Source organism: Nonomuraea fuscirosea, from assembly GCF_035917475.1.
In the GTDB taxonomy this organism is placed as follows: domain Bacteria; phylum Actinomycetota; class Actinomycetes; order Streptosporangiales; family Streptosporangiaceae; genus Nonomuraea; species Nonomuraea fuscirosea.
In genome coordinates this window covers 10,240,990-10,296,905 of sequence record NZ_CP109074.1, presented here as the reverse complement: position 1 = coordinate 10,296,905, position 55,916 = coordinate 10,240,990, and the positions used below count along the sequence as shown (strand labels likewise).

General features: G+C 69.6%; 51 protein-coding genes, 1 tRNA gene and 1 other RNA gene (2 of these 53 only partly in view). 27 read left to right on the top strand and 26 right to left on the bottom strand.

All coding sequences use genetic code 11. The annotated features are described in order from the left end of the window. Positions 1–407, top strand: partial view of an AfsR/SARP family transcriptional regulator gene (locus tag OIE67_RS47270; protein WP_326632921.1) — the 3' end only. The gene continues 2,398 nt to the left of window position 1, outside the view; only the last 407 of its 2,805 coding nucleotides appear in the window; its start codon lies off the left edge, out of view; it ends in the stop codon at positions 405–407. Positions 408–529: 122 nt separating this feature from the next. On the opposite strand, the gene OIE67_RS47265 is transcribed toward OIE67_RS47270, so the two are convergent. Beyond that, positions 530–973, bottom strand: a complete 444-nt coding sequence (locus OIE67_RS47265; protein WP_106242945.1) for an HIT family protein — start codon at positions 971–973, stop codon at positions 530–532. 87 nt (positions 974–1,060) lie between these two features. Continuing rightward, complete coding sequence (locus tag OIE67_RS47260) at positions 1,061–1,468, bottom strand: pyrophosphohydrolase domain-containing protein (RefSeq protein ID WP_326632918.1); 408 nt, start codon at positions 1,466–1,468, stop codon at positions 1,061–1,063. Between the two features lie 51 nt (positions 1,469–1,519). Between OIE67_RS47260 and OIE67_RS47255 the strand changes: the two genes are divergently transcribed. After that, on the top strand, positions 1,520–1,786 hold the full coding sequence (locus tag OIE67_RS47255) for a hypothetical protein (RefSeq protein WP_326632916.1): 267 nt from the start codon (positions 1,520–1,522) through the stop codon (positions 1,784–1,786). A gap of 13 nt (positions 1,787–1,799) precedes the next feature. Here the strand turns inward: OIE67_RS47255 and OIE67_RS47250 are convergent, their stop codons facing one another. From OIE67_RS47250 to OIE67_RS47235, 4 genes are all read right to left on the bottom strand, one after another. Then, positions 1,800–2,474: a DUF6461 domain-containing protein gene (locus OIE67_RS47250; RefSeq protein ID WP_326632914.1), complete on the bottom strand. Its 675-nt coding sequence runs from the start codon at positions 2,472–2,474 to the stop codon at positions 1,800–1,802. 105 nt (positions 2,475–2,579) lie between these two features. Then, the gene (locus OIE67_RS47245; protein WP_326632912.1) at positions 2,580–2,726 is read right to left on the bottom strand and encodes a hypothetical protein; all 147 of its coding nucleotides are present in this window, start codon (positions 2,724–2,726) and stop codon (positions 2,580–2,582) included. 38 nt (positions 2,727–2,764) lie between these two features. Then, complete coding sequence (locus tag OIE67_RS47240; protein WP_326632910.1) at positions 2,765–3,583, bottom strand: transglutaminase-like domain-containing protein; 819 nt, start codon at positions 3,581–3,583, stop codon at positions 2,765–2,767. A gap of 253 nt (positions 3,584–3,836) precedes the next feature. After that, positions 3,837–5,048: an MFS transporter gene (locus tag OIE67_RS47235; protein WP_326632908.1), complete on the bottom strand. Its 1,212-nt coding sequence runs from the start codon at positions 5,046–5,048 to the stop codon at positions 3,837–3,839. Positions 5,049–5,224: 176 nt separating this feature from the next. On the opposite strand from OIE67_RS47235, the gene OIE67_RS47230 reads away from it, so the two are divergent. Further along, on the top strand, positions 5,225–6,409 hold the full coding sequence (locus OIE67_RS47230) for an RNA-guided endonuclease InsQ/TnpB family protein (RefSeq protein ID WP_326632906.1): 1,185 nt from the start codon (positions 5,225–5,227) through the stop codon (positions 6,407–6,409). 277 nt (positions 6,410–6,686) lie between these two features. On the opposite strand, the gene OIE67_RS47225 is transcribed toward OIE67_RS47230, so the two are convergent. Beyond that, a tRNA-Ser gene (locus OIE67_RS47225) sits at positions 6,687–6,774 on the bottom strand. 98 nt (positions 6,775–6,872) lie between these two features. On the opposite strand from OIE67_RS47225, the gene ffs reads away from it, so the two are divergent. Together ffs and OIE67_RS47215 are read left to right on the top strand one after the other, a co-directional pair. Further along, positions 6,873–6,968, top strand: an RNA gene (ffs, locus tag OIE67_RS47220) — signal recognition particle sRNA small type. A 31-nt stretch (positions 6,969–6,999) separates the two neighbouring features. After that, a complete protein-coding gene (locus OIE67_RS47215; protein ID WP_326632904.1) occupies positions 7,000–9,399 on the top strand; it encodes a DNA polymerase III subunit gamma and tau in 2,400 nt (799 codons plus the stop codon). 97 nt (positions 9,400–9,496) lie between these two features. On the opposite strand, the gene OIE67_RS47210 is transcribed toward OIE67_RS47215, so the two are convergent. Next, complete coding sequence (locus OIE67_RS47210) at positions 9,497–10,936, bottom strand: helix-turn-helix domain-containing protein (protein WP_326632902.1); 1,440 nt, start codon at positions 10,934–10,936, stop codon at positions 9,497–9,499. Between the two features lie 449 nt (positions 10,937–11,385). On the opposite strand from OIE67_RS47210, the gene OIE67_RS47205 reads away from it, so the two are divergent. The 5 genes from OIE67_RS47205 to OIE67_RS47185 all read left to right on the top strand — a co-directional run bounded on the left by OIE67_RS47205 (position 11,386) and on the right by OIE67_RS47185 (position 15,276). Next, positions 11,386–11,736 (top strand): YbaB/EbfC family nucleoid-associated protein, encoded by a 351-nt coding sequence (locus OIE67_RS47205; RefSeq protein WP_181307688.1) that lies wholly within the window; start codon positions 11,386–11,388, stop codon positions 11,734–11,736. Between the two features lie 2 nt (positions 11,737–11,738). Continuing rightward, positions 11,739–12,338, top strand: a complete 600-nt coding sequence (recR, locus tag OIE67_RS47200; protein ID WP_148440713.1) for a recombination mediator RecR — start codon at positions 11,739–11,741, stop codon at positions 12,336–12,338. Beyond that, positions 12,331–12,861, top strand: coding sequence for a DUF5063 domain-containing protein (locus OIE67_RS47195; RefSeq protein ID WP_106242963.1), 531 nt, complete (start codon positions 12,331–12,333; stop codon positions 12,859–12,861). Before recR ends, OIE67_RS47195 begins: the two co-directional genes overlap by 8 nt. 82 nt (positions 12,862–12,943) lie before the next feature. Beyond that, positions 12,944–14,218, top strand: coding sequence for an aspartate kinase (locus OIE67_RS47190; RefSeq protein ID WP_106242966.1), 1,275 nt, complete (start codon positions 12,944–12,946; stop codon positions 14,216–14,218). Continuing rightward, a complete protein-coding gene (locus OIE67_RS47185) occupies positions 14,215–15,276 on the top strand; it encodes an aspartate-semialdehyde dehydrogenase (protein WP_326632893.1) in 1,062 nt (353 codons plus the stop codon). Before OIE67_RS47190 ends, OIE67_RS47185 begins: the two co-directional genes overlap by 4 nt. A gap of 184 nt (positions 15,277–15,460) precedes the next feature. On the opposite strand, the gene OIE67_RS47180 is transcribed toward OIE67_RS47185, so the two are convergent. Further along, a complete protein-coding gene (locus OIE67_RS47180; protein WP_326632890.1) occupies positions 15,461–16,459 on the bottom strand; it encodes a hypothetical protein in 999 nt (332 codons plus the stop codon). Between the two features lie 354 nt (positions 16,460–16,813). Between OIE67_RS47180 and OIE67_RS47175 the strand changes: the two genes are divergently transcribed. The 4 genes from OIE67_RS47175 (at position 16,814) to OIE67_RS47160 (ending at position 20,393) form a co-directional block, all read left to right on the top strand. Continuing rightward, entirely contained in the window at positions 16,814–17,482 is a 669-nt protein-coding gene (locus OIE67_RS47175) for a TetR/AcrR family transcriptional regulator (protein ID WP_181307690.1), read from the top strand. An 88-nt stretch (positions 17,483–17,570) separates the two neighbouring features. Further along, positions 17,571–18,530, top strand: coding sequence for an LLM class F420-dependent oxidoreductase (locus tag OIE67_RS47170; protein WP_326632886.1), 960 nt, complete (start codon positions 17,571–17,573; stop codon positions 18,528–18,530). A 17-nt stretch (positions 18,531–18,547) separates the two neighbouring features. Further along, positions 18,548–19,966 carry an amidase gene (locus OIE67_RS47165; RefSeq protein WP_326632885.1) on the top strand — a complete coding sequence of 473 codons (1,419 nt, stop codon included), beginning with the start codon at positions 18,548–18,550 and terminating at the stop codon, positions 19,964–19,966. A gap of 67 nt (positions 19,967–20,033) precedes the next feature. Continuing rightward, positions 20,034–20,393: a YkvA family protein gene (locus OIE67_RS47160; protein ID WP_326632883.1), complete on the top strand. Its 360-nt coding sequence runs from the start codon at positions 20,034–20,036 to the stop codon at positions 20,391–20,393. Here OIE67_RS47160 and OIE67_RS47155 read toward each other — a convergent pair. The 4 genes from OIE67_RS47155 to OIE67_RS47140 form a co-directional block, all read right to left on the bottom strand. Next, positions 20,390–21,586: an amidohydrolase family protein gene (locus OIE67_RS47155; protein ID WP_326632881.1), complete on the bottom strand. Its 1,197-nt coding sequence runs from the start codon at positions 21,584–21,586 to the stop codon at positions 20,390–20,392. The genes OIE67_RS47160 and OIE67_RS47155 overlap by 4 nt on opposite strands. Before the next feature lie 153 nt (positions 21,587–21,739). Beyond that, positions 21,740–22,483 carry a tyrosine-protein phosphatase gene (locus OIE67_RS47150; RefSeq protein WP_106243544.1) on the bottom strand — a complete coding sequence of 248 codons (744 nt, stop codon included), beginning with the start codon at positions 22,481–22,483 and terminating at the stop codon, positions 21,740–21,742. Positions 22,484–22,493: 10 nt separating this feature from the next. Next, complete coding sequence (locus OIE67_RS47145; protein WP_326632878.1) at positions 22,494–23,294, bottom strand: SURF1 family cytochrome oxidase biogenesis protein; 801 nt, start codon at positions 23,292–23,294, stop codon at positions 22,494–22,496. 47 nt (positions 23,295–23,341) lie between these two features. Then, positions 23,342–23,764, bottom strand: a complete 423-nt coding sequence (locus OIE67_RS47140; protein WP_326632876.1) for a winged helix-turn-helix transcriptional regulator — start codon at positions 23,762–23,764, stop codon at positions 23,342–23,344. A 115-nt stretch (positions 23,765–23,879) separates the two neighbouring features. Between OIE67_RS47140 and OIE67_RS47135 the strand changes: the two genes are divergently transcribed. From OIE67_RS47135 to OIE67_RS47125, 3 genes are read left to right on the top strand one after another with little or no spacing between them, the layout of a single operon-like run. Next, positions 23,880–24,395 carry a GNAT family N-acetyltransferase gene (locus OIE67_RS47135; protein ID WP_106242990.1) on the top strand — a complete coding sequence of 172 codons (516 nt, stop codon included), beginning with the start codon at positions 23,880–23,882 and terminating at the stop codon, positions 24,393–24,395. Beyond that, positions 24,392–24,991: a TetR/AcrR family transcriptional regulator gene (locus tag OIE67_RS47130; RefSeq protein ID WP_106242993.1), complete on the top strand. Its 600-nt coding sequence runs from the start codon at positions 24,392–24,394 to the stop codon at positions 24,989–24,991. Before OIE67_RS47135 ends, OIE67_RS47130 begins: the two co-directional genes overlap by 4 nt. A 33-nt stretch (positions 24,992–25,024) precedes the next feature. After that, positions 25,025–25,984, top strand: a complete 960-nt coding sequence (locus tag OIE67_RS47125) for an NAD(P)-dependent oxidoreductase (protein ID WP_326632873.1) — start codon at positions 25,025–25,027, stop codon at positions 25,982–25,984. 44 nt (positions 25,985–26,028) lie between these two features. Here OIE67_RS47125 and OIE67_RS47120 read toward each other — a convergent pair whose 3' ends face one another. Then, a complete protein-coding gene (locus tag OIE67_RS47120) occupies positions 26,029–26,331 on the bottom strand; it encodes a hypothetical protein (protein WP_326632871.1) in 303 nt (100 codons plus the stop codon). Between the two features lie 151 nt (positions 26,332–26,482). On the opposite strand from OIE67_RS47120, the gene OIE67_RS47115 reads away from it, so the two are divergent. Next, on the top strand, positions 26,483–27,886 hold the full coding sequence (locus OIE67_RS47115) for a class I SAM-dependent methyltransferase (RefSeq protein ID WP_326632869.1): 1,404 nt from the start codon (positions 26,483–26,485) through the stop codon (positions 27,884–27,886). A gap of 373 nt (positions 27,887–28,259) precedes the next feature. Here OIE67_RS47115 and OIE67_RS47110 read toward each other — a convergent pair whose 3' ends face one another. From OIE67_RS47110 to OIE67_RS47100, 3 genes are all read right to left on the bottom strand, one after another. Then, positions 28,260–31,268 carry an AfsR/SARP family transcriptional regulator gene (locus OIE67_RS47110; protein ID WP_326632867.1) on the bottom strand — a complete coding sequence of 1,003 codons (3,009 nt, stop codon included), beginning with the start codon at positions 31,266–31,268 and terminating at the stop codon, positions 28,260–28,262. A 251-nt stretch (positions 31,269–31,519) separates the two neighbouring features. After that, on the bottom strand, positions 31,520–32,164 hold the full coding sequence (locus OIE67_RS47105; RefSeq protein ID WP_326632865.1) for a GNAT family N-acetyltransferase: 645 nt from the start codon (positions 32,162–32,164) through the stop codon (positions 31,520–31,522). Positions 32,165–32,305: 141 nt separating this feature from the next. After that, positions 32,306–33,592 (bottom strand): pyridoxal phosphate-dependent aminotransferase, encoded by a 1,287-nt coding sequence (locus OIE67_RS47100; protein ID WP_326632863.1) that lies wholly within the window; start codon positions 33,590–33,592, stop codon positions 32,306–32,308. 79 nt (positions 33,593–33,671) lie between these two features. Between OIE67_RS47100 and OIE67_RS47095 the strand changes: the two genes are divergently transcribed. The 3 genes from OIE67_RS47095 (at position 33,672) to OIE67_RS47085 (ending at position 36,475) form a co-directional block, all read left to right on the top strand. Further along, positions 33,672–34,703, top strand: a complete 1,032-nt coding sequence (locus OIE67_RS47095; RefSeq protein WP_326632860.1) for a LysR family transcriptional regulator — start codon at positions 33,672–33,674, stop codon at positions 34,701–34,703. Positions 34,704–34,780: 77 nt separating this feature from the next. Then, complete coding sequence (locus OIE67_RS47090; RefSeq protein ID WP_326632858.1) at positions 34,781–35,452, top strand: ribonuclease HII; 672 nt, start codon at positions 34,781–34,783, stop codon at positions 35,450–35,452. 27 nt (positions 35,453–35,479) lie between these two features. Further along, a complete protein-coding gene (locus tag OIE67_RS47085; protein ID WP_326632856.1) occupies positions 35,480–36,475 on the top strand; it encodes an LLM class flavin-dependent oxidoreductase in 996 nt (331 codons plus the stop codon). A gap of 125 nt (positions 36,476–36,600) precedes the next feature. Here OIE67_RS47085 and OIE67_RS47080 read toward each other — a convergent pair whose 3' ends face one another. The 3 genes from OIE67_RS47080 to OIE67_RS47070 all read right to left on the bottom strand — a co-directional run bounded on the left by OIE67_RS47080 (position 36,601) and on the right by OIE67_RS47070 (position 39,610). Then, a complete protein-coding gene (locus OIE67_RS47080; protein WP_326632854.1) occupies positions 36,601–36,987 on the bottom strand; it encodes an SCO5389 family protein in 387 nt (128 codons plus the stop codon). A gap of 131 nt (positions 36,988–37,118) precedes the next feature. Beyond that, the gene (locus tag OIE67_RS47075) at positions 37,119–38,048 is read right to left on the bottom strand and encodes an ATP-binding protein (protein ID WP_326632852.1); all 930 of its coding nucleotides are present in this window, start codon (positions 38,046–38,048) and stop codon (positions 37,119–37,121) included. Between the two features lie 182 nt (positions 38,049–38,230). After that, entirely contained in the window at positions 38,231–39,610 is a 1,380-nt protein-coding gene (locus tag OIE67_RS47070; protein WP_326632850.1) for an LCP family glycopolymer transferase, read from the bottom strand. Positions 39,611–39,737: 127 nt separating this feature from the next. Between OIE67_RS47070 and OIE67_RS47065 the strand changes: the two genes are divergently transcribed. Next, entirely contained in the window at positions 39,738–40,466 is a 729-nt protein-coding gene (locus tag OIE67_RS47065) for a class I SAM-dependent methyltransferase (protein WP_326632848.1), read from the top strand. Positions 40,467–40,508: 42 nt separating this feature from the next. Continuing rightward, positions 40,509–41,951, top strand: a complete 1,443-nt coding sequence (locus OIE67_RS47060) for an MFS transporter (protein WP_326632846.1) — start codon at positions 40,509–40,511, stop codon at positions 41,949–41,951. A gap of 47 nt (positions 41,952–41,998) precedes the next feature. On the opposite strand, the gene OIE67_RS47055 is transcribed toward OIE67_RS47060, so the two are convergent. Further along, positions 41,999–42,994 carry a polyprenyl synthetase family protein gene (locus tag OIE67_RS47055; protein ID WP_326632845.1) on the bottom strand — a complete coding sequence of 332 codons (996 nt, stop codon included), beginning with the start codon at positions 42,992–42,994 and terminating at the stop codon, positions 41,999–42,001. 127 nt (positions 42,995–43,121) lie between these two features. Between OIE67_RS47055 and OIE67_RS47050 the strand changes: the two genes are divergently transcribed. Further along, on the top strand, positions 43,122–43,667 hold the full coding sequence (locus tag OIE67_RS47050; protein WP_326632843.1) for a flavoprotein: 546 nt from the start codon (positions 43,122–43,124) through the stop codon (positions 43,665–43,667). Between the two features lie 327 nt (positions 43,668–43,994). Continuing rightward, positions 43,995–44,894, top strand: coding sequence for an alpha/beta fold hydrolase (locus OIE67_RS47045; RefSeq protein WP_326632841.1), 900 nt, complete (start codon positions 43,995–43,997; stop codon positions 44,892–44,894). A 7-nt stretch (positions 44,895–44,901) separates the two neighbouring features. On the opposite strand, the gene fxsT is transcribed toward OIE67_RS47045, so the two are convergent. From fxsT to OIE67_RS47025, 4 genes are read right to left on the bottom strand one after another with little or no spacing between them, the layout of a single operon-like run. Then, the gene (gene fxsT / locus OIE67_RS47040; RefSeq protein ID WP_326632839.1) at positions 44,902–48,792 is read right to left on the bottom strand and encodes an FxSxx-COOH system tetratricopeptide repeat protein; all 3,891 of its coding nucleotides are present in this window, start codon (positions 48,790–48,792) and stop codon (positions 44,902–44,904) included. Between the two features lie 43 nt (positions 48,793–48,835). Then, the gene (locus OIE67_RS47035; RefSeq protein ID WP_326632837.1) at positions 48,836–50,008 is read right to left on the bottom strand and encodes a TIR-like protein FxsC; all 1,173 of its coding nucleotides are present in this window, start codon (positions 50,006–50,008) and stop codon (positions 48,836–48,838) included. Then, positions 50,005–50,643, bottom strand: coding sequence for a TIR-like protein FxsC (locus OIE67_RS47030; protein WP_326632836.1), 639 nt, complete (start codon positions 50,641–50,643; stop codon positions 50,005–50,007). The genes OIE67_RS47035 and OIE67_RS47030 overlap by 4 nt, the downstream gene beginning before the upstream one ends. Before the next feature lie 21 nt (positions 50,644–50,664). Then, positions 50,665–52,728: an FxsB family cyclophane-forming radical SAM/SPASM peptide maturase gene (locus OIE67_RS47025; RefSeq protein WP_326632833.1), complete on the bottom strand. Its 2,064-nt coding sequence runs from the start codon at positions 52,726–52,728 to the stop codon at positions 50,665–50,667. A 456-nt stretch (positions 52,729–53,184) separates the two neighbouring features. Between OIE67_RS47025 and OIE67_RS47020 the strand changes: the two genes are divergently transcribed. Continuing rightward, positions 53,185–54,135, top strand: a complete 951-nt coding sequence (locus OIE67_RS47020; RefSeq protein ID WP_326632831.1) for a serine hydrolase domain-containing protein — start codon at positions 53,185–53,187, stop codon at positions 54,133–54,135. A 15-nt stretch (positions 54,136–54,150) separates the two neighbouring features. On the opposite strand, the gene OIE67_RS47015 is transcribed toward OIE67_RS47020, so the two are convergent. Beyond that, entirely contained in the window at positions 54,151–55,020 is an 870-nt protein-coding gene (locus tag OIE67_RS47015; RefSeq protein WP_326632829.1) for a LysR family transcriptional regulator, read from the bottom strand. A gap of 71 nt (positions 55,021–55,091) precedes the next feature. On the opposite strand from OIE67_RS47015, the gene dapA reads away from it, so the two are divergent. Next, positions 55,092–55,916, top strand: the 5' portion of a protein-coding gene (gene dapA / locus OIE67_RS47010; RefSeq protein WP_326632827.1) for a 4-hydroxy-tetrahydrodipicolinate synthase. It continues 54 nt past the right edge of the window; 825 of the gene's 879 nt are visible here — the first part of the coding sequence; its start codon is at positions 55,092–55,094; its stop codon lies off the right edge, out of view.

Below are 55,916 nucleotides of genomic sequence, written 5' to 3'. Positions count from 1 at the left end.
GGGTGCACGTCTACTACCGGCAGGGCCGCTTCGACGAGGCGATCGCCGAAGCGCGCCTGCTGGTGGAGCAGGCGCCGCGGACGGGCCCGCTCGCCGACGCGGGCATCGCCCACGGGTCGCTGGGCGACGCCTACCGCCACGCCGGCCGGCCGGCGGAGGCGGCGGAAAGCTACACGACGGCGGTACGGCTGCTGCGCGAGGCGGGATACCACCTGAAGGAGGCCGTGTCCCGCTGGTGGTTCGGCACCACACTGCACGACCTCGGCCGCCACGCCGAAGCCCGGCGGCAGTGGGAGGACTCCGTCCGCCTTCTGCGCGACGCCCGCCTGCTGACGCCGGGGGAGGCCGGCGACATCCTCGCCCAGGCCGTGCCGGAAACCCCCCAGCCGATCAGGAACATGCTCTGACCCGCCACCCCCGGAGCCGGGCTGCTCATGGCGCCGGCCACGCCCGCCGCGCCCGATGCGAAGATCAATCGGCGTCGGCCCGATATCGCGAGAAGCTGAGCTCATGCCTGAACGGAGCAGCGCTACGGGTTGAGCGCGGCACGCAGCCGCTCCGCGTAGGCCCGGCGACGGTCGGCGGGCAGCCACTCGGGCTCCGGGGGCGTGCGGTAGAGGTCGTCGCCGGGGTAACGGGGGAAGAGGTGCTGGTGGAAATGCCAGACGTCCTGGTTGCCCGCGGGCTCGTTGTGCTGGCGGGTGGAGACCCCCGCGCAGTCGTACGCGCTGCGCATGGCGCGGGCGAGCAGCCGGGTGACGTCGAAGATCGCGTGCCCGTCGGCGGCGGGGAGGTCGTACAGGTTCTCGTGATGGGCGACGGGGATGATCAGCAGATGCCCCGCGTTCCGCGGCCACCAGCGGGGACAGATCATCGCGAAGACGCGCTCGTCGCGGTGGACCACGTCGGGCTCGCGGTCCGGGGTGAGATGGCAGAACGGGCAGTGGTAGTCGGCGGGGGCGTGGTTGTGCACGCGGCGTCTCCCTGGCTGGTCGTCATCCGTGGGTCCAGTCTGCTGCGAATGCCCGGCCACGACACGTGACGTACGCGTTCACCCGGGTCAGCGATGCGCCGGGGGCGGCCACTCGACGAGCCCGTCGAGATCCGGCGGCCGGTAACCGGCCCCTTTGAGCACCTTGCCGTCGGCCCGGCGGAGTACCCGGCCGTCGGCGTCGAGCTTGCTCATGTTGGACCGATGAACCTCGACGAACACGGCCGGCAGATCGATCCCCAGCGCATCCGCGGCACCGTAGGTGACATAGAGAACGTCAGCCAGCTCCTTGGCCACCGCCTGATACGCGCCGAGCGGATCACCGCCGGTCCGCAGAGCCTTCGCCAGCTCGGTCAGAGCCTCGGCGGCCTCGCCCGCCTCCTCGACCAGCAACGTCCGCCGCTGCTCCGCCACCTCGGGCCGCCCGGCCTCGGCCACACCGTCGAACACCTCACGAAACTCGGCCACCCGCCGCATCGGCTCATGATCCATGTTTTCTTGTCCCAACGCCCCCACCACACTTCCTTTGTGACCGAAAACCGGCCCGGACGTATCAGCCCCGGCGACATCTACGAAGACTGCTCTTTCCATCCCGTACTCTGCACCTTCAACGACGGCGATCAGATCCAGGGGATCTCCTTGATCGACGCCTCCATGCCGCGCGCCTGCTCCATCGGCTTCTGCGCAGTTATCAAACTGTCCATCGACGACGTCATCGCCGCGCGCACGGACTGGCCTGCCTACTTCGCCCGACGCAAGGCCGAGTTCGAACAGGAGACCGGCTCAGAAGCTTGACGAGGCCCTGGCGTCACAGCCCTTGCGCGCGCAGCACGTCAGCAAGCGTCTGCGAAGTGCTGTTCTGCATGGAGCTGTAACTGAACCCCCCGAGTGTTCCTGCGCCGAGGAACCGCAGGTTGCGCAGATCCGTGGAGTACGAGAGCCCGGTGAGGTCGCTCGCCAGCGCGAACGATCTCTCCAGCGGGTGGTCGATCCCCGGCCCGTCGATGTCGTGATCGGGATCCAGTCCGACCTCACGCATCTTCGCGACCAAGCGGTCCGGATCACTGCCCGAGCGCTCCTCCGGATACATCGGGTCGAACCAGACGACCGGCGCGCCGTCGACGATGTAGGCGAAGGTGTCCTGGGCATAGTCGTGGCAGCAGACCGACACGACCTCGGTTCCTCGTGAGACCGGGGCGTAAACCTCGTCGGCGACGGCCATCATCCATCCTCCCGGTTCGACGACCACAGTCCAGTCGCCGACCCGGGCGGCGCCGATGTAACCGGCCGCGTCGGCCCTCATGCTCTCCGCCGAGCGATACTCGACTTCGTGGAAGGCCACCTCTTTCACGGTCTTCTCGTCCACGCCGAACCGGCGGAGGGCCTCCTCCGGGGAGACATCGCGGACGAAGGACACACAGTAGATCTCACCCAACGTCTCGTAGCCGGGGAAGCAGGGAAGGCTTTCCGGGGTCGCTGTCATGATCGCTCCTTGATCGTGTGAGCGGCATGATCGCAGCCCTCGCTGACAAACGGCGTCGCCGCGTGCATTCGGCCTGGTCATGGGCAGTGTCCGACGGTGGCGCGCTCAAATCCAGAGGTAGAGACCCTGACCGGCGCGTACGACCGGATCCAGCCAGTCGAAGAACTCCTCCACCCACGGACCCCGCACGCCCTCTTCCGCGACCGGCAACGCGGGCGGATGCCGTTCGAAGGCGCCCGACACCCCCCGCACCCAGAGGTGTCCCTCAGGGAGTCAACGCTGTGAGTCGCTCAGTGAACGTCGTCAGGGACGCGAAGGTCCGCGCTGCGGTAGAGCCGGTCGACGGCCTCAACGCTGCCCGCCGCACAGGTGGCGGCGACCTCGTCGATCAGCAGGTCGTAATCAGAGCCGGTCTTGCCCTCGTAGGACGCGGTCATCCGGCCCCATTCGTCCCACGGCAGCGTCTCCGTCTTCCACAGCGCGGCCAGGTCGCGGATCGCGTTGCCCCGGATCTCGGCCACTCCCCACGCATGCGTCGTGCCCGCGACGCCGAACGTGTCCGGGTCGATCTCTCCCCGCCGGTAGAGAGTCCACGCTTCGCCACCGGTCAGGAACTGTCCCGGAGCCAGGTCTTCGGGCCGTGCGACCTGGTCGCCGCCGAGGGTCTGGCTGTCGATGCGGACCCAGCGCCGCTCGCCGGCGTGCCAGTATTCGGTGACCCAGTGGTCGATACCCTGCCCAGGGGCGAAGTAGGTGGCGAACCCACACCGCGCGCGGGCCGGGATGCCCCGTACCCGGAGCAGGGCGCAGCTCAGCGTGGCGAAGTGGCGGCAGGTGCCCACCACCCGCTGGTGCGCCGGCCGCTGGACCTCCAGCGGCGTGGCGTCGAGCCGCGTCAATGCCCGGACGATGGCGCTCGCCGGCCGCAGGTCTTTCTCCGCCATTCGCTCCTTGGGCAGCGACAGCGTGGCGGCCTCGAACGGATGGATGACGATTCCGCGTACGACCCGGCAGATCTCCACCGGATCAGTCGGAAGGCCGGCGATGAGAGGTAATTGGTCGGCGTCCAGTGTGGTGAAGATTCCAGGGCTGGCGTAGTCGATGACCATGCAGGAGACCCTACTGAAAGGGGCTCCGCCGCAAGGGAGAAGCACATAGGGCCCGCGTCGCTCGGCGTTGAGCAGCTTCAGGCTCGGCCCGCTGCGTCCGATCCCGGCGATGGTCACGGACTCCTTGCCCGCGTTGACGAAGTCCACGGACACTTCGAAGCCGTCCCGGCCGCCGTATCCGCCCGTCGTTGAGAGGCGGGGTTCGTCGACCGCGAGCGGAACACGATTCTTCGGCGCGAAGCGCGTCACGTCCTCAGAGCGTCTGGGAGCGGTCCGTGTCATCGCCGGCCGGGGCGGCGGAGCGGTGGTGGGTCTCGACGGCCGGCGCCAGGAAGATGGCGCAGGCGACGAAGACCAGGACCACGATCATGGCGGTACGCAGCCCCCAATGATCCCCGAGGAAGCCGAGGCCGGGCGGTCCGACCAGGAAGGCGACGTAGCCGAGGGTGGCTACCAGGCTGACGCGGGCGGTCGAGTCGGGGCCGGTTTCGCCGGCGGCCGACAGCGCGACCGGGAAGCCCAGAGAGGCGCCGACGCCCCAGAACAGGACGGCGGCACCGGCCAGCACGGCGTTGTCCGAGAAGATCACCATGAGCAGGCCGATCGCCCCGGCGATGGCGCTGGCGCGCATGACCAGGGTCCGGCCGAAACGGTCGAGGAAGTAGCCGCCGCCGAAGCGGCCGATGGTCATGGCGGCGGCGAAGGCGGTGTAGACGAGGGATCCGGCGGTGGCGTCCACGCCGTGGCCGTCCACCATGATCAGCGGCAGCCAGTCGCTGGCGGCTCCCTCGGACAGCGCCATCGCCAGGACGATCGCGCCGATCAGGACGAGCTGGGTGTCCTTCCAGAGCTTCTGCCGCGGGTGCTCGGGCCCCGCTTGCGCGGGCGCCTGCACGCCGGTCCCCGCGGGAATGGCGCGGATGGCGTACAGGAACAGAGCGGCGGCGATCACGGTGATCACGGCCAGATGCCAGTACGCGGGAAGGCGGGCAGCGGTGGCGGCGATGCCGGCACAGGCGCCGAGGACGGTGCCCAGGCTGAAGCAGCCGTGCAGGATGGGCATGGTCGTCTTGCCGGTGAGCCGCTCGACGTCGGCGGCATCGACGTTGATGGCGACCTCACCGCCACCGATGCCCACGCCGAACACGAACAGGCCCACCACGACCAGCGGCACGGACGACAGCAGCAGCGCGACGCTGATGACGGCCAGGCTGGTGACCAGCATCCCGGTCCCGGCACCCATGACGGGCCTGGTGCCGAAGCGCGAGACGAACCGCCCTGAGCACAGGATCCCGACCATGGAGCCCAGCGACAGCCCGAACAGGATCAGGCCCATCTGACCGGTGGACACTCCCAGTTGGTCGCGGATGTCCGGGGTACGGGTCACCCACGACGCTATGGAGATGCCCGGGAGCAGAAAGAACAGGAGCAGCGCTCGTCGGCGACGACGGGTGGCGAGATCCATCAGCCCCTCCCGAGTGGGCCGTCGCCTTGAGACGACGGGGGAATCGGGAGCGGGAGGGCCGCCAAGGCCCGAGTGTGTCTTGACCTGTCAGGTCCGCGCATCACAGATCCCCTTCCGGGTTTTGTCGGTGCAAGCCGATAGCGTGGTTGTCTCGTTACCGAACGTGGGGGGTGGGTGTGCGCCGGTCGTACAAGTACCTGCTGCGCGCCACCAGCAAGCAGGCCGCCGCGCTCGCGCAGTGTCTGGAGGACCACCGGCAGCTGTACAACGCCGCGCTGGAGCACCGCCGCACCGCCTACGCCAAGGCCGGGGCGAGCATCCGGTACGGTGAGCAGTCGGCCGATCTGAAGCACATCCGCGGCGATGACCCCGGCGGGCAGGGCCGGTGGTCGTTCTCCTCCCAGCAGGCCACGCTGCGCCGCTTGGACAAGGCGTTCCGCGCGTTCTTCGACCGCGTCAAGACTGGCCGTACGCCGGGGTTTCCCCGGTTCAAGGGCCGGGGCCGGTTCGACACGGTGGAGTGGCCGAAGGACGGCGACGGCTGCCGGTGGGATTCCCAGCCCGAGCACCCGACCGCCACGTTCGTGCGGTTGCAGGGCGTCGGGCACGTCCGGGTGCATCAGCACCGGCCGGTCAGAGGCCGGGTCAAGACGATCAGCGTGAAGCGGGAGTCCTCCCGCTGGTATGTGGTCCTGTCGTGTGACGAGGTGCCCGCCGAGCTGCTTCCCGCCACGGGCGCGGTAGCCGGGATCGACATGGGTGTGGCCTGGCTGGTCACCACTTCCGGCGGGGAACACCTGGCCAATCCCCGCCACCTGGCAGCAACCGCCGAACGTCTCGCGACGGCGCAGCGCGACCTCTCCCGCAAGAAACGGGGCTCCAAGCGGCGGCGCAAGGCGGTGGCCCGCGTTGCCGCGCTGCACGGCAAGGTGCGCCGTCAGCGGCTCGACTACGCGCACAAGACCGCGCTCGCGCTGGTCCTCGTGCACGACGTGGTCGTGCACGAGGACCTGCGGATCACGAACTTGATCCGCAGCGGGTCCGGCACGATCGATGCTCCCGGCCGGAACGTCGCGCAGAAGTCCGGCTTGAATCGGAGCATCCTGGACGCGGGTTGGGGGGTGTTCCTGACGATCCTCGCGCACAAGGCTGAAAGCGCCGGTCGAGAGCTGATCGCGGTGAACCCCGCCGGCACCTCCCGCACCTGTGCCCGCTGCGGGCACTGCGCGAAAGAGAACCGCGTCACCCAGGCGGAGTTCGTCTGTACGGCGTGCGGGCATGCCGCGCACGCCGACGTGAACGCGGCGGTCAACATCCTCAGGGCAGGGCTTGCCCTTCGCCGGGCTGCGCAAGCGGCTTAGCGAGAAGCCGCTCCCTTCAGGGAACGGAGGGGTCACGAACAAGAGGTCTCCGTGATGCGAGGTTCGGCGGGCCAGCCGTCAGCGCCACCGAGCGCGCGCAGACGTACAGATAGACCCTAAAGAGGAGGAAATGCCCATAGGCGGCCGGGAGTCCTACGGCTTTCCTCCCATGGCGAAGCGGATTGGCGGCCTGATCTGGGAGACAGGGGAGGGGCCCTCAGCGGAGCCCGGAAAGCAGGAAGGGGCGCGCCGTCATCCTGGCGCACCCCTTCTGAGCTGGCGGAGGATAGGGGATTTGAACCCCTGATAGGTTGCCCTATACACGCTTTCCAAGCGTGCGCCCTCGGCCACTAGGCGAATCCTCCGCCGACGAGCTTACCGGACTTCCCGGGGTGTGCAGACCACGTTTTTCGCGGGATGGCTCAGGGTGGAGCGAGCACTGCGGCATCCGGCTAGACTGTCCAGGGACCCCTCGCGCGGCGTCATCCTGTGAACCTCCCCAGGGCCGGAAGGCAGCAAGGATAAGCGGGCTCTGGCGGGTGTGCGGGGGGTCTCTTCGTTGGGAGCCCCCTCGCAGGCGGGATGGTCGTATGAGCCTTGCGCTTTACCGCAAGTACCGACCCGGGACCTTCGCCGAGGTCAAGGGTCAGGAACACGTCACTGATCCGCTGCGACAGGCGTTGCGTACGGGCCGCATCAACCACGCCTACCTGTTCAGCGGCCCCCGCGGATGTGGCAAGACGTCCAGTGCCCGCATCCTGGCGCGCTCCCTCAACTGTGAGAAGGGCCCGACCCCCGATCCGTGCGGCGAGTGCGAGTCGTGCGTAGCGCTGGCTCCGACCGGGCCCGGTCACCTCGACGTCATCGAGATCGACGCCGCCTCCCACGGTGGTGTGGACGACGCGCGCGACCTGCGTGAGCGGGCCTTCTTCGCGCCCGTGTCCGCGCGCTACAAGATCTACATCATCGACGAGGCGCACATGGTGACCCGCGAGGGTTTCAACGCGCTGCTCAAGCTCGTCGAGGAGCCCCCGCCGCATCTGAAGTTCATCTTCGCGACGACGGAGCCGGAAAAGGTCATCGGCACCATCAAGTCGCGTACGCATCACTACCCGTTCCGGCTGATGCCGCCCGCGACGCTCCGGGCGCTGCTGGAGGAGATCCTCACCTCCGAGAGCGTGCCGTTCGAGCCCACCGCGCTGCCTCTGGTCGTCCGCGCGGGCGCCGGCTCGGCCCGTGACTCGCTGTCGATCCTCGACCAGCTCCTCGCCGGGGCGGAGGAGGACGGCATCACCTACACCAAGGCCGTCTCCCTGCTCGGCTACACCGACGGCGACCTGCTCGACGAGGTCGTCGGCGCGTTCGCGGCGCGCGACGGCGCCCAGGTCTTCCACACGGTCAACCGGGTGATCGAGGGTGGCCACGACCCGCGCCGCTTCGCCTCCGACCTGCTCGAACGCTTCCGCGACCTGGTGATCCTGGCCAACGTTCCCGAGGCGGCCTCCAGCGGGCTGCTCGACCGGCCCGCCGACGAGCTGGAGCGGCTGGTCCAGCAGGCGGCCTCGATGGGGCCGGCCGAGCTGACCCGCGCCGCCGAGATCTTCAACGCCGGCCTCACCGAGATGCGCGGCGCCACCTCGCCGCGCCTGCTGCTCGAACTGATGTGCGCGCGGGTCCTGCTTCCGGGGGCGGCGCAGGGCGAGGGTGCGTTGCTGGCGCGGCTGGAACGGCTCGAACGCGGTGGCGCGGTCGCCCAGATGGCGGCGAGGCCGGCGGCTCCTGTCGCGTCCGCCCCACCCGCCGCCGCTCCACCCGCTGTTGCTGGGACGGTTGCGGGGGTACAGGGTTCTCCGAGTACGTCTGCTTCCGCCGGTGGATCCGCCGCTCCCGCGGCCGACGACTCGGCCGCGCCCGCTCGTGGTGGTGGTGACGACTGGCCCGAGGCGGTGCGTCCCGGTGCTCAGGCGGCGTCCTCTCCCGCTGCGGGGCCGGCCGCTTCCGGCGGCTCTGGCGGGGGGTACGCGACCGCAGCGGGCAGCGGGGCTCAACAGGCTTCCCAGGGCGGCCCCAGCGGTCCGACGCCTGGCGGAGCCGGCGCCATCCAGGCGCAGTGGGCCGCGGTGCTGGCCGCGCTCAAGCAGCGCAGCATCGTCGTCTGGGCCAACGTGAGCACCAACGCCCAGGTCGTGGGTGTGGAGGGCAACCTGGTCACGCTGGGGTTCGCCCAGGTCGGCGCGATGAAGAACTTCACCGGCGGCGGCAAGGACGCCGTGGTGGCGGCCGCGCTCGGCGACGTGCTGGGCGGCACGTGGCGGGTCGAGGCGGTCGTCGGCGGCTCCCCGGCTCCGCAGGCCGCGCGCGGGCCGGCCCGTTCCCCGTCCCACGGCCCGGCGCAGGGCGGGCACGGTTCCGCGCCGGGAGGGCAGAACGCGGCCGGACAGTCCTCTTACGGGTCGCAGGGGCCCACCGGTCCGCAGGTGGTGGGTCAGCCGGCGCCCGGACCTCAGGGGGGTCAGGGCACGACGGGTCCTCAGGGGCGTACGGCGTCCCACGGAGACTCCGCCGAGGACAAGGGCGGGCAGGACCCCGGCCAGCCTCCCGCCGCCCCGCCAGGACCTCTGGCCACCGACGAGTCCTGGCCCGACGCCCCCGACGATTTCGGTCCCGGCGCCCCGCCGAACCCGGACCCCACGCGCACCGTCGCCGCCGCGCAGCCCGCCGCCGCGAGTTCAGGCGCGCCCCCTGGAGCCGGCCTGGCCGCCGCTCGATCGGCCGCCAAGGCCGCCGCGCAGGCGGGTCCGCGCGTCCCGATGGCCCGTAGCGGGGCTGCCGCCTGGCCGGACAAGGTCCCCAGCCGTGACAAGAGCCCCGTTTCCGACGAGGTGGACCCACTCAACGACGCCGACGCCGACGTGGACGCCGTCTCCGGCATGGCCCTGCTGGAGAGAGAGCTCGGTGCCCAGGTGATCGGCGAAATCGATCACGCCTGAGCGGTCCCGCCTGACTTCCCGGGTGGCTCGCGCCGAGGCAAGTGAGTGGTGCCGCCTGGCCCTCGGTGGCTCGCGCCGACGGTCATGGTGAGTGCCCTCAGCTGAGAAGGCGGGAGCGGGCGGCGGCGGAGCGGGGGTCGGTGGAGGGGAGGGCGGCGAGGCGTTCCAGGACCTCGTAGTCGTCGCGCCCGTTGCACGTCTGCGCGTACGCCCACAGATCCTCCGGCGACCCCTCCCGCAGCAGGCAGGCCCGCACCTGGGCCTCCAGTTCGTCGCGTTCGCGGCGGATCTCCGGCGACTCCGAGCGGGGCAGCAGCGGGCCGGGGTAGGCCCGGGACAGTGCGCCGGGGTCGGAGGCGGTCAGCAGCCGGCGCAGGGTCAGGAAGTCGGCCTCCACCGGGCAGGTCAGCCGGTACGGCTTGGCCGCGATGGCATCCCCGAGCTGGGCGCGCAGCCGGTGGATCTCGGCCCTGATGGTGACGGGGTTGCCGGCGTCGCCGTACAGGTGGAAGGAGAGTTGCTCGGCCGTCAGGCCGTGGGGGTGCAGGGCGAGGAGGGTGAGGATCTCGGCGTGCCGCAGCGACAGGGGGCGGTCGCGGTCGTAGAAGGAGGCCGACGGGGTGCCGGCGCCGAGGAAGGTGAGGGTCAGGGGCTGCGGGGCGGCGGCCGGTGTCGCGCGGAGGAGGAAGCCGTCGGAGAAGGGTTCGATCTGGGCGACGGTGCCGTCTCTGAGGATCATGCGCCGGCCGGGGCCGCGGGCGCTCTGCTCGTCGAGGTGGACGCGTTCGCCGAGGCCGCCGGCGGGGTCGCCGGAGATGACCCGGCCGGTGGGGGAGAGCAGGATGCCGGGACGGCCGTGCAGCGACTCGTAGCGGCGGCGCAGGCGTTCGTCGCGCTCGTGCATGCGCAGCGCGAGTTGCGTCTCGGCGAGCTTGGCCGTGGCGGCGACGAGGGCGAGCGTGGCGGGGTGCAGGGTGCGGGCGATGCCGCTGATGTCGACGCAGCCGATGACCCGGCCCGAGTCGGGATCGGTGATGGGGGCGGCGCTGCACGACCAGACGTGCAGGACGCGCATCAGGTGCTCTTCGGAATAGACGTGAACGGGCCTGCCTGTCGCCAGGGCCGTGCCCAAGCCGTTGGTGCCGACGTCGCCTTCGGTCCATTGATGCCCGTCGGCCAGACCGACCTGGTCGGCCCGGCGCAGGGTGGCGGAAGCGCCGTCGCGCCACAGGATGCGGCCGTCGCCGTCGGTGACGATCATGATGTGGCCGGTCTCGCCGGCCAGCCCGGACAGGGTGTGGTCGAGCAGCGGCAGGAGATCCTGCAGCGGGTGGGACTCGCGCATGTCCCTGATGCGGGCGGCATCGCAGACGAGGGGCGCGCCGCTGCCCTCCGGGTCGACCCCGGCGGCCAGCGAGCGGCCCCAGGAGGCCTTGATCAGGTGGCGTGGCGGCTCCGGCCAGGCCCGGCCTGTCACCGCGGCTTCATGGGCACCGCGCAGAAGCCGGGAGTACGCGTCGAGATGGGGGTAACTCATCGGTCACTCCAAGTAGTCAACTAGAGGATCCGTCTTGTCCGGCCTCCGCGCAACCCGTTCGGGGGGATTGCAGAGGGTGATTGAATGAACGCAACGTGTGTGCAACGTTCATCCGGCTAACGTCCTCATCAACGCGTCGGCGTGGTGCGGCCGCTCCGCCGACGTGATGGCCGGGTCTCGGACGCTGGAGGGGGGCCGAGATCCGGCCATAACAACGCCCGGCGACGGCGCCGGGGCACGTCAGAACACGCCGACGCGAGTCGGACCGCGGACACGAGGGCCGTGCCGCGGCGGCGGGAATCGTCGGTCGGGGACGGCGCACGGAGGCGGGGCGACCGCCCCCGGCGCGGCCCGGGCAGGAAACAGGGGGACACCCCAGTACATGACGCCGCCCAAACACCGTAGGCTCGTGGCAGTCAAGAACGCGGAGCCACGAGGAGCGCACGACGGTGAACCCAGGGGATGTCAACCTGCAGCAGCTGCTGGAGCAGGCCCAGCTCATGCAGCAGCAGCTTGTGAGCGCCCAGCAGGAGCTCAACGATGCGCAGATCGAGGGCTCATCGGGCGGCGGCATGGTCACGGCCGTCGTCAACGGCTCCGGCGAGCTGCTCGAACTCAAGATCGACCCGAGTGTGATCGACTCGGGCGACGCGCAGGACACCGCGGACACGATCGCCGACCTGGTGATCGCCGCCGTCCGCGACGCGGTGCGCGCGGCCGCCGACCTGCAGCAGGAGAAGCTCGGCCCGCTGGCCCAGGGGCTGGGTGGCGGCGGGCTCGGACAGTTGCCAGGGTTCTAGCCATGTACGAAGGGGTCGTCCAGAACCTGATCGACGAGCTGGGGATGCTGCCCGGCGTCGGTCCCAAGAGCGCGCAGCGGATCGCGTTCCACCTCCTGGCGGCCGATCCGGCTGACGTCAAGCGGCTGGCGCACGCGTTGCTGGAGGTCAAGGAGAAGGTCCGCTTCTGCCGGGTCTGCGGCAACGTGGCCGCCGAGGAGGAGTGCCGCATCTGCCGCGACACCCGCCGCGACACGCACGTCATCTGCGTGGTGGAGGAGTCGAAGGACGTCGTCGCGATCGAGAAGACGCGCGAGTTCAGGGGCACCTATCACGTGCTCGGCGGCGCGATCAGCCCGATCGACGGCGTCGGCCCCGATGACCTGCGCATCCGCGAGCTCATGACACGCCTCGCCGACGGCCGTGTCACCGAGCTCATCCTCGCCACAGACCCTAATCTCGAAGGCGAGGCGACGGCTACCTACCTCGCCCGTCTGGTCAAGCCGATGGGCATCAAAGTGACACGACTGGCCAGCGGTCTGCCTGTGGGCGGTGACCTCGAATACGCCGACGAGGTGACCTTGGGCCGCGCGTTCGAAGGACGGAGGCTGCTGGATGTCTGACCAGTGGAGCACGCTGGCGGAAGAGATCGCCGCGCACGCACAGAACTACGTGGACGGCCTGACCAGGATGGCGGGCGGCGAGGGCGGCGACGCCATCTGGTCGATCCTGCTGGTGGAGGTCGCGCAGGTGAGCCTGGCGGGGGCCAAACTGGGCGCCAACCAGGACGTCATCCTGGCCGGCAACTATGAGCCGCCGATGAGTGAGGACCCCGACATCGACGGGGTGCGCACGGCGCTGGCCGAGCGGCTGGAGGCGGTCGACGACTACGCCGAGGTGTTCGACCCGTACAAGGACACCGGCGTCACGGCGTACCGGCTGTCCGACGACCTGACCGCGGTGGCGGCCGACCTCATCCACGGGCTGCGCCACTATCACGCGGGCCGGCCGCACGAGGCGCTGTGGTGGTGGCAGTACTCCTACTTCAACACCTGGGGCAACCACGCGGGCGCCGCGATGCGCGCGCTGCAGGCCCTGGCCGCGCACTCGCGGCTCGACGTGGCGGAGGAAGCGACCACCGTCTGATTCCACATAGTGGTACGAGCCATCAGGCGCATGAGAGGCCCCAAGTAGACTGGCACCTCACAGTCCAGACCGGGAGACTCTCGTGGCACTCGTTGTGCAAAAGTACGGTGGTTCGTCCGTCGCCGACGCGTCCTGCATCAAGCGGGTCGCGCAGCGGATCGTCGCGACGAAAAAAGCCGGCAACGACGTGGTCGTGATCGTCTCCGCCATGGGTGACACGACGGACGAGCTGCTCGACCTGGCCGAGCAGGTGTCGCCGCTGCCTCCTGGCCGCGAGCTCGACATGCTGCTGACCTCGGGCGAGCGCATCTCCATGGCCCTGCTGGCGATGGCGATCGCCAACCTCGGCCACGAGGCGCGCTCGTTCACCGGCTCGCAGGCGGGTGTGATCACCGACTCCACCCACGGCAAGGCGCGCATCATCGACGTGACGCCGAGCCGCATCCGGGAGGCGATCGACCAGGGTCACATCGCGATCGTGGCCGGCTTCCAGGGCGTCTCGCAGGACACCAAAGACATCACCACGCTCGGCCGGGGTGGCTCCGACACCACGGCCGTGGCGCTGGCGGCGGCGCTCGACGCCGACGTCTGCGAGATCTTCACCGACGTCGACGGCATCTTCACCGCCGACCCGCGCATCGTGCCCGCGGCGCGTCAGATCCCCAAGATCTCCTACGACGAGATGATGGAGATGGCGGCCTGCGGCGCGAAGATCCTGCACCTGCGCTGCGTCGAATACGCTCGCCGTTTCAACCTGCCGATTCACGTACGCAGCTCTTTCAGCATGAAGGAAGGCACGTGGGTCGTCTCCGACCCTTACACCGAAGGAACCGAGATGGAGCAGCCGATCATCTCCGGCGTCGCGCACGACCGGAGCGAGGCCAAGATCACTGTTGTCGGGGTCCCCGACAAGGTCGGCGAGGCTGCCTCGATCTTCAAAACGCTGGCCGACGCCGAGATCAACATTGACATGATCGTGCAGAACGTGTCCGCCGCGGCCACGGGCCGCACCGACATCTCCTTCACGCTGCCCACGGCCGACAGCCAGACGGCCCTGACGTCGCTGAAGAAGATCCAGCCCCGGATCGGGTTCGAGTCGCTGCTGTTCGACGACCAGATCGGGAAGGTGTCGCTGATCGGCGCGGGCATGCGCTCGCACCCCGGCGTCACCGCGACGTTCTTCGCGGCCCTCGCCGACGCGGGGGTCAACATCGAGATGATCTCCACCTCGGAGATCCGCATCTCAGTGGTCGTCGAGCAGGACGGTGTCGACGCGGCCGTGGCGGCCGCCCACCGGGCCTTCAACCTCGACGCCGACCAGGTCGAAGCCGTGGTGTACGGAGGTTCAGGACGATGAGCAGGAAGCCGAGTCTGGCTCTGATCGGCGCGACCGGCGCCGTGGGCACCGTCATGCGCGACATCGTGTCGACGCGGGCGGACATCTGGGGCGAGATCCGTCTCGTCGCCTCGCCGCGTTCAGCGGGCAAGGTGCTGCCCGTACGCGGCGAGGACGTCGTGGTGCAGGCGCTGGCGCCCGAGGTGTTCGACGGCATCGACGTGGCCATCTTCGACGTGCCCGACGAGGTGTCGGCCGTCTGGGTACCGATCGCGGCCGAACGCGGCGCGATCGCCATCGACAAGTCGGGCACGTTCCGCATGGAGCCCGACGTGCCGCTGGTCGTGCCGGAGGTCAACCCGCTCGACGCGGCCGACCGGCCGCGCAACATCATCTCCACCCCCAACTGCACGACGCTGTCGATGATGGCGGCCATGGGGGCGCTGCACGCCGAGTTCACCCTCACCGAGCTGGTCGTCGCCTCCTACCAGGCGGTGTCCGGGGCCGGGGTGGCGGGTTCCGCGCGGCTCTACGACGAGATCGAGGCGCTCGCGGGCGACCGGACGATCGGGCAGAGCGTCGGTGACGTACGCAAGGTGCTGGCCAACAAGTTGCCGGAGGAGTCGCCGTTCCCCGCGCCCATCGCGTTCAACGTGGTGCCGTGGGCCGGCTCCGCCAAGGATGACGGGTGGGCCTCCGAGGAGCTCAAGCTGCGCAACGAGTCCCGCAAGATCCTCGGCATCCCTGACCTGAAGCTCTCCGCGACCTGTGTCCGCGTGCCGGTGATCACGACGCACTCGCTGGCCGTGCACGCGCGCTTCGAGCGCGAGGTCACGGTCGCCGAGGCGCACCGCGTGCTGGAGGCGGCGCCGACGGTGGTCCTCATGGACGACCCGGCCAACGGGGTCTACCCGACGCCTCTCGACGTGGTCGGCACCGACCCGACCTACGTGGGTCGTGTCCGTCAGGCGCTCGACTTCCCGAACACGCTCGACCTGTTCGTCTGCGGTGACAACCTGCGCAAGGGCGCGGCGCTCAACGCGGCGGAGATCGCCGAGCTGGTGGCGGCCGAGTTCTGAGGTTCTTCCTGATGTGAGCTGTGGCGCCGTGCGTTCCGTGCGGCGCCACACCTGTGTGCGGGGCACGGACGACTCTGTACGGCCACGGACGACTCTGGACGGGCGCGGATGGCCCTGTACGGGGCGCGGACGGCTCTGTCCGGGCATTAAACGGTTTTCTGCGGGGCGCCGGCGGCGGGCCCTGTCACCGGAAGAGGATGTCCCAGTGGTTGCTCTCGTCGAAGAACGTGGTGCCCGAGTCCGACTTGTAGATCCGGGCTCCGTCGCTGCGTACCCCGGCCTTATGGTGATTTTTGGTGATGTGCCGGTCGATGCAGGCGTTGTGGGAGATGTCGAGCTTGTAGCCGTTGCCGTGACTGAAGTGACCTGAGGCGTGGCCCCGTTCGGTACCGCCGGTCACCATGATCGGACAGCCGCTCTCGCGCTTCAGCTGGATCACCTTGGCGATGGTCCCGGTCCGCACCCGGTCGAGTGACGTGCAGTGGTGCATGTGCTTGCTCGTGCAGTTGCCGGTCGACCGCGTCCGCAGCCCGGCGCTCTCCAGCCAGCCGTGCGCCGTGGCGTGCGACATGTGCACGGCCGCCGTCCGCGGCAGGACCCGCGTCAGATCGACCTGAGCGCGTCTGTGGGCGACGTGGGACCGCGTACGGGGCATCTTGGCCACTCCGGTGCGCATGTGGCGCTTGCCCGCCTTCGTGGCCTTGGACCGCGTCTTGGCCTTCTCGGCGCGGGCCACGTCCTTACGGGGCCTGACCGTGCGCGGGTCGGCGGCCGGCTGGTGCTCGTACGTCGCCCACGCCTGGTCCGGGCGGGCCCGGGTCAGGTCGCCCCAGCCCGCGTGCGCGCCGTCCACGTCCGTCCAGTCCACCTGCGTCGGGTTCGGAACGGCCCGGTCGGTAGGTGGTCCGTCCAGAAGCGGCCGGCCTGTACGGGGTCCGTCCAGGAGCGGCCGGTCGGTACGAGGCCCGTCCAGGAGCGGCGGGTCCGCCGTGGGCCCGTCCAGCCGCGGCAGGTCCGTACGGGGCCCGTCCAGGAGCGGCCGGCCCGTACGGGATCCGTGCGAGTGCTTGAGGCCCGTGGGCCGGCGGACGCCGAGCCTGGGCCAGCCGCGTACGGCATCGAGGTCTCCCCGGCCGAGTACGAACCGATCGAGGTCCCAGGCGCCGGCCAGCCGCGGCCCCACCTCGTACGGGTCGGCGAGGACGGCGGCCAGCGCCGGAGCGTCCTCCCATGTGTGCTGCCCGACCTCGTACAGGCTGCCCTGAACCGGTGACCCTTCGGGGTGGGTGGCGGCGGAGGCGGCCGAGGCCAGCGCGATTATGGTGATCTCAATGCCGAGGAGCGCGACCACGATCAGCCGCACTGTTCCACGTATCCACATGTCGATGCCTTTTCGCGGAAATAGCCCTTCCGCCTGAAACGACAATCCCACCTTTCACAGGAGATAACTCATCCCGCGAGGGCAACTTTGCCTTGTGGCGGTGATCACCGTGCGGCTGCATGACCTAACCTCGCTCGACGACGTAAAGTGACGGACGTGTCCGAAGCCCGAAACCGCGGAGCGGAGAGCACCCGAGAGGTCATCGTCGAGACGGCGTTGCGCCTGTTCAGGGAGCGCGGCTTCGACGCGACCACGATGCGGGCCATCGCCGCCGAGGCGGGGGTCTCCGTGGGCAACGCCTACTACTACTTCGACAGCAAGGAAGCGTTGATCCAGGCGTACTACGACCGCGCCCAGGCCGAGCACGAGGAGGCCTGCCGGGACTTCCTGGCCACGGAGCAGGCGTTCGCGGCCAGGCTGAGCGGGGTGCTGCGCGAGTGGGTGCGGGTCTCGGAGCCCTACCACGAGTTCGCGGTGAAGTTCTTCAAGCACGCGGCCGAGCCGACCAACCCGCTCAGCCCGTTCAGCAAGCACTCCTCGCCGGCGCGTGAGGCGTCCATCGCCATCTACCGGCAGGTCGTCGAGGGGTCGCGGGACCGGATGAACGCCGAGCTGCGCGAGGAGCTGCCCGAACTGCTCTGGCTGCTGTCGATGGGCATGGTGCTGTTCTGGGTGCACGACACCTCGCCCGGGTGCGAGCGCACCTACCGTCTGATCGACGTGACCGTGCCGCTGGTGGACCGGCTGGTCGGGCTGTCGCACCTGCCCGGCCTGCGCGGGATCACGAAGGATTTCATCGCCGCTGTGCACGAACTACGCGCCTGAAGCGGGCCGCGCTTCTGGAGCGGGTCGCGCGCCTGGAGCGCATACCGGTCGGTTGGTAGGTTGGTCTCCGACGATCTGGAGGCCGGGCATGACACAGAGCTGGGGCATGACGATCCCCTTCTACGACCGTTCACTGAGCAACTCGCAGGAATTGATCGCCCGGTTGCCGGAGCTCGGCTACACCGACGCGTGGTCGGCCGAGGTCAACGGCGTCGACGGCTTCGTGCCGCTGGCCATGGCCGCGCAGTGGGCGCCGGGCCTGCGGCTGGGCAGCGCCATCGTGCCCGTCTCGACGCGCGGGCCTGGCCTGCTGGCCATGTCCGCGGCGACGCTGGCCGACCTGGCGCCAGGACGGTTCACGCTCGGCATCGGCGCGTCCTCGCCGGCGATCGTCGAGCGCTGGAACGCCGGCACGTTCGCCAAGCCCTACGCGCGCACCCGGGACACCCTGCGGTTCCTGAAGCGGGCTCTGGCGGGGGAGAAGGTCTCGGAGACGTACGAGACGTTCGAGATCAAGGGCTTCAAGCTGGAACGCGCGCCGAAGACGCCACCGAAGATCGTGCTCGCGGCGCTGCGGCCGCGGATGCTGCGCCTGGCCGCCGAGGAGGCCGACGGCGCCATCACGAACTGGCTCTCGCCCGACGACGTCCGCAAGGTGCGCGCGGAGGTCGGCCCTGACACCGAGCTGATCGCGCGCCTGTTCGTCTGCGTGGACGAGGACGTCGAACGCGTGCGTGAGACCGCCCGGTGGATGCTGGCCAGCTACCTGACCGTCCCGGTGTACGCCGCCTTCCACGACTGGCTCGGCCGGGGGGAAGTGCTGCGCCCGATGCACGAGGCGTGGGCGGCGGGAGACCGGCGGGCGGCGCTCAAGGCCATCCCCGACGAGGTCGTCGACTCCCTCGTCGTCCACGGCGACGCCGCCACCTGCCGGGCCAGGATCAAGGAGTATGTCGCCAACGGGCTCGACACCCCCGTGCTCGCCCCCATCCCGGGCGGCGACGTCCCCATCGACCAGGCGGTGCGCGACCTGGCCCCGGAAAGATGAGCTCCGGAGAGGTGAGTATGGACGAGCTGCTGAGACTCGACGCGATCGGGCAGGCCGAGGCCGTCAGGCGGGGCGAGGTGTCGCCGCGTGAGCTCGCCGAGGCCGCGATCGCGCGCATCGAGGCCACCGACGGCGTGCTGAACGCGGTCGTCCACCGCCGCTTCGAGCGCGCGCTGGCCGAGATCGACGCCATCCCCGCCGATGCGCCGTTCCGCGGGGTGCCGATCCTGCTCAAGGACCTGGGCTGGCGGGAGGCGGGTGAGCCGTACAGCGCGGGCTCGGCGGTCCGCGACGGCGTCGAGGACGCCGCCGACGACCACGGCGTCGTACGGCTGCGCGAGGCCGGCTTCGTGCTGCTCGGCCGGACCAACACGCCGGAGTTCGGCAGCACGATCACCACCGAGCCGGTGGCGTTCGGGCCGACGCGGAACCCGTACGATCCGGCGTACTCGGCGGGCGGGTCGAGCGGCGGCTCGGCCGCGGCGGTGGCGGCCGGGATGGTCGCGCTGGCCACGGCCAGCGACGGCGGCGGGTCGATCCGCATCCCCGCGTCCCTGTGCGGCCTGGTGGGGCTCAAGCCCGCCCGGGGCCGCGTGAGCATGGGGCCGGCGCTGGGGGAGGGGTGGAGCGGGTTCTCCACCCCCGGCTTCGTCACCAGGACCGTCAGGGACGCCGCGGCGGCGCTCGACCTGATCTCCGGCTTCCGGCCGGGCGACCCGTACGCCGCTCCTGCCCTGCCCGGCCGGCTGGCCGACGAGGTGAGCCGCGACCCCGGACGGCTGCGGATCGGGTTCCTCACCACGCACCCTAGGGGCGACGTGCCGCCGGTGCCCGAGCTGACCGAGGCCGTCACCGGGGCCGCCGCGCTGCTGGAGTCGCTCGGCCACGACGTGGCCCCCGGCGGCCCCGAGGCGCTCGCCGACCCCGCCTTCCCCCGGCACTTCGGCGCGGTCGTGGCCGCCAACCTGACCGCCCACGTGGCCGGACTGGGCGAGCTGCGCGGCAAGCCCGTGCAGCCGGAGGAGCTGGAGCAGCGCAACGCCGCCATGGCGCAGGCGGGGCGCGAGCGCGGCGCCGCCGACCACATCCTGTCGCTGCAGTGGCTGGACGGCTTCCGCCGCCGCGTGGCCGCCTGGTGGAGCGGCGGACATGACCTGCTGGTCGTGCCGTCGCTGGGCGTGGCGCCGTTCCCGCTGGGCTGGATCCCGCCCGACGACCTCAGCACCGCCTTCGGCCGGACCACGCAGGCGGTGGCCTACACCTCGCCGTTCAACGCGACCGGCCAGCCGTCGGTGTCGCTGCCGCTGCACAGGACCGGCGCGGGACTGCCGGTGGGGGTGCAGCTCGTGGCCGCCGCCGGCCGGGAGGACCTGCTGGTACGGGTGGCGGCCCAGATCGAGCGGGCGAGGCCGTTCGAGCACCCCGTACTTCCCTAGGCAGGGCAGGAACCCCTGGCCCTTCCGACGCGTTATGTCGTGAAGGACCGGGGGTAGGGGGTTGCACATGATGGCGAAGGCAGCACGGGCGGCGGCGGCGTGGCGGACCTACCGCGAGGTGACCAAGCCCGGGTCGCCCAAACTGATGACCAGGGTCCGGGCCATCCCGCGGATGATCGGCGCGGTGATGCGCGGCCAGTACACCGGCATGGGCAAGGGCAAGCTCGCCCTGATGGGCATGGGCGTGCTCTACCTCGTGTCACCGATCGACGTGATCCCCGACTTCCTCATGCTGATCGGGGTGGCCGACGACTTCGGGGTGTTCCTGTGGCTCATGGCCTCGCTGCTCGGTGAGAGCGGGCGTTATGTGCACCATGAGCACACGGTCATCCAGGCCCCGGTAAAGGGACAGGTGGAGGGAAGCTAGATCTCCTCCATCCGCAGCCAGGCGCGTGACGGCAGCGGATGCCCGAACAGGCGGGCGGCGTTGCCGTAGGCGACCCTGGCGATGTCGGCGGGCGGCAGCGAGCCGAGGTTGCGGGCGACCGACTGCTGCGTGTCGGGCCAGGTGGAGTCGGAGTGGGGATAGCCGCTCTCCTGCAGCACGTGGTCGAGGCCGACCGCGAGCCGTACGCCCGACAGCGCGTGGTCGTCGAGCGTGCCGAAGAAGAAGTTGCGGCGCAGCACCTCGCTGGGCTTGAGCCCGCCCTCCCACTCCGCCTCGCCGGCGACCGGGTGGTCGAGGGCGTAGTCGGCGCGTTCGGCCAGCATCGGCAGCCAGCCCACGCCGCCCTCGACGATGAGGATGCGCAAGGACGGGAAGCGCAGCGGCAGCCCCGACCACAACCAGTCGGCGCAGGCGAACATGGCGCTGGTCGGCATCAGCGTGGTGATGGCCTCGATGGGTGTGTCGGGCGAGGGCACGGGCGACCACGACGAGTCGCCGGCGTGCAGGCACACCACGGTGCCGGTCTCCTCGCAGGCGGCGAAGAACGGGTCCCAGTGGCCCGAGTGGATCGAGGGCAGGCGCAACCGCGTGGGGAACTCGGGGAAGACGACGGCCTTGAAGCCTCTGGCGGCGTTGGCCCTGATCTCCTTGGCGGCGACATCGGGGTCGGGCAGCCACGGGAGCTGCAGGCCGATGATCCGCTCGGGGTAGGTGCCCGCCCAGACCTCGATGTGCCAGTCGTTCCACGCCTTGACCAGGGCCAGGCCGAGCTCCTGGTCGCGGGTCCTGGCGAACGGCATGCCCGACTGCCCGGCCAGCATGCCCGGGAAGCAGAGCGCGGCCCAGATGCCCGCGGCCTCCATGTCCTGGACGCGGGCCTCGATGTCGTGGCACCCGGGGCGCATGTGCTCGAACCGCACCGGGTCGAGCGTCCACTGCTCGCGGGGGAGACCGGCGCCCACGTCGATGCCGGCGCACGGGTAGGTGGCGCCGCCGTAGCGCCAGACCTGGTGACCGGCCTCCGTCTCCACGACCTTGGGGGCGGCCTCGGCGTATTTCTCGGGCAGCCGGCCTTCGAACAGGTCGGGCGGCTCGATCAGGTGATCGTCAGCTGAGATGATCACATAGTCGCGCCGCCTGGGGTCAGGGTCGGGGAGCAGCGGCGTAGTCACGCACGTAACCGTACGACGGCCGGATAACGTCGAACAAGCTGCGACGTATCCGTTGGGTCTCCGAGATGGTTGACCCGGGACCGCCGGGAGGGGGATGGCTGGCGATCCCGGGAGTGGGAAGGCCCGATCGCGCAGGACGGACCCGGTTGGCCACTACCCCTCCAAAGCCTGATCAGTCAGCAGATGGGCGCGAAGTTCGGCTATCGTGGCGGAGGATAGCTGGAGCTCCTGGCGTACGTACCGCTCGATCGAGCCGTGCCGCGCGGTGAGATCGGTGAGGAAGTGCCGCATCGCCTCCGCCGGCGCGAGCCCGAAACCGGGCCACAGCGGCGCGCCCGGATGCCTCCTGGTCCAGTCGGCCACGAAGCGATCGGTGGCCAGCCCGGTGAGCGCGTAGTCCGCCACGATGTCGCTCTCGCTCACCCCCGCCAGCGACAGCACCAGCGCGGTCAGCACACCCGTGCGGTCCTTGCCTGCCGCGCAGTGGATGACCACGGGGGCGTTGTCGGCTCGCGCGATCGTCTCCAGGGCGGTCCTGAGGTTCCGTACGCCGTCCTCGGAGATCTCCAGGTAGCGGTCGGCGAGGTAGCGGGCCACGCCGAGCTCCTCGCTGAACGCGTCGGTCTGCCAGCGGCGGCCCTCGATCGGCAGGTTCTGGTAGTGCTGTCCCTCGCTCTCGGGGATCCGCCCGGCCTTCTCGACCTCGTACGCGTGCCGCAGGTCGATGACGCTGCGGACGCGCAGCGCCCGGAAGGTCGTCAGATCGTCGCCGTCCAGCCAGCCCAGTGAGTCGGCCCGGTAGAGCCGCTGCCACCTGACGGTGCGCCCGTCTTCAGTGGCATATCCACCTATGTCACGGAAGTTGCAGAGATTGGTGAACTCAATATGGCGGATCACCCTCCACACATTAATTGGCGGTGGTCTGCGCCTTCGAGGCGACAGAGGCCTCCGGCCCCTCCTGCGCCTTCCGTTCGGCCACCTCACGCCGGATGAGCAGGATCCAGCCGCCCACCGCGATCCCGATGAACAGCCACCACTGCACGCCGTAGGCGAGGTTGAGCCCGCCGCCTGACCCGACGTCGGGCGCGGGCACCGGCGCGGGCGCCGCGCCCGCCTCAGGCTGCTGCTCCGTGAGCTCGACGTAGCCGTCCACCAGCCGGTACGGGAGCCCCTGGCTGATCTTGCCGGCGTTGATCAGCAGCACCTGGCCGGGTGGCAGCCCGGGCCGCTCCCTGATGCCGCTGGACTCCTCGGTCTCGCTCGGCCGTAGCCGTCCGGTTACAGTTACCTGCCCGGGCGGCGGAGCCGGCACCTCGGGCGCGGCGTCGGCGGTGGCGCCGGCCGGCACCCAGCCCCGGTTCACGATCACGGCCGTGCCCGGGCCGGTGACGAGCGGGGTCAGCACGTAGTAGCCGTTGCGGCCCTCCTGGGGGCGGCGGCGTACGACGAGGGCGTGACCCAGGTCGTACGTGCCCGCGACCGTGACCCGCCGGAACCGGTCGTCCTCGTCGACCGGACGTCCGGCCGCCGCGAGCCGCTCCAGCGGCACGGGCGCGGCCTCGATGTTGGCGGTGACCCGCTCGCTGTTGGCCGAGCGCTCCTCGAAGCGCCCGAACTGCCAGCGCCCGAGGAACACGAAGGCCGGGATGACCAGCAGCACCACCACGTGGAGCGCGAGCCATCTGGGCGTCAGCAGGAACCGGTACACGCCTCCAAGGTTAGGCACCGGGACCGGTGGTCCCGAACGCGACCTGCTCAGGCGCTCCTGCGGCCGGAGCCCTCGCCGAGCAGCGGCGTCACCTCGCGCGGCCCGCCCACCTCGTGGCCGTCGGCGCAGCGGAAGCGCAGCTCGATCGGCGCGCCGCAGTCGCGGTGGGTGAGCAGCACCGGCGGCCCCTCGTCGCCCGCGAGGTGTTTGTCACCCCAGTGCATGAGCGCGACCAGCAGGGGATAGAGGTCGCGGCCCTTCTCGGTGAGCCGGTATTCGTCGCGCTTGCGCTGACCGGGCTCGCGGTAGGGCTCCTTGCGCAGCAGGCCCTCGTCGACCAGCCGGGTCAGGCGCGCACTGAGCACCTGGCGGGGGGCGCCGGTGAGGGTCTGCATGTCGGCGAACCTGCGCACGCCGTTGAACGCCTCGCGCAGCACCAGGAACGTCCACTTCTCTCCGACGATGTCCAAAGTGCGCTCTATCGAGCAATTGTCCGCCCGGAGACCCATGGGGATCGGCACGTTCATCATTCAAGTATACCTGAGTTCGATTGACAGACTCAGCCTTGCCGGGCAGGCTGGGTCTATGTGTCGAACTCAGATCCGCCCGGCCCGCCCCGACGACGAGGAGCGGATCAGACGCTTCCTGGCGGGGCTGTCGCTGCACACGCAGACGCTGCGGTTCTTCACCGGCGTCACCGCCCCGGCCGCCCCGCTGGTGCGGGCGCTGCTGGCCGTGGACGAGCGCCGCGACGCGCTGGTCGTGACCTCCGAGGAAGGGGAGATCATCGGCCATGCCATGAGCTACCGGGGCGGCTGCGCCGACGTGGAGATCGCCGTGGTGGTGACCGACGCGTGGCAGGGTCGCGGGCTCGGCCCGGAGCTGATCGCCGAGCTGCTGCTGCGGGCCTCGGTGAAGGGCGCGAAGACCGTGGGCATGGACGTCCTGGGTGAGAACCGGCGGGTGCTCAGGCTCATCCGGAGACTGTGGCCGCGGGCCACGATGAAGGTGAGCTCGGGGTCGGTGGAAGTGACCGCTAGGATCGATGAGGCGGGCCTATTTGCGGAACAAGGTTCTGGTAGCACACCATTGACGGTGTGAAGAGTGTCAAGAACGGACGCGACGGCCGTACGCGCATCATCGAGGGCGCCCTCCGCCGTTTCAGCCAGGACGGCGTCTCCGCCACCACCCTGGCCAGCCTTCGTGAGGAAAGCGGCGTCAGCGTCGGCAGCTTCTACCACCACTTCGCCAGCAAAGAGCACGTCTTCGGGGTCCTCTACGCCGAGATCCTCGACGCCTACCAGCGCGAGTTCCTCGCCGAGCTGGTCCGCCACGACGACGCCCGCGCCGGCATCGAGGCCATCGTCGCCTTCCACATGCGCTGGGCGGGCGAGCACCCCGAGCGGGCCCGGCTGCTGATCAGCGAGCGCCCGCCGCGCAAGCAGGAGCCGGGCGGCGCGGAGGTGGCCGAGGCGCGGCGCGCGTTCTTCCGCCAGGTCTCCGACTGGTGGCGGCCGCACATGAAGAACGGCCAGCTCCAGCCCGTGCACGCGACCATGTGTTACGTGCTGTGGCTGGGCCCCTCGCAGGAGATGTGCCGCCTGTGGTTCGCCGGCGCCCACACCCCCACGGAGGACGAGATCAGGGGCCTGGGCGAGGCCGCCTGGCAGAGCCTGCGCCAGCGCGGGGAGCAATGATCTGAGCACCATCTGTGGTGTTATTGTCCAAATGTGAGACGACCTCGGGCGCTGGTGCTGCCCACCTTGCCGGAGAGCGCGCTCGCCCGACTGGGTGAGTTCGCCGACCTGACCGAGGCTCCCGCACGACCGAACCTCGGTTACACCGACGAGCAGCTGGCCGACCTGGTCATCGAGACCGGAGCCACCGTGCTCATCACCGACGGCGACCAGGTGCGCACGTCGGTGCTCGGGCTGCACCTGGACGTCGTGGCCACCATGGGACCGCCCGCGAGCGTGGATCTGGCCCTGGCCGCCGAGCGCGGCGTGACCGTCCTGCACGCTCCCGCCCGCGATCCCGAGGCGGTGGCCGAGCTGACGCTGGCCCTGCTCTTCGCCGTCAGCAGGAACATCGTCCCGGCCGACCGCGAGGTACGGCGCGGCCGCGTCTACCAGGGCCGGGTGCCGCCCGCGCAACGCCACAGGGGCCGCCGGCTGAACGGCAGGACGATCGGCATCGTCGGCCTCGGCCGCGTCGGCCGGGCCCTGCGCTGGCGCTGTGAGGGGCTCGGCATGCGGGTGATCGTCTGCGACCCGTTCGTGCCCGAGGCCACCCACTCGCTGCCGGCGCTGCTGGACGAGTCGGACGTGGTGTCGCTGCACGTGCCGCTCACGGCCGAGACGAGGGGCTTCTTCGGCTACACCGAGTTCGGCGCGATGCGCCAGGGCGCGGTCTACCTCAACACCTCGCGCGGGGCGCTGCACGACCTGCAGGCGCTGGTCGACGCGCTGCGCTGGGGCCGGGTGGGCGGCGCCGGGCTCGACCACTTCGAAGGGGAGTGGCTCGACCGGGCCCATCCGCTGACCCGGCTGCCGAACGTGGTGCTGACGCCCCGGCTGGGCGACGCCACGGGGGAGAGCCGCGAGGAGCTGGCCGGGACGCTGGTGGAGGACATCGCCCGGCTGCTGCGCGGGGAGGAGCCCGCGCACGCGTACGCGCCGGCGACCGCCTAGACCGTCAGACCGCGCAGAAGGACGGCCGGAACGTCGGCGGTGAGTCAGGCGTGCTGGCGCAGGCGCGTCGCCACCCGCCAGCTCGCCCGGTCGAGCGAGATGTCCAGCCGCAGATCACCCCGCTGCCGGCGCAGGCCGGGGACGCGGAGCCGGTCGTGCACGTCGAACCTGCCCCGATGCGGATAGCCGAAGCCGAGCTCGCCGGGCAGCACCCGAAGGTCGTCGCGGTTGCCGCAGCGCGGGCACGTCCAGGAGACGAGGTCCATCCCCCGGTCGTAGTCGGAGCAGGCGTTGAAGTATTCGTCAGGACCGAAGCGGGACTCGCAGGCCAGGCACGGGATCAGCATGGGCGCGCTCCTCGGGGTGACGTGCTGACACCGACAGTGATATCGCGCGTGGCTTGTCCGTCGCTTGCAGAACGCTTGGGTCCTTAAGTAACAGTATGAGCACTGTCGGTATCGGATCATGCGGAAGATTCCACGGTGAAAGGATGGGCTTGTGGAACGACTGCGCCATCACCTCCTCGAAACCGGCTACTCGATCGACGGCGTACGCGAGCGCCTGGGCACCGTGGCCGCCTCCGCCCTGGCCAGGGAGGAGCTGACCCCGGCCCTGCGCGCGACCGCGGACGGCGACCCGCTGGCGACGCTGATCCGGCTCTGGTGGCTCGGCGTCCCCGTGCCGGCCGAGAGCGTGCCGCCGGAGGTGCTGAAGTCGGGGCTGGTCACGGCCGACGGCGATCAGGTCGTCGCCACCGTGCACCTGCAGCCCTGGGAGACGGGCGGTTACCTCGTCTCCGACAGGAAAGTACGGCCCGGCGATCCCGCGCTGCGGCCCGACCACGTGGTGGGGGCGGGCGGGGCCTCGGCCAACCTGGCCCAGCTGGTCACCCGCCGCCCCGTGGGCCGCGCGCTCGACCTCGGCACCGGCTGCGGCGTTCAGGTGCTGCACCTGGCCGGCCGGGCCGAGCACGTCGTGGCCACCGACCTCAACCCGCGGGCCCTGGAGCTGGCCCGGCTGAGCTGGGAGCTGTCCGGGGTCGAGGGCGTCGAGGCGCGGGCCGGGTCGCGGTTCGAGCCGGTCGAGGGCGAGCTGTTCGACCTGATCGTGAGCAATCCTCCGTTCGTCATCGCCCCGGCGCGCGAGGGGAAGCTGACCTACCGCGAGTCGGGCGGCGACGGCGACGACTTCTGCCGCGACCTCGTCCGCGAGACACCCCGCCACCTCAACCCGGGCGGTCAGGCCCATTTCCTGGCCAACTGGCTGCACGTGGAGGGGGAGGACTGGCGCGAGCGCGTCGGCGGCTGGCTGAGCGAGAGCGGCTGTGACGCCTGGGTGGTCGAGCGCGACGTGCAGGACCCGGCCGAATACGTGGAGCTGTGGCTCAAGGACGCGGCCGAGCAGGGCACCAGGCACTACACCGAGCACTACGACCGGTGGCTGTCCTGGTTCGAGGAGCGCGGGGTGGAGGGGGTCGGGTTCGGCTGGATCAGCCTGCGCAACTCCGGCACGCTCGACCCGGTCGTCCGGGTGGAGCACCTCGCCCACCAGGTCGCGCTGCCGGTCGGCGACTACGTCGACTCCGTCATCGACTCCATCGCCGCCGCGCACCGGGCGGAGAACCTCGACGCCGCGCTGCTGCGTACCGCCGAAGGGCTCCTCGACGAGCGGGTCGGGCTGCCGGGCGCCGAGGACCCGATCCGCATCGTCCTGCGCCAGACCCAGGGGCTGCGCCGCAGCAGGGAGGTCGGCACGGTGGAGGCCGCGCTGGCCGGCGTGTGCGACGGCGAGCTGGCGCTCGGACCGCTGCTCAACGTGATCGCCGAGCTGGTCGGCGACGGCGAGATCGCCAACTCCGACGCGATCAGACCGCTCATCGCCGAAGGCTACTTCCTGCTGTGATCCGACTGCTGTGATCCGGCTGCTCTGATCCGACTGCTGACCCGGCTGACCTGCCCCGACCGCCGTGGCCTGGCTGCTTTGATCCGGCGTTGATCGGACGTCAACCTCCGTGGTGGAGGCTCTGAGTCAGGACACGGACCCGGGGGGTTCGAGGGCCGTGTCGGGTCCGGCCGGCCGTCTCAAGTGAGGCGGCTGGTCACCGCGCGGAGCATCCGGACAACCGGGCCCCCTAGCGACGCGTGGTGGCCACGAGATGGCCGGCCGGGCTGAACACAACCGATCACGAGGTGTGCGTGACTCCCTAAGGACAGCCTTGATCAACCATGTGTGGATGACACGTCTGGACGACGAGCTGTACTCAGGACTCGACGAGTTAGTCGACGGGGACGCCGTCGAGCAGGGCCTTGAGATCACCGGCCTCGGGCGCGCCGAGCCTGCCGAAGATCTCGAACGCCCTCCGTAGGCAGTCGATGCTCCGCGTCTCGCTGCCGAGGCCGTGCAGCGCCTTGCCGAGTACGGTGAGCGAGAGCGCCTCGCCATAGGGATGGCCGATGTCGCGGGCGACGACCAGGGCCTCCTCGGCATGGCGCACCGCCTCGGCGTAGCGTTCGGCGGCGATGAACGTCTCGGCCAGCCGGGAGCAGACCCGCTGCTCCCACACCCGCTGTTTGCTGGCCCGGAAGAAGGCCAGGCACTCGGCGTGGTGATGGACGGCCTCGGTGATCCGGCCGACCCGGCTGAGCACGATGCCGAGGTGGTAGCGGGCCCTGGCGGTGCCGGCGCCGCTGCCGATCTCGGTGAAGATGGCCAGGCCCTTCTCCGCCGCGGCGATCGCGTCCTCGGGCCGGCCCAGGCCCAGGTGGTCGCGGGCCGAGTAGCTGAGCACCAGCGCCTCGCCGGCCGGCACGCCGTTCTCGCGGTAGAAGCGCGACGCCGCGTCGAACAGGGCCAGCGCCTCGGTGTGCCGCCGCTGCCTGCCGACCACGACGGCCAGGGCGTTGAGCACCTCGCCGGTGACGACCTTCTCGCCGCGGGCGCGCGACAGCTCGTCCACCACCCTGAACTGCTCCTCGGCCTGCTTGAGCCGGTTGCCGGCGAACAGCACCCGGCCCAGCACGTAGCGGGCGCGCAGCTCGCCGCCCTCGTCGCCGATGTTCTGGGCGGCGGCGAGCACGGCACGGGTGCTCTGGTCGAACTCGCGGGTGTGCGTGCCCGACTCCAGCAGCGGCTCCATCGCCACCAGCAGGTCGCCGGCGGGCAGCAGCTGCCCGGGGGCGCGGGCCGACGCGGCGGCCTGGTAGATGGCCGCGAACAACGAGTCGCCCTCGGCGATCAGCCAGGCCACGGCCTCGTCGACCGAGGTGAAGTCGAGGCCGGTGCCGGCCACGGCGAGGTTGGCCGGGATCATGCTGCCCTCGTAGGCCAGCGTGTGCGCGGAGCGCGCCGAGGCCAGGTAGAAGTCCAGCAGCCGGCGCAGCGCCGTCGTCTTGGTCTCGGGCCGCTCGGTCTTGTCCAGCGTCCGCCTGGCGAACAGTTTGAGCAGGTCGTGGAAGCGGTAGCGGCCGGGTGCGGGGGCCTCCAGCAGGCTGGCGTCCACCAGCGACTCGAGCACCTCCTCGGCCTCCAGGACGCTCGTCGCCAGCACGGCCGCGGCCGCGCCAGTGGAGACGTCGGGGCCGTTGGGCAGCGACAGCAGCCGGAAGGCGCGGGCCTGTTCGGGGGTGAGCTGCCCGTACCCGAGCGCGAACGTGGCCTCGACGGCCAGGTTGCCGACGCGCAGCTCGTCGAGGCGGCGCTGCTCGTCGGTCAGGCGCGACACCAGCGAGGCGACCGTCCAGGACGGGCGGGCGGCCAGCCGGGCGGCCAGGATGCGCACCGCCAGCGGCAAGAACCCGCACGCGGCCACCGCGTCCATGGCCGCGCCGTGCTCGGCCGAGACCCGCTCGGCGCCGGCCACCGCGGCGAACAGCTGCAACGCCTCGTCCGGCTCCATCACGTCGAGGTCGATGAGCTTGGCGGAGGGGAGGTCGGCCAGCTTGCCCCGGCTGGTGACGAGGGCGGCGCAGCCGGAGGCGCCCGGCAGCAGCGGGCTGACCTGCTCGGCGTCGCGGGCGTTGTCGAGCAGCACGAGGATGCGCCGCTCGGCCAGGAGCGAGCGGTAGAGCGCCGAGCGTTCCGCCTCCCCGTCGGGGATGACGTCGGGCGGGATGCCGAGCGCACGCAGGAAGCCGCCGAGCGCCGACGCGGGCGCGGTCGCCTCGTCGCTGTAGCCGCGCAGGTCGGCGTAGAGCTGGCCGTCGGGGAAGGCGTCGTCGAGCAGGTGGGCCACGTGTACGGCGAGCGCGGTCTTGCCGACGCCGCCGATGCCGGAGATGGCCGCCACCGGCACGCCTTCCGGCGCCGACCTGGTGGTGGACAGCGGGGCCGGGGAGTGGGCCGACAGGAGCGTGCGCAGCCGTACCACGATCTCCTTGCGGCCGGTGAAGTCGCCGGCGGCGGCGGGGAGCTGCGCGGGCCTGGGCAGCTCGGGAGCGGGCGGCTGCTCCTCCTGCTCCTGCGCGGGCTCGTCCGCTTGCGGGATGTCAGAGGTCTCCAGCGCCAGAGCGGGGTCGGCGGCCAGGATGCGCTGGTGCAGGGCGCTCAGCTCCGGGCCCGGTTCGATGCCCAGCTCGTCGATCAGGGCCTCGCGGGTCTCGGTGAAGACGCTCAGCGCGTCGCCCTGCCGGCCGCAGCGGTAGAGGGCGAGCATGAGCTGGGCGCGCAGCCGCTCGCGCAGCGGGTGGTCGGCGGTCAGGGCGATCAGCTCGGAGACGACCTCCGCGTGGTTGCCCAGTTCGAGGTCCACGTCCATGAGCGTCTCGATGACGCTGATGCGCCGCTCGATGAGCCGGTCGCGCTGGTGCTCGGCGTAGGGGCCGACGGTGCCGGCCAGCGGCTCGCCCTCGAACAGCGCCAGCGCGGAACGCAGCTCCCCTGCGGCCTCGCCCAGCCGGCCGGCCTTGCGCGCGGCCTCGGCCTGGCCGATCCCGCGCTCGAACCTGGCCAGGTCGAGCGAGTCGTCCGGCAGTCGCAGCGCGTAGCCGCGGCCGATGGAGGTGAGCAGTTCGGGGCGCGAGCGGGCGGGCCGGTCGGGCTCCAGCACCGTACGCAGCCTGGAGACGTACGTGCGCAGCGCGCCCAGGGCGCGCGGCGGCGCCTCCTCGCCCCAGACCGCGTCGATCATCTCGTTGGGCGTGACCGCGTGGCCTTGCCGGAGGAGCAGCATGCCGAGGATGGAACGCTGCAGGGGCGTGCCCAGGTCGAGTTCCCGGCCATCTCGCCACGCGCGGACAGGACCGAGCACGGCGAACCGCAGCTCGCCTTCAACGCGTGGACCAGCCATGCCGTATGTCTCCAAGCCAATGGAACGATTTGTTACCAAATGATAGATCCATACCTTCTCGTCACCTAGATCCAGGTTGATCGTTCACCGAAGCGTTGATCCGCCTTTGATTGGGTGTTGAGCGCCGCCCTCGATGGTGGTCGTGAGGCGTGACACGCATCGCGGGGGCGTGTGTCATGTAGAGGGAATGTAGGCCGGAAAAAATACGACCCCGCCCGATCAAATCGGGCGGGGCTGGGGTGGACGGGTTCTCAGGCTGCCTCGACCAGGCCGAGCCTCATGGCCAGACGCTCGCGTACGAGCGGCCATTCGGAGCTAAGGATCGAGTAGAACGCGGTATCTCGGACCGTATTGTCGGCGCCTCGGCTATCCGCTCGCCGCACCCCGTCGAAGTGTGCGCCGAGAGCCTCGATGGCGGCCCGGGATCTGCTGTTGCGTACGTCTGCCTTAAGGGTGATGCGGTGGACGCGCCACGTCTCGAAGGCGTGCGAGAGCAGGAGGTATTTGCTCTCCCGGTTGACCCCGGTGCCCTGGGCGCCGGCGCCCAGCCAGGTGTAACCGATGTCGGCCACGGACGGGGTGTCGCCCACCGCACCTCGTGTACCCGGCGGCCAGGGCATGGGGCCCTGCCAGTACTCCAGGTGCATGAGACGGGTGGCACCGACCACGCGGTCGGTGTTCAGCCACCGGATGGCGAAGGGCAATGAGCGGCCCTCCGCCTGCTCAGCCATGGCCGCCTCCACGTAGGAGACGACCTCGTCCCGGCTGTGCGGGACCCGAGTGAAGGCGTAGATGGAGCGGTCTTCACTCGCAGCGGCGACGAGGTCCTCGACCGCCGCCAGGCTGAGAGGTTCCAGGCGCACGAGGCGCCCGGACAGGGTGACAAGAGCGGGCATGAGCACATGATGAGGGCTACGGAGCGTGCGCGTCACCAGGCAGTCACAACCATCTTCCCGACCGATTTGCGGACGTGGTGTTTCCGCAGGTCGGAGGCCCCTTTTGAGGGTGGGTAAACCCGCTCTTGGGGAAAGATTCGCCTAACCGTGACATGCCGTCGGCACGAGGGCGGCGGGTCGTTCGCCCACCACGCCGTGACGTACCGGGGAGAGCCTGCTCAGCCCGGCCGACAGGAAGTCGAGATTGGCCGCGATCCACGGCAACTGGAGCGGATCGGGGCTGTTCAGGGCGGCGCCGCGCTCCTCGGCGGTGTCGCCGTAGAGCAGGCTCACCGCGACCCTGACCCGGGCGGCCGTCGGGGTGTCGCCGAAGGCGTGTCCCGGCAGGACACCGATGCCGTGCTCTTCGAGCAGCAGCTTGGTGATCTCGGCGGAGCCGCCGAGCCGCAGGTGACTGAGGTCGGGATAGAGGTAGAAGCCGCCCTGCGGCATGGGCACGCAGGCGCCGATCTCGGTGAACCTGTCGTGGACCGCGCGGGCGACCACGCCGTGCAACCGGCGGCTGCGGGCGATGCGCTCGGTCAGCTCGTCGGGATCGCCGAAGGCGTAGGCCGCAGCCTCCTGTACGGGCGCCGCGGGCGCCGACCAGATCTCGCTGGCCACCGCGAGCAACTGCCTGCGCAGCTCGTGCCCGTTCTCGGGCAGCCGGGCCACGCCGATCCGCCAGCCACCCAGGGCCAGGCTCTTGCTCAGCCCGGTGGTGACGATCGTGCGCTCGGGCGCCAGATCGGCCGGCGAGGTGTAGGGCAGCTCCGGGTCGTGCAGCAGGTCGCGGTAGATCTCGTCGGAGATGATGGTCAGGTCGAACTCGCGGGCGACCCGGACGAGGCGGGCGATCGTCTCCGGCGTGGCCAGGCGTCCCGTCGGGTTGTCGGGCAGGGTCACCAGCACGGAGCTGACGGTCCTGCCCTGCGACCTGGCCAGGCGCACCTCGGCGGCGACCAGATCCGGATCGGGCACTCCGCCCTCTCCTGGCGGTGCGGGCACCAGGAGGGGACGGGAGCCGACCAGGTCGGCCTGCGCGGCATAGCTGACCCAGCTGGGCATGGGCAGGACGATGTCTCCGCCGATCGCCAGCAGCAGGCCGTACAGCAGTGACTTGCTGCCGGGGCCGCAGACGACCAGGTCGGGGTCGGTGGTGAGCCCCCGTCGGGTCCAGTAGCCCGCCGCCGCGGCCCGCAGGCCGGGCGCCCCCGCGACCGGCCCGTAGCCGTTGCGCTCCGACGCGGCGGCCAGCCTGTCGCGCAGCGCCGGGTGGACGGGCAGACCGGCCTCACCGAAGGCCAGGTGCAGCACGCGCTCCCCGGCGCGTCGTCTTCGCTCGATGTCCTCATTGGCCGCCAGGGTGGCGGACAGAGTTACGGTCATGTTTGTCACGTTCCCAGAGTGGTTGGATGAAGGCATCAGCACAAGCGGAGCTTTTTGTGGGTAGGCATAAGGAAGTCTGATGCTCGAATTGCGGCGATTGGTCCTGATCTGCGAATTCGCAAGGAAGGGAAGTATCGCGGCGACGGCAGAAGCGCTCGGCTACAGTCCGTCCGCCGTCTCCCAACAGCTGGTCGCGCTCGAACGCGAGACCGGCACCGCGCTCATCGACAGGACGGCGCGCAGCGCCGAGCTGACCGACGCCGGCCGCCGGCTCGTCCTGCACGCCGAGCGCATCCTGTCGATGGTGGAGGAGGCAGAGTCCGACCTCTCCGCGCACGCCGGCAAACCGTCCGGGCGGGTCGTGGTGAGCGCCTTCCCGACGGCGGCGGTGGCGTTCGCGCCCGCGCTGGCGCGCTCGCTGCGCCGCCACACCGAGCTGACGCTGCGGCTGGGACAGAGCAGGTCCGGGCGCGGGATGCGCGAGGTGCAGTCGGGCGAGGTGGACCTCGCGCTCGTGGACGACTGGTACGGCCGCGTCCGCGACAGCGAGAGCCTGCGCGTGTTCCCCCTGCTGCGCGACCCCATGGTGCTGGTCGTCCCGCGCAAGCACCGCCTGGCCGACCCCGACGTGCCCCTCGACCTGCGCGAGCTGCGCGACGAGCCGTGGATGGCCACCCCCGACGGCGAGCCCTCGCGGCTGGCGGTGGACCGGCTGCTCGTCGACGTGGGCGGCACCCGGCCGACGCCGTGGGAGTTCGAGGGGCTGGGCACGATCCTGTCGCTGGTCGCCAAGGGCATCGGCATCGCCGCCGTGCCCTCGCTGGCCCTGGCCGCCGGCGTGCGCGGGCTGGCCGTGCGGCAGTTCCCCGGCGATCCGGTGGTCCGCGACGTGCACGCGGTCGCGCGCGGGTCCAGCGTGCACCGGCCGTCGGTGTCCGTGACGTTGCGCGCCGTCCACGTCGCCGCCCGCTACATCGCCGCCGACCTGGAGCCGGTGCGCCTGGCTGAGCGGCGGCGCGAGGACCGGCCCGCCGACGAATCCGGCGGCGGGTGGGAGGGCGGTTCTGTGCGGTCGGCGGGTGACGTCGTCGGAAGGTCGTTCGGCGAGTGAAAGGTCGTCGAGGTCAGCTGCCGGTTCTTCTTCGGTCTGTGCGGTCATGGTCCTGTGAGGCGATAGCGTCTGCGGTCATGGCGCCGACGTACGACATCGAGCAGTTGCTGCTCTCCCAGCCCAGCGTCCGTACGGTCGCGGGCGTGGACGAAGTGGGCCGGGGCGCGTGGGCGGGGCCGGTCACGGTCTGCGCGGTCGTCACCGACCTGTCCGGGCCGCCGGCCGGTCTGACCGACTCCAAGCAGGTCTCCGTGGCGAAACGCGCTCCGCTGGCCGCCGAACTGGCGGTCTGGGCGGCGGGCGTCGGTTTCGGCGAGGCCACGCACGAGGAGATCGACACGCTCGGCATGACGGAGGCCCTGCGCAGGGCCGCGCGCCGGGCGCTGGAATCGCTGCCGGTCCGTCCCGACGCGGTGATCCTCGACGGCAAGCACGACTACATCGGCGCGCCGTGGCCGGTGCGGCTCGAGGTCAGGGGTGACGCGGCGAGCATCTCGGTCGCCGCGGCCTCGGTGCTGGCCAAGGTGCGGCGCGATGCGTACATGGGGACGATCGGCTGCGAGGAGTACGGGTTCGCGGAGAACGCGGGCTACCCCTCACCCGTGCATCAGGAGGCGCTCGCCCGTCTCGGACCCACCCCGCACCATCGGCTCTCATGGTCATACCTAGACGAACTGCCCCAATGGCGACACTTGAAGCACCATCGTGACCCGCTGGCGGGCGAGGGGCAGGCCAGCCTCTTCGCGTAGTCGCGTTGATCGGCCATGATTCGGTGGATGCGCATCGGCATTTTCGTCGTCGCGGGCCTGTTCCCCGGCCGGCAGGCCGGGCCGACGCTCACGGACGCTGTGGAGTGGATCGTCGCGGCCGAGCGGGCCGGGTTCGACGACGCCTGGATCGCCGAACACCACTTCATGTCGTACGGCGTCTGCCCCTCCCCGCTCACCCTGGCCGCGGTCGCGATCGGCAGGACCACCCGCATCGGGCTCGGCACGGCCGTCAGCGTGCTGTCCACCCAGCATCCCGTGGCGCTGGCCGAGCAGGCCGCGATGCTGCACCACCTGTCCGGCGGGCGGTTCACGCTGGGCGTCGGCAGGGGCGGGCCGTGGGTGGATCTGGAGGTGTTCGGGACCGGGCTCGATCGCTACGAGCGGGGGTTCGCCGAGTCGCTCGACCTGCTGGTGTCCGCGCTGTCGGGCGCGTCGGTGGCGGCGGACGGGGAGTTCTTCCGGTTCAGGGAGGTGCCGATGGTGCCGCCGGCGCGGCTGCGGCCGGTCGTCGCCTGCACCTCTCCCGGCACCGTCGGGCTGGCGGCCGAGCGCGGGCTGCCGATGTTGCTGGGCATGCACATCGGGGACGCGGACAAGGCGGCGCTGGTACGGCGGTACCGCGAGCACGGTGGGCCGGGGGCCGCGCATGAGGCGGCGGGGCATGTGGCGGCGGGGGTGGCCTTGGTGGGTGACTCCACGGCCGCGGCGGTGCGGGAGCTCAAGGAACGGATGCCGTCCTGGCTGGGGCCCGGGCTGGCCGGATACGTGCCGCTGGACGACCGGCCGCGCACCCCTCGGGACGCCGGCGCCTACGTGGACCTGCTGACCGGGATCCATCCCGTGGGGTCGGCCGGACACTGCGCCGAGACGCTGCGGCGTACGGCCGAGAGCACCGGCATCGAGCACTTCATCCTGCTCGTGGAGGGGCTCGGCGAGCACCGGCGGACGCTGGAGAACATCGCCAGGTTCGGCGCCGAGGTGCTGCCGCTGCTGCGCGGCTGAGCGGTCGCGCTTTGAGCGGCTGCGCCTGCGGCCGCTTTGGGCGGCTGCGCCTGCGGCCGCGCGGCTTGAGTGGCTGCGCGGCTGATCCCGGCGGGCCGGCCGGGGCCGGTCCGCCGGGCAGGGGCTCAGCAGTCGACGAGCTCCGGTTTCTGGTTGAGGATCTGAGCGCGCGGGGTGACGAAGTCGGCCAGCGCCTTCGTGGCCGTCGGGTCGAAGACGGCGACCCGGTGGCAGTTCTGGAAGGCCAGGCGTACGCCGTAGTGCCGCTCAAGCGCGCCACGCATCGAGTCGCTCGCCAGGCAGCGAAGGAGCTGGCCGCGCGCCTCTTCCGACGGCGGCGGCACCTCGTTGTCGGCGAACTCGGCCCCGCTGTGCTCACGCTGCTTGACCAGCTCGCTGATCAGCGACCACGCGTAGGGCAGTGAGTCGCGGACGCAGGCGAGGAAGGCCGCGTCGTCCACCTCACCGGCTTTGGCCTGGTCGAGCAGATCGTTCGGAACGGTCAGCGACATGCTGTCTCCTCTCGAAAGGGATTGAATCTGACGCTAGGTCGGAAAAGGGAAGGGCTCCAGATTCCGGACGGGAACAGTCGCGTGATCTCGGGCCCCGCGTCCCCTGGGGCCTCGGCGTAGGGCCGTGCCGTTCAGGGGCCGTAGACGAAGTCGGGGTCGACCTGCTGGGCGAGGTCGGCGCCCGTCCTCTCGTCGCCCCACGCCTTCGCGTTGCGCAGGTGGAACTCCACGGTCTGGCGGCCGAAGCGGGCCCAGTCCTTCTCCTGCTCGTCGAGGGTCTTGCGGAGCAGGGCGAGGGCGTCGGCGTTGGCCGGCTCCAGGTCGTCGAGCGTGAAGTGGCGGCCCTGCTCCATGGCGCGGACCGCGGCGGAGTGCTCCATCCAGGTGAGCAGGTCGTCACCCACGTGCTCGCGCAGGAAGTCGACGTCGGACGGGCCGTGCACCTTGTTGCCGACGACGGCGAGGGCGACGTCGTACTTGGCGGCGTACTCGCGGTACTGCTTGTAGACGCTCACGCCCTGCCTGGTCGGCTCGGCGACGAGGAAGGTCAGATCGAAGCGGGTGAACAGGCCGGAGGCGAACGAGTCGGCGCCGGCGGTCATGTCGACCACCACGTATTCGCCCGGGCCGTCGATCAGATGATTGAGCAGCAGCTCCACCGCGCCGACCTTGGAGTGGTAGCAGGCCACGCCGAGGTCGTCCTCGCTGAACGGGCCCGTGGCCAGCAGGCGCAGGCCGTCGGGGGTGGTCAGGCCATAGGGGTCGGCGGCCAGGTCGTCGAAGCCGAGCAGCGTGGAGCCGCGGCCGGGCGGGGTGGTCTTGAGCATGACCTCAGCGGACGGGATGCGCGGGTTGTCGCCGCGCAGGCGGTCCTTGATCTCGGTGAGGTGAGCTCCGAGCGGCTCGGGCTGCCGGTCGAGGCCGAGCACGAGGGCCAGGTGCTGGTTGATGTCGGCGTCCATGGCCACCACCGGGCCGCCTTGGCTCGCCACATGTCTCGCGAACAAGGCCGACATCGTCGTCTTGCCGCTGCCGCCCTTTCCGACGAACGCCACTCTCACGGTTGCTCCTGGTGAGGATGAAAATCATTTCCGTTGGGGACGATCACCATCATGCCACAGGCGTCGGGCGGGAGGCATGGGAAACGGGGAGCATGCCGAAATGGAAATCGTGTTCGGCGGGCGCCGGGGGTGCGGACGCGGCCGGGCTTCGGTGTCGGCCGGGCTTCGGCGGGGTGCCGGGGTCAGGCGCAGGTGGCGTCGAGGTTGACCGGGGCGTCGGTCGGCGTCGGGGACGGCGAGTGCGCGCCCGCGGTCTTGGTCGACGAGGAGCGCTCCTCCAGGGCGTCGTCCACCTCGCGCCGGATCGCGTACCAGTCCGGGTCGGCGGTGTTGACCAGCGGCGGCACGAAGTTCAGGCTGCGGATCTTGGCGCCCTTGACCTTCTGCGACAGGTCGACGACCGCGGGCAGGAGGTCCTGCGGCAGATCGGTGGAGATGGCCCGCTTGGTGGCCGCGGCGAGGCGTTCGAAGCTGTTCAGCACCGTCATCGGGTCGGCCTGCTTGGCGACCGCGTTGAGCAGGCACTTCTGGCGTCCCATGCGGACGTAGTCGTCGCTGTCGGTGCGGGAGCGGCCGTACCAGAGGGCCTCCTCGCCGGACAGCTTGCGGGTGCCGGCGGCCAACAGGCCCTCGCGGTAACGCCCGTACACGATGGGGTCCTTGATCGTGACCTGGACGCCGCCCATGGCGTCGACCATCTCGGCGAAGCCCTTCATGTCCACCATCGCGTAGTAGTCGACGGGGATGCCGAGCATGTCGGCGATGGTCTGCTTGAGCAGGGCGGGGCCGCGCTGCCCCTTCTGTACGCCCGGCACCATCTCGGGGTGGTCCTCGGCGTACTGGAAGACCTCGTTGAGCAGCCCGGGGGTGTCGGGGCCCGCGCCGGTGAAGCCCGAGGGGAAGTGGTCCCTGGCGGGGCCCTCGGGCAGTTGGACCTGCTGCAGGTTGCGCGGCAGGCCGAACAGCACGGTTGCTCCGGTGGCCACGTCCACGCTGGCCACGGTCATGCTGTCGGTACGCACCCCGGGCCTGCTGGGCGCGGAGTCGCCGCCGAGCAGCAGGAAGTTCACCCGCTCGGCGCCGTTCCACGGGTCCTGGGCCATGACGGGGGTGGTGGCGGTGGTGCCGCGCGGGAACAGGGTGTTCACGACGTCGCGCGACAGGTACGCCAGCCGGGTCGCGTACGCGGTCGGAGCCAGCACGAGCGCGCAGAGGGCCACCGTGAGCGTGGTGGTCAGGAAGCGGCCGACGGTGTCGGAGCGGGCGGGGCGTACCAGGAGGAACGACCAGACGATCACCCCGGTCCAGGCGAGCGCGACGGCCACCAGCGCGACGGTGAGCCAGGTGAGCCAACGAGGCTGCACGGCCAGCGACAGCAGGTTCGCGCTGAACGCGGTGAACACGATCAGCACGCCGGCGAGCATCAGCACGTACGCCGCCATCAGGGCCAGGCCGGTCTTACGACGTTCGGCGGCCAGGTGGGCCACGCCCCACAGCAGGGTCGAGGCCAGCGTGAGCGCGATGCTCGCGCCCGGTCCGAATCGTCGATCCTCTCCCGTCATGCCTGGTCATACCCCCAATGTGCGCCCATCCCCAGCACCTTAGTAATGCGCGGTGCGCGTCTGGCGTTGCTAAGGGGAAGGGTTCGGTCAATTCCCCGTCAAATACACATTGAGATATAACTTGAGTATGAGCAAGCGTCACGGCAGCTACGGATTCGACGCGCCCTGGGCGCTGGCCGGTCTGCTCCTCGGAGCGATCGTGCTGCTGGGCCTGGCGGGGATCTCGTTCGCCCTCGACATCCTCGCCGCCGGCGTCACCTTCCTCTTCGGCGGGCTCTACACGCTCGCCAGCGCGATCAGCTACCTCTACACGACCAGACGCGGCAAGTTCGTCGTCTGGGACAGGGAACTGCGGCGGCTGCGCGGCGACGAACGGCTGCTCGACCTGGGCTGCGGCAGGGGAGCGGTGCTGCTGCTCGCGGCCGGACGGCTGGAGCGGGGCAGCGCGACCGGCATCGACCTGTGGCGGTCGAAGGACCAGTCGGGCAACCGCGAGCTGGTCACCAGGCGCAACGCCGAGCTGGAAGGGGTCTCCGACCGGGTGGAACTGGTCACCGGCGACCTGCGCGACCTGCCCTTCGGCGACGACTCGTACGACGTGGTGGTCGCCAGCCAGGCCGTGCACAACATCCCCGACGCCGAAGGAAGGGCCCAGGCCGTCCGCGAGGCGTACCGTGTGCTGCGGCCCGGCGGGCTGCTGCTCATCGCCGACTTCCAGCACACGCCCGCGTACGAGGACACCCTGCGCGACCTCGGCGTCATCGACGTACGGAGGCGCAACGCGGGCTGGCGGTTCTGGTACGGCGGCCCGTGGTTCGGCACCGGCATCGTCGAGGCCAGGAAGCAGGCCGGGTAAAGCGACGTTTGCGCGCCGCTTCCGGGGTATCGAGAAGATCCTATGAGCGACGTGGAAACCGGCACCGTCACCACGAAAGTGCCCGCACGGCTGGACCGGCTGCCGTGGTCACGCTGGCACTGGATGATCGTCATAGGACTCGGCACCGTCTGGATCCTCGACGGGCTCGAAGTCACCATCGTCGGCAACCTGTCCGCGCAGCTCGCCAAACCGGGCAGCGGCCTGGACATCACCCAGGCACAGGTCGCGGGCGTCGCCGCCGCGCTCTACGTCGCGGGCGCCTGCTCAGGAGCGCTGTTCTTCGGCTGGCTGACCGACAAGTTCGGCCGCAAGAAGCTGTTCATCATCACGCTGGTCGTCTACCTGCTGGCCACGCTGATGACCGCGTTCTCCTTCAGCGCGTGGTGGTTCTTCCTGTTCAGGTTCCTGACCGGCTTCGGCATCGGCGGCGAGTACGCGGCCATCAACTCCGCCATCGACGAGCTCATCCCGAGCCGGCACCGCGGGCGCATCGACATCATCATCAACGGCAGCTACTGGCTCGGCGCCGCCGGCGGCGCGCTGCTGACCGTGCCGCTGCTCAACGACCTGCCGGTCAACATCGGCTGGCGCGTCGCCTTCGGTCTCGGCGTGGTGCTCGGCCTGGCCATTCTTCTCGTACGGCGCAACGTACCGGAGAGCCCACGCTGGCTGTTCATCCACGGCAGGGGCGACGAGGCCGAGAAGATCGTCGATGACATCGAGCACGACATCGGCAAGGACGACCTGCCGGAGCCGCAGCAGTCGATGACCGTCCACACGCGCAAGTCGATCGGGTTCGTCCGGATCGCGCACACGATGGTGGCGCTCTATCCCAAGCGGACGGTGCTGGGGCTGTCGCTGTTCGTCGGGCAGGCGTTCCTGTACAACGCCATCACGTTCGGGTACGCGCAGATCCTGTCCACCTTCTACGGCATCGACACGCACACCGGTTACTACTTCGCCGTCATCGCCGTCGGCAACTTCCTCGGCCCGCTGCTGCTCGGGCACCTCTTCGACACCGTCGGCCGGGTGCCGATGATCTCGGCCACCTACCTCGGCTCCGGGGTGCTCCTGCTCGGCACGGCCTGGCTGTTCAACCAGGGCGTGCTCACGGCGGTCACGCTGACGGCGTGCTGGTGCGCGGTGCTCTTCGTGGCCTCGGCGGGGGCGAGCTCGGCGTACCTGACCGTCAGCGAGATCTTCCCCATGGAGACCAGGGCCATGGCCATCGCGTTCTTCTTCGCGATCGGCACGGCCGCGGGCGGCATCGCCGGGCCGCTCGTCTTCGCGTCCCTGGTCGAGAGCGGGGTGCCGGGGGACACGGCGCTGGCGTTCTGCATCGGGGCGGTGGTGATGATCATCGGTGGGCTGGTGGAGCTGTTCCTCGGGGTGAAGGCCGAACGGAAGGGACTGGAGGAGATCGCCGCACCCCTCTCGAAGGCCGAGACGGAACCCGCCGCCTGACCACCTCACCCCCCCATGGGCCTCGCGTCCGCCTCCTTACAGCGCACTCAAGAGACCGGGGAGAGGTAGCCCCGGTAGACCTGGCGTTCGACCTGATCGATGTAGGCGGAAGGGAGCCAGCGCAGCACCGCCCCCATCTCCTCATCCTGGATCACCGGCAGGGCGGCCAGCGCGTCGGCGGCCAGGCCCCGGCAGTACCGGATCGTGTGCTCCGCCATCGGGCTCGACCGCAGCACGCGCAGGGCCGTCGCCACCTGCTCCTCGCTCATGTCCCGGCCCACCAGGCCGCTGCCGGCCAGGTCGATCCCGGACATGAGCAGGGGCAGGCTGTAGACGCCCTGGCGCAGGTCGTTCCCGGCCGGCTTGCCGAGCTGCTCGCTGGTGGCGGTCAGGTCGAGCAGGTCGTCGAGCACCTGGAAGATGAGCCCGAACTTCTCCCCGTAGGTCGCCATCCGCGCTCTGTCCTCGGCCGGGGCGTGCGCGCACAACGCGGCCACCAGGCAGCCGGCCCGGAACAGGGCCGCCGTCTTGCCGGTGATCGACCGCACCGCGCTCTCCCGCGTCCGGCCGGTGTCGAACAGGTCGGCCGTCTCCAGGTACTGGCCCTCCGCCAGCTCCACCACCGTGGCGGCCAGCACCTCGGCCACCGGCCGCGACACGTTCACGATCGCCGCCAGCGCGGCCCTGGCCAGCATGAAGTCCCCGATGACCAGCGCCTTGCCGTCACCCAGCTCGGCGTTGAGCGTCCGCTGCCCGCGCCGTCGATCGGCCCGATCCATCAGGTCGTCGTGCACGAGCGAGCCCGTGTGGATGAGCTCCACGCACGCCGCCGCCGTGATCACCCGCCGGTCGGGCGGCTTGCCGAGTGCGATGGAGGCGGCCAGGGTCAGCGCGGGCCGCAGCCGCTTACCGCCCGCCGACACGACCCGTCCCGCGCCCGCGTTGATGTCCGGCAGCACGGACGACCCGCTCAGCCGCCGGATCCTGGCCTCGACCTTGACCAGCCCCGCGACGACGGCCGGGCTGCGCAGCAGTTGATCCATAGCGTCCAGCCTGCGCTCCCGCCGCTGTGGCGCACCTGAGAAACACTGAGGGCCCTCTCAGCCGCCGTCCCGGAGCATTCTTTAATCGAGGAAACCCTGTCGCCTCCCTGGGAAGTGAGTGCATCGCGTGAGCGAATCATCGGGCGAAGTCCTCTACCTCGTCGTCTGCGCAGCCGGCGCGGCCCACGACGTCGGCCGGCTGGTCACCCTGGCCCAGGAGGCGGGCTGGATCGTCCAGATCGTGGCGACGCCGTCCGCCCTGGACTTCATCGACGTGCCCGCACTGGAAACCCAGACCGGCCGCCCCGTACGCAGCCAGTACCGCAAACCCCACGAGCCCAAGCCGCCCCGGGCCGACGCCATGATCGTGGCGCCGGCCACGTACAACACGATCAACAAGTTCGCCCAGGGCATCACCGACACCTACGCCCTCGGCGTCCTGGCGGAGGCCCCCGGCCTGGGCATCCCGGTCGTCGTCCTGCCCTTCGTCAACACCGCCCTCGCCACTCGCACCCCGTACCGACGCAGCCTGGAGGATTTGCGCGCGGACGGCGTACGCATCGTCTCGAACCCCAGCCACACCGAGCCCTACGCCTGGCACCACGCCCTGAAAGAACTCGGCCCCGCCCCTTCCCGGCAGCAGGAACAAGGGACGACCACTCAATCGAACTGAGGAAAATCCCGGAGCCGGCGATGCCGGACTTGGCTTAGCCTGCTTCAACTGGTGGCTCTGATCCGCGGGGACAGTCATCCTGATGACAGCGCGGAACGAATGGCGTGGGTAATGTCGCGCCTCAGATTTGTTCACTATCGCGGGGTGTCACGCATAGGTAGCTGCTAGTCGGCCGCAAATATCTCGCAGGTGAAATAACGGACACTACCAACATCACCGGGGGTTAACCGATATCGTGGCAGCTTGCATCGGGGCCGGGGTGACCTTCGCTATCACAGGAAAAGGCGCAATGATGGACCCACGGCGGTTGCCGGGAGGCGACACCTGATGATCACTGTGGACGTGGCAGGTGAAAAGCAACGCCAACTGGCGTTCGAGGACTGGGGTGAGCCGGATGGGCACCCTGTTTTTCTGCTGCACGGCACTCCCGGCAGCAGGTTCTCCCCTTGCCCGCGTGCGTCCGTCCTCTATCGGCTCGGCTTGCGGGTCATCGCCTACGATCGGCCGGGATACGGCGACTCCGACCCCCAACCGGGGCGCGCGGTAGCCGATGCGGCAGACGACGTCCGGATTATCGCCGACAAACTGGGCATTGAGCGTTTCGGGGTACTGGGCAGGTCGGGAGGTGGTCCTCACGCGCTGGCCTGCGCGGCCCTGCTGCCGGATCGTGTCACGCGCGTCGCCGTCCAGGTCAGCCTGGCGCCGATCGAGGACGACGGTGTCGACGGTTTCGACTGGTACCACGGCATGGCGGAGTACAACCGCAGGGAGTACGCCTCCGGATGGTCCAGCCATAGCGGCGCCAGCCCTCTCGTGCGACAGCGGATGGAACGAGCGGCGGACGCCATCAGGCACAGCCCGGGTCAGATGCTCGTAGACCTTGAGGAAGACCTGCGCGATCAGGACCGGGAAGTCATCGCCGATTCTGGTATCCGCGGGATGTTGCTCGACAATTACCGGACAGCCCTGGACAAGTCCGCTCAGGGTTGGATCGACGATCGTCATGCGTTCTGTACGCCGTGGATGTTCGATCTGTCGGCCATCAAGGTGCCGACCATGATCTGGCACGGCACCGCTGATGTGTTCTCACCACCGAGCCACTCCGAATGGCTGGCCGGCCGCATTCCGGACGCCGAGCTAGTCTTCATGCCGGATGCGGCCCACTTCACCGCGATCACCATGATGCCGAAGCTGATGGTCTGGGCCGCCACCGGCAGACGATGGTGAGCTGTCTTCAGACGATCACGGCCGCCTCCAGATCCAGATCGATCAGATGATCTTCGATCAGTCGTGTTCGGGCCGGATGCTCGACGCGGAGCACACCGCTGAAGGCGTGCAGCGCGGCTTCCTTCTTCTTCGCGGCCTCTTCGCTTCGGTATCGCCGTTCCTCGACGATGGCGAGGTTCGCGGCGCAGATGAGAGTGTGCAGGTGGTTGCTTCCGCGCACGGCGTCGAGCCGTTGCAGCAGCTCCTTGTACTGCGGCAACGTGTCACGTTCACCGAGGTCGGTGTCGCAGTTGGCCAAGTTGACCTGGCAGGCGAGCGCCATCGGATGTTCACTGCCGAGGGCGTTGCTCAATTGGCGTACGGTCGTGCTCAGAGTGACGGCGGCCGACGCCGCGCCACCGCTGTAGCGCTGGTAGGTGGCGACATTGTTGATGGCCGCCGCCGTGTTGGGATGTCCGGGGCCGAAGACCTTCTCGAATCTTCCGATCAGCTCCTGGCCGAGCGTGGAGGCAGTGTGCGGCTGGCCGTTGGCGGCCACGTCGGCGGCGTGATGCAGAGCACATGCCAGCGTCACTGGCGACTCCGGGCCATAGAGGCGCGTGTGGCGGCTCAATGTCGATTCGTTCAATTCCAGGGCTTCCTCGATCTCACCCCATTCACGAAGTGACACCGCCAGGTTGCGTGCCGGGGGCAGCGCCTCGTGCTTGTCGGCATCACCGGCTTCGAGATAGCGGGCGTACAGATCGCGGAGCATTTCGACCGATTCTTTGAGCCGTCCCATTCCGCGCAGGTCGATCGCCAGGGAAACGGTGGAGGACAGGGTGTAAGGATGTTCCGGCCCCAGCACTTCCGTCCTGCGTCTCAACGTGTCCTTGTCGAGTTTTTGCGCCCCGTGCACGTCACCGACCAGGCGCAACGTCATGGCGAGGTTGTTGGCCGCGGAAAGACTCCGCCCGTGGTTCTCCCCGAAGATCCGCTTGAAACTCTCGTAGGTGCTCTGCGCCAGTTCCCGCGCCTCCTGATAATGGCCGAGCGTGCACAGATCGGCGATGTGGCTGCCCGCCGTCATCAAGGTATGGGGATGATCAGGCCCCAACTTCCTGGTCTGCCGTTCGTGGTTGTCCTGGTCGATCTCCAGCGCTGTCCGATGCCTTCCGCGTGAGCGGTGGATGTTGGCCACGTTGAAGCGCAGCAACATGGTGAGGCGATCATCGGGACCGAATACGTCCATCCACCTCTCGACCAGCGCTTCGCCGCGCTTCAGCGCCGAGCCGTATTCGCCGCGCCGCCAGAGATAGCGGATGCGGTCGATGCAGAGGACGCGGGTGTCGTCGGATTTGCACTCGACAGCTTGCGAAGGAGTGAGGTGCGGCCAGATCTGCGCGTACTGGGGCCAGTTCTCCGGGTCGTCGACATCGCCGCGCTGCGGCTTGTAGGCGACCAGAAGGTCGTGCACCTGATGCCGGATCTCGTCGCGCTCCGTCTCGTCCATCTGGCTGCGTACCACCGCCTGGACGAGCCGGTGCACGCCGACAGACCGGTTACGGGCGTCGGGCTTGATGAGTGCGAGCCGGCTGAGCTCCTGGACAACTCTGGCCATGAGCAGGCTGTCGCGCAGGGTTTCGTCGTACGGCGTCAGGATCTGGGCCATGTGGGTGCTGTGGAGGAGAGCCGTGGAGATGCTCTCAGGGGCCAGGAAGGAAAGGAGTTTGAGTAAATGCGCGGCAGCGGGTGAACGCCGAGTCACCTCTTCGAAGGAGACGTTCCATGTCGATGCCACGGTGATGGGGAAGTCTTCCGGAAGCCCCATGGTCAGGGCCTGCACCGGTCGTGTCTGCAACCGCTCGATGTAGGCGTCGATGGGAATCACACTGGTCTGCAGGAGCGCCGCCGCGTGTTCGATGGCGAGCGGCAGATCCCCTAGGTGATCGGCCAGCGTTCTCGCCTCGGGCTCCTCCAGACCCGGCACTCGATGAGTGAGGTGGAGAACACTTTCCTCGCGTGAGTAGACGTCAACCTCCAGCGGCTTGGCGTGCTCGGCCCAGGCCTGATGGCGCGTGGTGACCAGAACGTGGCCAGAGCCGCCCGGAAGGAACTGTGCAATGTCCTCTGGTGCGTGCGCGTTGTCGAAGACGAGCAGATACCGAGGATATTTGGCGCCCGTACGCAGGGATTCCAGGACGGCCTCAGCGGCCTCGAAGACGTTGTCGCCCTCGTAGACGCCCAGACGGGGGGCGAGTTTGGCGAAATGAGGGTTGATCTCCTGCGGCTGCGCGGCCGGGAGCCAGAGCACCAGATCGTAGTCGGCCATGAACCGGTGCACATATTCGAGGGCGACCTCGCTCTTGCCCACGCCACCCATGCCGTGCAGAGCCTGGGGAAGAACGGCGGTGGTCCCACCGCGCAGCATCTGATCGCGGAGCGCTTCCAGGATGTCGCCTCTGCCGGTGAAGCTGGGATTGCGCGGTGGAACATACCAGATCTCCGGCGTCCTGCTGGGGAACGGGGTGCGTGCGGTCTCCTCGATCGAGGAGAGCCCAGGGTGCTCGGCGGCACGGTCCACCGAGTCCAGCAGCGCGTGTACCGCCTCCGTCTCGGTCATGCGGGTCAGGTCGACGATCGACTTGGCCCAGGTAGGATGAGGCGCGACGTCGGCGATCCTGATCGTGCCCACCATGCGGCGGTTGCCGGAGGGATCCCCGTTGGCGGCAGCCTGGACGAACCGGCGCGCCTCCGGGGCCGCTGCGAACGTGGGCGACATGACGGTGAGGACTCGGTCGGCGTCCTTGATCTGGTCGGCGACGGCCGCCTGGCCGCTGGTGGCCAGAATGTTGTAACGAGTCACGTCACAACCGGCACGGCTGAGCACCGAGTCCATCCACTCGGCCCACATCCGGTCCTCCGGCACATAGCCGAGCGCGATGCGCGTGGGAGGCGCCGGCCGGTGACGAAGGAACTGTGTCAGACTCCGTTGCCGCAGTTCCTCGGCCATCGGGGCCAGCGACGTGACCTCACCGTGCGTGATCTCGGCGGTGAGTCTTTCGTACGCGCTGAGCAGCGATCCTGGGCGATGGGGTGGGTCACCGAAGACCGCGAGGATCTCCTCGTAAGCGTAGTACGAGCGGTAGGGCACCTCCACCGCGCCCCAGTACGCGGCCTTCTGATCGGCGTTTCCGTCAAGGAACCGATCGAAGTGCATGCGTGCTTCTCGCCGGCCGAGCTCCAGCCGCTCCTGTTCGGCCTCTTCGATGCGCATCGGCACGGGCAGGACCGTCCGTTCGTACCGGTCGACGGCGTCCGCTGCCTTGTTGGCGGCTCCTTCGATGCTCTGCGCGCTCAGCGTGAAGCAGTCCACCAGGACATCGCACATCTGGGCCGTGCAGATGTCGCCTATGTCGCACACCCCGGTCCTGCTGTCGATCAGCGTGTACCCGTAGTGCCGCTTCACGTCTTCGCGCAGCGCGTCGAGGAACCGGCCACCGCGCAGGCGGTAGAAATTATCCCAGTCGAAGACCGGGGAAGCTCCGAAATCGCGGTTGAAATCGCCCGCAGGGAGGAAGTCCAACGAACCGCCGCCCGGGAAAGGCCACTGAACAGGAATGACTTGCGGTTCGACGCGGGCGTACTCGTGCAGCCAGTCGTCGGTTCGCTGCTCGTTGGGCGCGACGGCGACGTGCGCGTAGTCGCGCATCATGCCCGCGATGCCGTTGCCGTTCGTCGAGTCGAGGAACGGGCGGAAGAACTTGTGCAGCCCAGGAGCTTCGAGGTCCCAGTCGATCGCCAGCACCCGCATGCCCCTGCTCGCCATGATCCAGGCGACGTTGGCCAGCGCCATGGTCCGGCCGGTACCGCCTTTGTAGGAGTAAAAGGTGATGATGCGGCTTTTGTTGTCGTCCATGGTCGTCCTCGGAGCCGGTGGTAGAGGTTGATCGTGGTTTGCGTTAGCGCAGGTGGTCAGTGTTCTCTTCGGCTGAAGAGAGCGCCGTGGCGTAGCGGAGGTATTGGTTTCCCACGAAGTCGGTCATGTCGGAAAGCGTCCTTCGGAAGGCGGCCATGCTGGACACGCCGTTCAGGGCGATCCTAGAGATCGGGGTCGCCTTCCCGATGCTGTTTCTGAGAGTCGCCTTGAGCAGTTCGTGCAGGTCGCCGCCCCGGCGGTCGCCGGCGGGATCCTCCGTGTCCGCCACCACGATGACGGAGATCCAGGCCTTCTCGCCTTCGTCCAGGTCACGAATGTGGTGACGGATCTGCGGATCTGCGAGCGACGACAGGGCGAGGATCACCACACAGGGCGCGGCGGGCGTGGTCTCCCGGAAAACTGTCCCGGCGGCCTCATGCAACGCGATCAATACCGGCTCGTAGCCGAGTCTGCGTACTATGTCCGTCGCATACTTGGGCAACGGGATATCGCTCTCCAAGGCATAGGGCGACCATTCTTCTGGGCCGACCTGGTGAGGCGGTACCACGACCAGCCGCACATCCTTGCGATAGGAGCTGCCCGCGAAGGCGTCGGGAGTCGCGGCATAGTCCGATATCCGTCTCAACCCCGGAATGCTATTTCTGGCCGCGATGGAGATCTGGTCGGTGAGCATGGTCACGGCCTTCACGCGATCTTCGTCGAAGGCCGATCGCATCAGGCCGTAGAGCCCCCGTTTGGTGTACTCGATGCCGAAGGCCGCCATGTCGAGCTTGATCTTGTGCACCTCCGTCGGCAGGTCGGACAAGGGGACCGGGGCCCAGAGGGCGGGAACGATCGAGGCCAGCGGGTCTTCGTGCTGCCTCGTGGTCAGGTGGGTCCTTCCGATGAAGGCGGCCCATTCCTTTCCGCAGCGTTCTGAGTGGAAATAGCGTAAGGAGAGCAAGGGCACGAAGACCCGGCAGGTCTCCAGCGCATGGCGGGTCTCCGCCGTCCAACCGTCCTCCTCCCTGAGGATGGACCGATCCATGAAGCCGACCGACTGCCTTCTGCCCCGCTGTCCCTCACGTGCGGCCACGCTGTCGCGCAACTCGTTGTAGAACTCGGTCACCCAGCGATCGGGGGCGGCGCGCTCCGACGTACGCGCGTAACTCAGGAAGAAGATCGGCCCAGGAGTGTCGTGCTGCTGGTCGCTCATTGCTCCTCCTCATCGAGGAAGACGTTTCTCAGTTCCTCCGGCGTTCTGACCTTTCCGGGCGGGAGCTCCGTGTCTCTGGCCGTTCTCTTGATCTCGTAGGCGATGTTCCACGTCGCCTCACCGAACTCCGATTCCCGGTTAGAGATGCTGGTCAGGCCGTAGAGTCCGACGCGGTGGTACTGATCGCTCATGTCGAAGTCGTAGGTCTGGAGAGCGGCGACCGCTTTCGGCAGTCTCTGGTCGTCAGGAGGCGACCACCAGACAGGCACCACGGCGTGCAAGGTGCTGTCGCGGTCAGGTCCTCGATGCTCCAACTCCCGACGCATGAAAGCGTCCAACTCCTTTCCGCAGAAGTCGCTGGCGAAGTATCTGTCGCACAACAGGGGCACGAAGACGCGGCAGAGTGACAGCGCCAGCATGACCTCCTTCGACCAGTCTGTTCCCGTACGCATTCCCTGGTCGATGAATCCGACGGATACCTTTTGGTCATCGGGAAAGTCGGTGAGATGCATGAGATGCTCACAGATGGCATCGAAGGTACGTAAAACGGGCTTATCCTTCTGTTTGTCTATGCGGGCATAGCTGAGAAAGAAGTACGGCGGATGCTCGGGATCCACTCTGGTGGTCTTGGCCATGGGCGCCCCCTTCGGTGTGCGTCAGAAGTGCGTGGTGGCGGCGTCTCGCATGGTCGTCACGAAGCGGCGGCCCAGGTTCGTCAGCGATGTGCTTTCGAGCAGGTCACGGACCGCCTCGTCGAGCAGGGACGCCCAGTGCGCGAGCATCGTGCCTGCCCGCACGGGGACGTGACCGGTGTGTGCTCTCCAGAAGTCCAGCATGGCGTTCGCGGCATATGCCGTGGTGAATCGCTCCGCCAGGTGCTGGGCCTCCGGGCGGACGAGGTCGAACGCGTCCAGTGCGAGGCCGGCGATTGTGCGCCGGTTCTCCCTGACGAGCTGGGACGCCAGGTCGAGGAGGTCGTCTCCGATCGACAGGCCGATGGCTCCCGGTGCGCTCCTGACAGCCCGTGCTCGTGTGGCGGCCGATCGGTACGGGGCTAACGGGGTGATCGTGTTCAGCACGGTGGCGAGGTCGGAGGCGTGGTGGGGGTGCTCACGTTCGATGAGGTGCCAGGCCGCGGTCACGGTGGAGCGCAGATCGTCAAGTTGAGGCCGGCTGAGCGGCTGTGCGACGGGAGTGCCGTAACACGCCCGGTAGGGATCGTGGTCATCGATGCGCAGGCGGAGGGCGTCGGCCCTGATGTCCCGTGAGTCGTCCGTACGACCGGCGGGTCCGTCGAGCGCGGAGCCGATCCCGGCTTCGACCGCCGCCGCGAGTGCCAGCTCGGCCAGATATCCGGCATTTACCAGGCCGTCGGTCGCCCATGAGCGGACGTACGGGCGCGCCAGGAGATCGGTGACAATCTGGGGTGCGGCCTGATCGAGCTCCAGGAGCAGACTCCACGACGCGGCACCCGCGGGGCCGCAGCGGCGGGCGGCGGTCGCCACGAGGGCTCGGCGTGCGTCGCTCTGCATCTTGAGTAGCGCGGTGAGGGTTTTGCTCTCGAATCGGCCACTGGCCAGAGCCTCGAAGTCGGCGCCCGACAGCCCCTGTGGCACGTGTTTCGGGGCGTTTTCTGCGACATGGTTGATCAGGCGGAACAAGTCGGCACAGTAGACGCTCGGATTGGCGAAGCCACTTCCCGATCTGTAGCGGTGGGCGGGTAAGCCGCCGCCGCAACTCCCCAGGACCGGACAGGAACGGCAGGTCGAGGAGAGCGTGAACGCCTGCTCGTCGACTGTCACGGCGGCGACCTGGTCCAGGTCGTGGCTGAGCACGTTCATGCCGGTGCGTGCCGCCCCCTCGAACGAGGTCTTCAAGGCGTCGCTTCGTTCGTAGTCGCCGTTCGTCTCGATCACCAGCAGATCGGTGGGATCGAGGCCGAGCGCTTCCGACAGGCTCGACCCGCCCCGCCTCATCTTGAGCAGCGAGTCGAAGATGCGCACCTGAGTGGGACGCCCGTCCCTGATCCATTGGTCGAAGATTTCGATCAACCACGTCCCGTACGCCACGGCGTCGCCGTCAGGGCGAGGCGGTGGCCGATCCCAGGTGGCGTGCGGCAGCAGGAAGTCGATGTCGGGTGGCTCCAGCGCTACGAGGCTCTTATAGACCTCGATCGGATCGTTGGCCAGGTCGATGGTGCAGAGGAGGCCGGAGTAGAGCTCACGGTGGCGCTCGCGGAGCAGGTCGATGGCTCTGACGGCCTGGTCGAAGCTGCTTCGGCCGTCGGCGTATCTGCGGTGCCGGTCGTTCGCCGTGCGGTCGCCGTCCAGGGAGATGCCTACCTTGATGTCGTTCCGCGCGAAGACTTCGCAGAAACGTTCGTCGAGCAGCACTCCGTTGGTCTGAATGTGCAGGTCGAGGATCTGCCGAGAGCCCATGGCCGAGCGCAGGCGCGAGGCGATGGCGTCCAGGCGTGCCGGGCCGGCCAGCAACGGCTCGCCGCCGTGCAGGACCACTCTGACCTGCCGCAGGTCGTGGGATTCAGCGTGATCGGTTATCCGGCCGGCGACGGCCTGGGCGACTTCGTCGGACATGAAACGGGGCTGCAGTCGCCAGCCCTGGTCGACGTGCTCGTACACGTAACAGTGATCGCAGGCCAGGTCGCAGCGACTGGTGACCTTGATGACGAACTGACGGAACCTGGCTGCACAGCTATTCATGGTCGTGGTGGATCAGATGCTGCTGTTGAATGCGACGATGTTTTCCTCCGCTGCAGCGGAGGAAAACCGTACGAGCATCCGCTCATCGAATGTGGAAGTCACCCGGGAAAGTGGAACCTGTGAAAGATCGGGAATGATCGAGAGGACAACTTCGTCCTCGCGATTCGAACTCTCCATGGAATGTGCCCCGCCCCTCATTCGCTGCCGCTACACCCGTAGTGCTGAACATCCCTCCCCCGAGCCGGACAACATTTGTACATTACTCGCGGATGCGTGACTTGCCCATGTATATCGGGGTCAGGGCGAGGAGGGGGAAATAACGGATCTCCAGATAGGCAAGTGGGGTTATCCGAAACGGCGGTTCCCGTGGCGTCGCTTGTCTCAGGGGGTTGGGTTGCGGGTGGCATCGTGTGAGGCTGTGGGTGTGGGTGGGTCGATGGCGAAGGAGGGTGTTTCGTGGGAGTGGCTGAGCGGGTTGATGAGGTGGTGCGGGCCGGGAGGGCGCCCCAGCTGCATGGGCTTGTGGTGATGCGGGGCGGGCGGGTCGAGGTCGAGCGGTATGGGGCTGGGCGCGATCATCATCTGGGGGAGGATCTGGGGCACGTCGTGTTCGGGCGGGACACGTTGCACGATCTGCGGTCCGTGTCCAAGAGTGTGGTGGCGCTGGTGTACGGGGTCGCGTTGGGGGAGGGGCTGGTGCCGGGGCCGGGGGAGTCGTTGGTGGGGCAGTTTCCGGAATATCGGGATTTGGGGGCGGATCCGGAGCGGGGGCGGCTCACGGTCGAGCATGCGTTGACCATGACGCTCGGGCTGGAGTGGGACGAGTCCCTGCCCTACACCGATCCGGCCAACGGTGAGATCGCGATGGAGCTGGCGCCCGACCGGTACCGCTATGTGCTGGGGCGGCCCATCGTGGAGGCGCCGGGTGAGCGGTGGAACTACTGCGGTGGGGCGTCGGCGCTGATCGGCGCGATCATCGCGCGGGGGACCGGGCGGGCGCTTGAGGAGTACGCGGCGGAACGGCTCTTCAAGCCGCTCGGGATCTCCCGGTACGCCTGGGGCAAGGGGAGCGACGGCGTGGCGGCGGCCGCGTCCGGGCTGCGGCTGCGGCCCGTGGACCTGGCGGCGATCGGGCAGCTCGTGCTCGACGGCGGGCGGGACATCGTGCCCGGCGCCTGGATCCAGGAGATGTCGCGGCCCCGGGTGGTGATCGAGGACGGGTTCGAGTACGGCTACCAGTGGTACCTGAGCACCGGCGAACGCCGCTGGGCCGAGGGCATCGGGAACGGTGGGCAGCGGTTGCTGGTGGTTTCGGAGGAGGGGCTGGTGGTGGCGGTGACGGCGGGAGAGTACGACCAGGCGCACAGCAGTGCGGGCGCCGTGCTCGATGCCGTTCTCGATCGGTAGTCGTTCTGGTGGTGGTCAGAGGGGGAGGTGGGGGAGGGCGGTGTGGAAGGCGGTTATGGCGGCTCTGATCGCCGGGTGCTCGCCGTTGCCCCTTCTGAACGCCGCCAGCGTGCGCCGGCTCAGCGGTAGCCGGGTCAGGCGTACGGCTCGCGGCGGGTTCACGGCCGCCAGGCGGGGGACGAGCGCGACGCCCTGACCGGCGGCGGCGAAGGCGAGGACCGTGTCGAAGTCGTCGATGTGGTGGCGGACCAGCGGCTCGAAGCCGGCCGCCTGGCAGGCTCTGATCGCCATGGTGTGGCAGAGCGTGCCGGGCTTGTTCATGATCCAGGCGTCGGCGCGGGCGGCGGCCACGGAAGGGCGGTCGGTGAGGTACATCGGCTCGGTGAACAGGGGCTCGGTCTCGGTGGACGCGTCGGTGACGGGCGGGACGAAGTCGTACTCGTGGACGAGGGCCACGTCAAGCTCACCCGCCCGCAGCGCCGCCGAGACGTCGGCCGGGTCGATCTCGGACACCATGGGTTCCAGGCCGGGGTGCGCGCCGGTCAAGGTGGCGAGGGCGGGTGGGAGCAGGACGCGGGCGGCCGTGGGGAAGGCGCCGATGCGCAGCGGGCCCGAGGGGCCGCCTCGCACGGCGGCGAGGGCGGCCGAGGCGCGTTCGAGCTGTTCCAGTACGGCCTGCGCGTGCTCGACGAGCAGGTGCCCGGCGGGCGTCAGCGCCACCGTACGCCCGGTGCGTTCGAGCAGCCGCACGCCCGCCTCCCGTTCCAGCGCGCTGAGCTGCTGGGAGACGGCGGACGGCGTGAACGTGACCGCCTCCGCGACGGCGGCGATCGTGCCGCGCCGGGCGAGTTCGCGGAGCAGGTGGAGCTTGCGCGGGTCGAGCATAAGGTGAGCTTAATCTCGAACGAAGAAATCCGTGCTGGACCTAACGGGTCGGCAGCCGTCACGCTCGAAGCATGCTGACAGGAATCCACGTACCGCTGGTCACGCCGTTCGACGCCTCGGGCGAGGTGGCCGTGGACGCGATCGAGAAGCTCGCCCACCAGGTGCTCGACCAGGGCGCGAAGGGGCTGGTGGCGTTGGGCACCACCGGCGAGGTGGCCACGCTCGACCCAGGGGAACGGGCCCGGGTGATCGAGGTGTGCGCACGGGTCTGCGCCGAGCGGCAGGCGCTGCTGACGGTGGGGGTGACGGGCAACGACACGCGTTCGACCGCGCGGGCGTTGCGTGAGCTGCCTTCGGGGGTGGGGGCGGCGCTGGTGATCGTGCCGTACTTCCTGCGTCCCGGCGAACGCGGCGTCGTCGCGCACTTCGAGGCGCTGGCGGAGGAGACGCCGGTGCCGCTGGTGATCTACCACATTCCCTACCGGACCGGGCAGCCCGTCAGCGCCGCCACACTGCGCCGGCTCGGGGAGCACCCGAGGATCGCAGGGGTGAAGTACGCGGCGGGCGGGATCGACCAGGACGCGGTGAGCCTGCTGGGCGACCTGCCCGACGGGTTCGAGGTGCTGGGCGGGGACGACGCGTTCATCTCGCCGCTGCTCGCCCTCGGGGCGGCGGGCGGCATCCTCGCCTCCGCGCACCTGGAGACCAGGAGCTTCGCCGACCTGGTCGACGCGTGGCACGAGGGGGACGCCGTGCGGGCGCGGCGGCTGGGGCACCGGCTGGCCCGGCTCTCGGCGGCGCTGTTCGCCGAGCCGAATCCGACGGTGATCAAGGGCGTGCTGCACGCCCAGCGCCTGATCCCGACCCCGGACGTGCGCCTGCCGCTGGTGCCGGCC

What these genes read in the sequence shown, in the direction of transcription:
- OIE67_RS47260 (WP_326632918.1), bottom strand. Translation starts at nt 1,468, where the DNA reads ATGCGGCGGGTGGCCGAGTTTCGTGAGGTGTTCGACGGTGTGGCCGAG.
- OIE67_RS47250 (WP_326632914.1), bottom strand. Translation starts at nt 2,474, where the DNA reads ATGACAGCGACCCCGGAAAGCCTTCCCTGCTTCCCCGGCTACGAGACG.
- OIE67_RS47240 (WP_326632910.1), bottom strand. Translation starts at nt 3,583, where the DNA reads ATGGTCATCGACTACGCCAGCCCTGGAATCTTCACCACACTGGACGCC.
- OIE67_RS47235 (WP_326632908.1), bottom strand. Translation starts at nt 5,048, where the DNA reads ATGGATCTCGCCACCCGTCGTCGCCGACGAGCGCTGCTCCTGTTCTTT.
- OIE67_RS47215 (WP_326632904.1), top strand. Translation starts at nt 7,000, where the DNA reads ATGAGCCTTGCGCTTTACCGCAAGTACCGACCCGGGACCTTCGCCGAG.
- OIE67_RS47210 (WP_326632902.1), bottom strand. Translation starts at nt 10,936, where the DNA reads ATGAGTTACCCCCATCTCGACGCGTACTCCCGGCTTCTGCGCGGTGCC.
- recR (WP_148440713.1), top strand. Translation starts at nt 11,739, where the DNA reads ATGTACGAAGGGGTCGTCCAGAACCTGATCGACGAGCTGGGGATGCTG.
- OIE67_RS47195 (WP_106242963.1), top strand. Translation starts at nt 12,331, where the DNA reads ATGTCTGACCAGTGGAGCACGCTGGCGGAAGAGATCGCCGCGCACGCA.
- OIE67_RS47185 (WP_326632893.1), top strand. Translation starts at nt 14,215, where the DNA reads ATGAGCAGGAAGCCGAGTCTGGCTCTGATCGGCGCGACCGGCGCCGTG.
- OIE67_RS47170 (WP_326632886.1), top strand. Translation starts at nt 17,571, where the DNA reads ATGACACAGAGCTGGGGCATGACGATCCCCTTCTACGACCGTTCACTG.
- OIE67_RS47165 (WP_326632885.1), top strand. Translation starts at nt 18,548, where the DNA reads ATGGACGAGCTGCTGAGACTCGACGCGATCGGGCAGGCCGAGGCCGTC.
- OIE67_RS47160 (WP_326632883.1), top strand. Translation starts at nt 20,034, where the DNA reads ATGATGGCGAAGGCAGCACGGGCGGCGGCGGCGTGGCGGACCTACCGC.
- OIE67_RS47135 (WP_106242990.1), top strand. Translation starts at nt 23,880, where the DNA reads ATGTGTCGAACTCAGATCCGCCCGGCCCGCCCCGACGACGAGGAGCGG.
- OIE67_RS47120 (WP_326632871.1), bottom strand. Translation starts at nt 26,331, where the DNA reads ATGCTGATCCCGTGCCTGGCCTGCGAGTCCCGCTTCGGTCCTGACGAA.
- OIE67_RS47110 (WP_326632867.1), bottom strand. Translation starts at nt 31,268, where the DNA reads ATGGCTGGTCCACGCGTTGAAGGCGAGCTGCGGTTCGCCGTGCTCGGT.
- OIE67_RS47105 (WP_326632865.1), bottom strand. Translation starts at nt 32,164, where the DNA reads ATGCCCGCTCTTGTCACCCTGTCCGGGCGCCTCGTGCGCCTGGAACCT.
- OIE67_RS47100 (WP_326632863.1), bottom strand. Translation starts at nt 33,592, where the DNA reads ATGACCGTAACTCTGTCCGCCACCCTGGCGGCCAATGAGGACATCGAG.
- OIE67_RS47095 (WP_326632860.1), top strand. Translation starts at nt 33,672, where the DNA reads ATGCTCGAATTGCGGCGATTGGTCCTGATCTGCGAATTCGCAAGGAAG.
- OIE67_RS47090 (WP_326632858.1), top strand. Translation starts at nt 34,781, where the DNA reads ATGGCGCCGACGTACGACATCGAGCAGTTGCTGCTCTCCCAGCCCAGC.
- OIE67_RS47085 (WP_326632856.1), top strand. Translation starts at nt 35,480, where the DNA reads ATGCGCATCGGCATTTTCGTCGTCGCGGGCCTGTTCCCCGGCCGGCAG.
- OIE67_RS47080 (WP_326632854.1), bottom strand. Translation starts at nt 36,987, where the DNA reads ATGTCGCTGACCGTTCCGAACGATCTGCTCGACCAGGCCAAAGCCGGT.
- OIE67_RS47070 (WP_326632850.1), bottom strand. Translation starts at nt 39,610, where the DNA reads ATGACGGGAGAGGATCGACGATTCGGACCGGGCGCGAGCATCGCGCTC.
- OIE67_RS47065 (WP_326632848.1), top strand. Translation starts at nt 39,738, where the DNA reads ATGAGCAAGCGTCACGGCAGCTACGGATTCGACGCGCCCTGGGCGCTG.
- OIE67_RS47060 (WP_326632846.1), top strand. Translation starts at nt 40,509, where the DNA reads ATGAGCGACGTGGAAACCGGCACCGTCACCACGAAAGTGCCCGCACGG.
- OIE67_RS47055 (WP_326632845.1), bottom strand. Translation starts at nt 42,994, where the DNA reads ATGGATCAACTGCTGCGCAGCCCGGCCGTCGTCGCGGGGCTGGTCAAG.
- OIE67_RS47045 (WP_326632841.1), top strand. Translation starts at nt 43,995, where the DNA reads ATGATCACTGTGGACGTGGCAGGTGAAAAGCAACGCCAACTGGCGTTC.
- fxsT (WP_326632839.1), bottom strand. Translation starts at nt 48,792, where the DNA reads ATGGACGACAACAAAAGCCGCATCATCACCTTTTACTCCTACAAAGGC.
- OIE67_RS47035 (WP_326632837.1), bottom strand. Translation starts at nt 50,008, where the DNA reads ATGAGCGACCAGCAGCACGACACTCCTGGGCCGATCTTCTTCCTGAGT.
- OIE67_RS47030 (WP_326632836.1), bottom strand. Translation starts at nt 50,643, where the DNA reads ATGGCCAAGACCACCAGAGTGGATCCCGAGCATCCGCCGTACTTCTTT.
- OIE67_RS47025 (WP_326632833.1), bottom strand. Translation starts at nt 52,728, where the DNA reads ATGAATAGCTGTGCAGCCAGGTTCCGTCAGTTCGTCATCAAGGTCACC.
- OIE67_RS47015 (WP_326632829.1), bottom strand. Translation starts at nt 55,020, where the DNA reads ATGCTCGACCCGCGCAAGCTCCACCTGCTCCGCGAACTCGCCCGGCGC.